72 protein-coding genes and 1 pseudogene (1 of these 73 only partly in view) are annotated in these 53,953 nt (G+C 42.4%); 54 read left to right on the forward strand and 19 right to left on the reverse strand.

Features of this window, described 5'->3' with window-relative positions; all coding sequences use genetic code 11:
* Positions 1-348: 348 nt before the first annotated feature.
* Positions 349-768 (reverse strand): hypothetical protein, encoded by a 420-nt coding sequence (locus HMPREF0106_RS22120; RefSeq protein ID WP_008642475.1) that lies wholly within the window; start codon positions 766-768, stop codon positions 349-351.
* Positions 769-1,130: 362 nt separating this feature from the next.
* Here HMPREF0106_RS22120 and HMPREF0106_RS22115 point away from each other — a divergent pair, with 362 nt between their 5' ends.
* Positions 1,131-1,376, forward strand: a complete 246-nt coding sequence (locus HMPREF0106_RS22115) for a hypothetical protein (RefSeq protein ID WP_005650576.1) — start codon at positions 1,131-1,133, stop codon at positions 1,374-1,376.
* Between the two features lie 269 nt (positions 1,377-1,645).
* Here HMPREF0106_RS22115 and HMPREF0106_RS22110 read toward each other — a convergent pair whose 3' ends face one another.
* From HMPREF0106_RS22110 to HMPREF0106_RS22100, 3 genes are all read right to left on the reverse strand, one after another.
* Positions 1,646-1,840, reverse strand: a complete 195-nt coding sequence (locus tag HMPREF0106_RS22110; protein ID WP_225982644.1) for a hypothetical protein — start codon at positions 1,838-1,840, stop codon at positions 1,646-1,648.
* A 62-nt stretch (positions 1,841-1,902) separates the two neighbouring features.
* Positions 1,903-2,103, reverse strand: coding sequence for a hypothetical protein (locus HMPREF0106_RS27645; RefSeq protein WP_005650570.1), 201 nt, complete (start codon positions 2,101-2,103; stop codon positions 1,903-1,905).
* Positions 2,104-2,133: 30 nt separating this feature from the next.
* Positions 2,134-2,577 carry a helix-turn-helix domain-containing protein gene (locus HMPREF0106_RS22100; RefSeq protein ID WP_008642480.1) on the reverse strand — a complete coding sequence of 148 codons (444 nt, stop codon included), beginning with the start codon at positions 2,575-2,577 and terminating at the stop codon, positions 2,134-2,136.
* Between the two features lie 144 nt (positions 2,578-2,721).
* Here HMPREF0106_RS22100 and HMPREF0106_RS22095 point away from each other — a divergent pair, with 144 nt between their 5' ends.
* The 31 genes from HMPREF0106_RS22095 (at position 2,722) to HMPREF0106_RS21955 (ending at position 24,774) form a co-directional block, all read left to right on the forward strand.
* Entirely contained in the window at positions 2,722-2,967 is a 246-nt protein-coding gene (locus HMPREF0106_RS22095; protein WP_005655486.1) for a hypothetical protein, read from the forward strand.
* Complete coding sequence (locus tag HMPREF0106_RS22090; protein WP_005655483.1) at positions 2,964-3,515, forward strand: helix-turn-helix domain-containing protein; 552 nt, start codon at positions 2,964-2,966, stop codon at positions 3,513-3,515. Before HMPREF0106_RS22095 ends, HMPREF0106_RS22090 begins: the two co-directional genes overlap by 4 nt.
* Positions 3,516-3,529: 14 nt before the next feature.
* Positions 3,530-3,742, forward strand: coding sequence for a hypothetical protein (locus tag HMPREF0106_RS22085; protein ID WP_008642482.1), 213 nt, complete (start codon positions 3,530-3,532; stop codon positions 3,740-3,742).
* Between the two features lie 3 nt (positions 3,743-3,745).
* Entirely contained in the window at positions 3,746-4,030 is a 285-nt protein-coding gene (locus tag HMPREF0106_RS22080) for a hypothetical protein (protein ID WP_005655479.1), read from the forward strand.
* 1 nt (position 4,031) lies between these two features.
* Positions 4,032-5,993, forward strand: a complete 1,962-nt coding sequence (locus tag HMPREF0106_RS22075) for an AAA family ATPase (RefSeq protein WP_008642483.1) — start codon at positions 4,032-4,034, stop codon at positions 5,991-5,993.
* An 8-nt stretch (positions 5,994-6,001) separates the two neighbouring features.
* Entirely contained in the window at positions 6,002-6,940 is a 939-nt protein-coding gene (locus HMPREF0106_RS22070; protein WP_008642484.1) for a recombinase RecT, read from the forward strand.
* A 6-nt stretch (positions 6,941-6,946) separates the two neighbouring features.
* Positions 6,947-7,675: an MBL fold metallo-hydrolase gene (locus HMPREF0106_RS22065; protein WP_008642485.1), complete on the forward strand. Its 729-nt coding sequence runs from the start codon at positions 6,947-6,949 to the stop codon at positions 7,673-7,675.
* Between the two features lie 4 nt (positions 7,676-7,679).
* Entirely contained in the window at positions 7,680-8,111 is a 432-nt protein-coding gene (locus HMPREF0106_RS22060) for a hypothetical protein (RefSeq protein ID WP_007219313.1), read from the forward strand.
* A gap of 131 nt (positions 8,112-8,242) precedes the next feature.
* The gene (locus tag HMPREF0106_RS22055) at positions 8,243-8,872 is read left to right on the forward strand and encodes a hypothetical protein (protein ID WP_009038909.1); all 630 of its coding nucleotides are present in this window, start codon (positions 8,243-8,245) and stop codon (positions 8,870-8,872) included.
* A 43-nt stretch (positions 8,873-8,915) separates the two neighbouring features.
* Positions 8,916-9,350 carry a hypothetical protein gene (locus HMPREF0106_RS22050; protein ID WP_005655465.1) on the forward strand — a complete coding sequence of 145 codons (435 nt, stop codon included), beginning with the start codon at positions 8,916-8,918 and terminating at the stop codon, positions 9,348-9,350.
* A gap of 25 nt (positions 9,351-9,375) precedes the next feature.
* The gene (locus tag HMPREF0106_RS22045; RefSeq protein ID WP_005655464.1) at positions 9,376-10,134 is read left to right on the forward strand and encodes a hypothetical protein; all 759 of its coding nucleotides are present in this window, start codon (positions 9,376-9,378) and stop codon (positions 10,132-10,134) included.
* A gap of 74 nt (positions 10,135-10,208) precedes the next feature.
* Complete coding sequence (locus HMPREF0106_RS22040; RefSeq protein WP_232286748.1) at positions 10,209-10,997, forward strand: hypothetical protein; 789 nt, start codon at positions 10,209-10,211, stop codon at positions 10,995-10,997.
* Complete coding sequence (locus tag HMPREF0106_RS22035; protein WP_225665232.1) at positions 10,918-11,577, forward strand: AAA family ATPase; 660 nt, start codon at positions 10,918-10,920, stop codon at positions 11,575-11,577. The genes HMPREF0106_RS22040 and HMPREF0106_RS22035 overlap by 80 nt, the downstream gene beginning before the upstream one ends.
* Positions 11,574-11,837 carry a hypothetical protein gene (locus HMPREF0106_RS22030; protein ID WP_005655461.1) on the forward strand — a complete coding sequence of 88 codons (264 nt, stop codon included), beginning with the start codon at positions 11,574-11,576 and terminating at the stop codon, positions 11,835-11,837. Before HMPREF0106_RS22035 ends, HMPREF0106_RS22030 begins: the two co-directional genes overlap by 4 nt.
* Before the next feature lie 7 nt (positions 11,838-11,844).
* A complete protein-coding gene (locus HMPREF0106_RS22025) occupies positions 11,845-12,315 on the forward strand; it encodes a hypothetical protein (protein ID WP_005655459.1) in 471 nt (156 codons plus the stop codon).
* 152 nt (positions 12,316-12,467) lie between these two features.
* Positions 12,468-13,283 carry a ParB/RepB/Spo0J family partition protein gene (locus HMPREF0106_RS22020; RefSeq protein WP_005655458.1) on the forward strand — a complete coding sequence of 272 codons (816 nt, stop codon included), beginning with the start codon at positions 12,468-12,470 and terminating at the stop codon, positions 13,281-13,283.
* The gene (locus tag HMPREF0106_RS27325; RefSeq protein ID WP_005655457.1) at positions 13,280-13,441 is read left to right on the forward strand and encodes a hypothetical protein; all 162 of its coding nucleotides are present in this window, start codon (positions 13,280-13,282) and stop codon (positions 13,439-13,441) included. The genes HMPREF0106_RS22020 and HMPREF0106_RS27325 overlap by 4 nt, the downstream gene beginning before the upstream one ends.
* A 5-nt stretch (positions 13,442-13,446) precedes the next feature.
* Entirely contained in the window at positions 13,447-13,623 is a 177-nt protein-coding gene (locus tag HMPREF0106_RS27330) for a hypothetical protein (RefSeq protein WP_005655456.1), read from the forward strand.
* Between the two features lie 12 nt (positions 13,624-13,635).
* Positions 13,636-14,646 carry a radical SAM protein gene (locus HMPREF0106_RS22015; RefSeq protein ID WP_005655454.1) on the forward strand — a complete coding sequence of 337 codons (1,011 nt, stop codon included), beginning with the start codon at positions 13,636-13,638 and terminating at the stop codon, positions 14,644-14,646.
* 1 nt (position 14,647) lies between these two features.
* On the forward strand, positions 14,648-14,905 hold the full coding sequence (locus tag HMPREF0106_RS22010) for a hypothetical protein (protein ID WP_005655453.1): 258 nt from the start codon (positions 14,648-14,650) through the stop codon (positions 14,903-14,905).
* A complete protein-coding gene (locus HMPREF0106_RS22005; protein WP_005655452.1) occupies positions 14,902-15,318 on the forward strand; it encodes a hypothetical protein in 417 nt (138 codons plus the stop codon). Before HMPREF0106_RS22010 ends, HMPREF0106_RS22005 begins: the two co-directional genes overlap by 4 nt.
* Positions 15,318-15,758 (forward strand): hypothetical protein, encoded by a 441-nt coding sequence (locus HMPREF0106_RS22000; protein WP_005655451.1) that lies wholly within the window; start codon positions 15,318-15,320, stop codon positions 15,756-15,758. Before HMPREF0106_RS22005 ends, HMPREF0106_RS22000 begins: the two co-directional genes overlap by 1 nt.
* 84 nt (positions 15,759-15,842) lie before the next feature.
* On the forward strand, positions 15,843-16,280 hold the full coding sequence (locus HMPREF0106_RS21995; RefSeq protein ID WP_005655450.1) for a hypothetical protein: 438 nt from the start codon (positions 15,843-15,845) through the stop codon (positions 16,278-16,280).
* Complete coding sequence (locus tag HMPREF0106_RS21990; protein WP_005655449.1) at positions 16,270-17,385, forward strand: DUF4417 domain-containing protein; 1,116 nt, start codon at positions 16,270-16,272, stop codon at positions 17,383-17,385. The genes HMPREF0106_RS21995 and HMPREF0106_RS21990 overlap by 11 nt, the downstream gene beginning before the upstream one ends.
* Before the next feature lie 6 nt (positions 17,386-17,391).
* Positions 17,392-17,997, forward strand: a complete 606-nt coding sequence (locus HMPREF0106_RS21985) for a hypothetical protein (protein WP_005655448.1) — start codon at positions 17,392-17,394, stop codon at positions 17,995-17,997.
* Between the two features lie 32 nt (positions 17,998-18,029).
* A complete protein-coding gene (locus tag HMPREF0106_RS21980; protein WP_005655447.1) occupies positions 18,030-18,269 on the forward strand; it encodes a hypothetical protein in 240 nt (79 codons plus the stop codon).
* 98 nt (positions 18,270-18,367) lie between these two features.
* Entirely contained in the window at positions 18,368-18,844 is a 477-nt protein-coding gene (locus HMPREF0106_RS21975; RefSeq protein ID WP_008642501.1) for a hypothetical protein, read from the forward strand.
* Complete coding sequence (locus HMPREF0106_RS21970) at positions 18,831-20,261, forward strand: phage terminase large subunit (RefSeq protein ID WP_008642503.1); 1,431 nt, start codon at positions 18,831-18,833, stop codon at positions 20,259-20,261. Before HMPREF0106_RS21975 ends, HMPREF0106_RS21970 begins: the two co-directional genes overlap by 14 nt.
* Positions 20,262-20,276: 15 nt before the next feature.
* The gene (locus tag HMPREF0106_RS21965; protein WP_005655441.1) at positions 20,277-21,701 is read left to right on the forward strand and encodes a phage portal protein; all 1,425 of its coding nucleotides are present in this window, start codon (positions 20,277-20,279) and stop codon (positions 21,699-21,701) included.
* Positions 21,701-22,030 carry a hypothetical protein gene (locus HMPREF0106_RS21960; RefSeq protein WP_005655439.1) on the forward strand — a complete coding sequence of 110 codons (330 nt, stop codon included), beginning with the start codon at positions 21,701-21,703 and terminating at the stop codon, positions 22,028-22,030. The genes HMPREF0106_RS21965 and HMPREF0106_RS21960 overlap by 1 nt, the downstream gene beginning before the upstream one ends.
* Before the next feature lie 134 nt (positions 22,031-22,164).
* A complete protein-coding gene (locus HMPREF0106_RS21955) occupies positions 22,165-24,774 on the forward strand; it encodes an ADP-ribosyltransferase (protein ID WP_009038910.1) in 2,610 nt (869 codons plus the stop codon).
* A gap of 43 nt (positions 24,775-24,817) precedes the next feature.
* Here the strand turns inward: HMPREF0106_RS21955 and HMPREF0106_RS21950 are convergent, their stop codons facing one another.
* From HMPREF0106_RS21950 to HMPREF0106_RS21885, 15 genes and pseudogenes are all read right to left on the reverse strand, one after another.
* Positions 24,818-25,150, reverse strand: a complete 333-nt coding sequence (locus tag HMPREF0106_RS21950) for a hypothetical protein (RefSeq protein ID WP_005655436.1) — start codon at positions 25,148-25,150, stop codon at positions 24,818-24,820.
* A gap of 10 nt (positions 25,151-25,160) precedes the next feature.
* Positions 25,161-25,928: an ADP-ribosylglycohydrolase family protein gene (locus HMPREF0106_RS21945; protein WP_005655435.1), complete on the reverse strand. Its 768-nt coding sequence runs from the start codon at positions 25,926-25,928 to the stop codon at positions 25,161-25,163.
* Between the two features lies 1 nt (position 25,929).
* Positions 25,930-26,205 carry a hypothetical protein gene (locus tag HMPREF0106_RS21940; protein WP_005655434.1) on the reverse strand — a complete coding sequence of 92 codons (276 nt, stop codon included), beginning with the start codon at positions 26,203-26,205 and terminating at the stop codon, positions 25,930-25,932.
* Positions 26,198-26,449: a hypothetical protein gene (locus HMPREF0106_RS21935; RefSeq protein ID WP_005655433.1), complete on the reverse strand. Its 252-nt coding sequence runs from the start codon at positions 26,447-26,449 to the stop codon at positions 26,198-26,200. The genes HMPREF0106_RS21940 and HMPREF0106_RS21935 overlap by 8 nt, the downstream gene beginning before the upstream one ends.
* Before the next feature lie 109 nt (positions 26,450-26,558).
* Entirely contained in the window at positions 26,559-26,843 is a 285-nt protein-coding gene (locus HMPREF0106_RS21930; protein WP_005655432.1) for a hypothetical protein, read from the reverse strand.
* A 22-nt stretch (positions 26,844-26,865) separates the two neighbouring features.
* Entirely contained in the window at positions 26,866-27,066 is a 201-nt protein-coding gene (locus HMPREF0106_RS21925) for a hypothetical protein (protein ID WP_005655431.1), read from the reverse strand.
* Positions 27,067-27,086: 20 nt separating this feature from the next.
* On the reverse strand, positions 27,087-27,494 hold the full coding sequence (locus HMPREF0106_RS21920) for a hypothetical protein (protein ID WP_005655430.1): 408 nt from the start codon (positions 27,492-27,494) through the stop codon (positions 27,087-27,089).
* Between the two features lie 22 nt (positions 27,495-27,516).
* Positions 27,517-28,583: pseudogene (locus tag HMPREF0106_RS21915) on the reverse strand (DNA cytosine methyltransferase).
* A complete protein-coding gene (locus HMPREF0106_RS21910) occupies positions 28,583-28,858 on the reverse strand; it encodes a DUF3846 domain-containing protein (protein WP_005655426.1) in 276 nt (91 codons plus the stop codon). The pseudogene HMPREF0106_RS21915 and the gene HMPREF0106_RS21910 overlap by 1 nt, the downstream one beginning before the upstream one ends.
* Positions 28,859-29,022: 164 nt before the next feature.
* Positions 29,023-29,235, reverse strand: a complete 213-nt coding sequence (locus HMPREF0106_RS25595) for a hypothetical protein (protein ID WP_008642513.1) — start codon at positions 29,233-29,235, stop codon at positions 29,023-29,025.
* An 11-nt stretch (positions 29,236-29,246) separates the two neighbouring features.
* Positions 29,247-29,426 carry a hypothetical protein gene (locus HMPREF0106_RS21900; protein ID WP_005655424.1) on the reverse strand — a complete coding sequence of 60 codons (180 nt, stop codon included), beginning with the start codon at positions 29,424-29,426 and terminating at the stop codon, positions 29,247-29,249.
* 11 nt (positions 29,427-29,437) lie between these two features.
* Entirely contained in the window at positions 29,438-29,578 is a 141-nt protein-coding gene (locus HMPREF0106_RS27335; protein WP_162487773.1) for a hypothetical protein, read from the reverse strand.
* Between the two features lie 41 nt (positions 29,579-29,619).
* Entirely contained in the window at positions 29,620-29,985 is a 366-nt protein-coding gene (locus tag HMPREF0106_RS21895; RefSeq protein ID WP_005655422.1) for a hypothetical protein, read from the reverse strand.
* 11 nt (positions 29,986-29,996) lie between these two features.
* Entirely contained in the window at positions 29,997-30,248 is a 252-nt protein-coding gene (locus tag HMPREF0106_RS21890; protein WP_007219348.1) for a hypothetical protein, read from the reverse strand.
* 25 nt (positions 30,249-30,273) lie between these two features.
* Positions 30,274-30,450, reverse strand: coding sequence for a hypothetical protein (locus tag HMPREF0106_RS21885; protein ID WP_225665235.1), 177 nt, complete (start codon positions 30,448-30,450; stop codon positions 30,274-30,276).
* Between the two features lie 519 nt (positions 30,451-30,969).
* Between HMPREF0106_RS21885 and HMPREF0106_RS21880 the strand changes: the two genes are divergently transcribed.
* The 22 genes from HMPREF0106_RS21880 to HMPREF0106_RS21785 form a co-directional block, all read left to right on the forward strand.
* The gene (locus tag HMPREF0106_RS21880; RefSeq protein ID WP_005655418.1) at positions 30,970-31,575 is read left to right on the forward strand and encodes a hypothetical protein; all 606 of its coding nucleotides are present in this window, start codon (positions 30,970-30,972) and stop codon (positions 31,573-31,575) included.
* Between the two features lie 8 nt (positions 31,576-31,583).
* On the forward strand, positions 31,584-32,231 hold the full coding sequence (locus HMPREF0106_RS21875) for a hypothetical protein (RefSeq protein WP_008642519.1): 648 nt from the start codon (positions 31,584-31,586) through the stop codon (positions 32,229-32,231).
* Between the two features lie 19 nt (positions 32,232-32,250).
* A complete protein-coding gene (locus tag HMPREF0106_RS21870; RefSeq protein WP_005655416.1) occupies positions 32,251-33,486 on the forward strand; it encodes a hypothetical protein in 1,236 nt (411 codons plus the stop codon).
* An 11-nt stretch (positions 33,487-33,497) separates the two neighbouring features.
* Positions 33,498-33,824 carry a hypothetical protein gene (locus HMPREF0106_RS21865; RefSeq protein ID WP_005655415.1) on the forward strand — a complete coding sequence of 109 codons (327 nt, stop codon included), beginning with the start codon at positions 33,498-33,500 and terminating at the stop codon, positions 33,822-33,824.
* A gap of 5 nt (positions 33,825-33,829) precedes the next feature.
* Positions 33,830-34,165: a DUF6706 family protein gene (locus HMPREF0106_RS21860; protein ID WP_005655413.1), complete on the forward strand. Its 336-nt coding sequence runs from the start codon at positions 33,830-33,832 to the stop codon at positions 34,163-34,165.
* Position 34,166: 1 nt separating this feature from the next.
* On the forward strand, positions 34,167-34,499 hold the full coding sequence (locus HMPREF0106_RS21855) for a hypothetical protein (RefSeq protein ID WP_005655412.1): 333 nt from the start codon (positions 34,167-34,169) through the stop codon (positions 34,497-34,499).
* Positions 34,490-34,960, forward strand: coding sequence for a hypothetical protein (locus HMPREF0106_RS21850; RefSeq protein WP_005655410.1), 471 nt, complete (start codon positions 34,490-34,492; stop codon positions 34,958-34,960). Before HMPREF0106_RS21855 ends, HMPREF0106_RS21850 begins: the two co-directional genes overlap by 10 nt.
* Positions 34,957-35,382 (forward strand): hypothetical protein, encoded by a 426-nt coding sequence (locus tag HMPREF0106_RS21845; RefSeq protein WP_005655409.1) that lies wholly within the window; start codon positions 34,957-34,959, stop codon positions 35,380-35,382. Before HMPREF0106_RS21850 ends, HMPREF0106_RS21845 begins: the two co-directional genes overlap by 4 nt.
* A gap of 15 nt (positions 35,383-35,397) precedes the next feature.
* Positions 35,398-35,907, forward strand: a complete 510-nt coding sequence (locus HMPREF0106_RS21840) for a hypothetical protein (protein ID WP_005655408.1) — start codon at positions 35,398-35,400, stop codon at positions 35,905-35,907.
* A gap of 68 nt (positions 35,908-35,975) precedes the next feature.
* Positions 35,976-36,632: a hypothetical protein gene (locus HMPREF0106_RS21835; protein ID WP_005655407.1), complete on the forward strand. Its 657-nt coding sequence runs from the start codon at positions 35,976-35,978 to the stop codon at positions 36,630-36,632.
* 104 nt (positions 36,633-36,736) lie between these two features.
* Positions 36,737-36,865, forward strand: coding sequence for a hypothetical protein (locus HMPREF0106_RS28095; RefSeq protein ID WP_005655406.1), 129 nt, complete (start codon positions 36,737-36,739; stop codon positions 36,863-36,865).
* Entirely contained in the window at positions 36,865-42,276 is a 5,412-nt protein-coding gene (locus HMPREF0106_RS21830) for a tape measure protein (protein WP_008642525.1), read from the forward strand. Before HMPREF0106_RS28095 ends, HMPREF0106_RS21830 begins: the two co-directional genes overlap by 1 nt.
* Positions 42,277-42,278: 2 nt before the next feature.
* Positions 42,279-42,788 (forward strand): hypothetical protein, encoded by a 510-nt coding sequence (locus tag HMPREF0106_RS21825; RefSeq protein ID WP_005655404.1) that lies wholly within the window; start codon positions 42,279-42,281, stop codon positions 42,786-42,788.
* 1 nt (position 42,789) lies between these two features.
* Entirely contained in the window at positions 42,790-43,974 is a 1,185-nt protein-coding gene (locus tag HMPREF0106_RS21820; RefSeq protein WP_008642527.1) for a hypothetical protein, read from the forward strand.
* Positions 43,956-49,361, forward strand: a complete 5,406-nt coding sequence (locus HMPREF0106_RS21815; protein ID WP_008642529.1) for an N-acetylmuramoyl-L-alanine amidase — start codon at positions 43,956-43,958, stop codon at positions 49,359-49,361. Before HMPREF0106_RS21820 ends, HMPREF0106_RS21815 begins: the two co-directional genes overlap by 19 nt.
* 4 nt (positions 49,362-49,365) lie before the next feature.
* Positions 49,366-49,851, forward strand: coding sequence for a hypothetical protein (locus HMPREF0106_RS21810; protein WP_005655401.1), 486 nt, complete (start codon positions 49,366-49,368; stop codon positions 49,849-49,851).
* A gap of 78 nt (positions 49,852-49,929) precedes the next feature.
* Positions 49,930-50,220: a hypothetical protein gene (locus tag HMPREF0106_RS21805; protein ID WP_005655400.1), complete on the forward strand. Its 291-nt coding sequence runs from the start codon at positions 49,930-49,932 to the stop codon at positions 50,218-50,220.
* 9 nt (positions 50,221-50,229) lie between these two features.
* A complete protein-coding gene (locus HMPREF0106_RS21800; protein WP_009038911.1) occupies positions 50,230-51,591 on the forward strand; it encodes a hypothetical protein in 1,362 nt (453 codons plus the stop codon).
* A 119-nt stretch (positions 51,592-51,710) separates the two neighbouring features.
* A complete protein-coding gene (locus HMPREF0106_RS28100) occupies positions 51,711-51,842 on the forward strand; it encodes a hypothetical protein (RefSeq protein ID WP_255344213.1) in 132 nt (43 codons plus the stop codon).
* Positions 51,843-52,125: 283 nt separating this feature from the next.
* On the forward strand, positions 52,126-53,313 hold the full coding sequence (locus HMPREF0106_RS21795) for a reverse transcriptase/maturase family protein (RefSeq protein ID WP_008642534.1): 1,188 nt from the start codon (positions 52,126-52,128) through the stop codon (positions 53,311-53,313).
* On the forward strand, positions 53,276-53,704 hold the full coding sequence (locus tag HMPREF0106_RS21790; RefSeq protein ID WP_005650561.1) for a hypothetical protein: 429 nt from the start codon (positions 53,276-53,278) through the stop codon (positions 53,702-53,704). Before HMPREF0106_RS21795 ends, HMPREF0106_RS21790 begins: the two co-directional genes overlap by 38 nt.
* On the forward strand, positions 53,701-53,953 hold the 5' portion of the coding sequence (locus HMPREF0106_RS21785; protein WP_005650559.1) for a hypothetical protein. Its footprint extends 128 nt past the window's final position; 253 of the gene's 381 nt are visible here — the first part of the coding sequence; the start codon lies at positions 53,701-53,703; the stop codon falls past the right edge of the window. The genes HMPREF0106_RS21790 and HMPREF0106_RS21785 overlap by 4 nt, the downstream gene beginning before the upstream one ends.

The raw sequence follows: 53,953 nt of genomic DNA on the forward strand, positions 1-53,953 counted from the left end.
TGTAATATTCTGATAATCAAATAAATAGTTATTTTTAAGCCTAAAAATAGCGTTTTGCCTAAGCAAAATTTGCAAATGATTGAAATACAGTGTGTTATAAGCGTTATTTTGCCTAAGCAAAAATATAGCCTTTTTTCGTTTGCCTAAGCAAAATTTGTAAGCTGTTATAGTTCAGTGATTTACAAGCCTATTTTTGCTTAGGCAAAATTTTATGCAAGTTATAAGGGATAATATATACTAATATATAATATTATATAGTTAATTAAGAGTAAATATATGAAATAGGGGTGTGGGGGAAGAACAAAAAAAGGCACTTATGGAAGTGCCGTAATTTTACTTTGGTAGATTCTATTTTGTTTCTACGCTAATTATGTCCGATATATCTTTGTTGAAATGATAAGTGCAATTAGTAATTGCATATCCCCCATAGGAGTTTTTGGCTCTATATCTATGGGAAATCTCCCAAGCTAAAGTATCGTATGGATTTATACCCTTGTTTTCAAACATAGCTTTGATTTGTTCTAATTTTGAGTTAATGCTATCTGTTGGGAACTCTCCATCCGTTGCTCTTTTAACGGTTTCCACTAATGCTTTAGACATAGGTGTGACTATTCCTATTTTCCCCATATCCATACACTCATAACTATCAGGGTCTTTTAAATTATTCTCCAAATACCTATTTATTAGTTTCTCAGCTTTACGTTGCGGAGTGTCGCTATTACATCCTGTTATCAAAGCTATCAGGCAAAGCATTAGCAAAGTTTTCATAAGTGTGTATTTAACGGTTGTACTTAGCAAGCTACTGTAATACACACGAAAGCGTGGGATTACTCCGAGGATTAAGAGGTACGACCAAGCACCTAACAGCCCATACAAGAGTAATGCCCACGCAAAGCGCAGGCATTAGCAAATTGTCTGAGGGCTGTTTCTGAAATTTGGTCGTTTTCTTAATCCCTACAACAATAGCCAATGCTATTTAGTGATATTTTAATTCAGCAGCAAATATAGTGTATTATTTGTTATAAAAATAGTCTTGCAGTGTTATATTTATAATGACGTATCAAAAATATATAGGTTTTTGTTTCCAAATAAACGGGGATTTTGTACCTTTGTAGAAAATAGTAGTTTATATGGGTAATTGGAGCGTACAACAAGAAGCTAAGAAAGAGGTCAAGGAGAAAGAAAGAACAAGTAGGGAAACGCTTGGAAAATTCTTCTACGACTTGGCTAAACTTGTATTTACGGCTATGGCTTTAGTTGGGGGCGTTTCGCTGATAATTGATGAGCCTCAGATAAAACAAGGGGTGTTGCTCGCAACAGGAATGCTACTGACATATATATTTGCTTCTATAGGTTATAACATTTTAAAAAGATAGAAATATGGATTTTATGATTATGTTTTTCTCTATATGCTCAGTAATAGGCATTGGAATCTTAATTTGGTTTAAAACCAAAAGCGGTAAAAGATGGTTAGCTAATTTATGATATGGAAATGTTAGGAGCTATCTTTACCGTTGGAATAGTCGTGACGGGTGCATTTATGATTTGGCTAAGAACAAAATCAGGCAAGAAATGGCTCGCTAATTTATGATATAGAATGTTTGTAAGAAATAGCCCTATGCAGACTAATAATGTTTGCATGGGGCTATTTTTGTTCTTCAAACATTCTTCCAAATCCAGTAAGCAGCCATTTGGCACTTACTCCATACTCCTTAACCATAGGATACAACCAAGATAATTGAAACCATCCACGCTCCAAGTCTTTTCTTTGCGCAATAAAATTTCTTCTATCTATGTTGTTGAGCCTACAGTATGTATTTACTCCTCTTATTTTCTTCATGGCTATAATGGCATCCAGCGCACTATAGAACCTTTCCATTATTTGCTTGCTTATAACGGTATTCATTGCGATATATGGCTCTTCAAGTTCTCTATATCGGATTTTAGCAACTCCAATTCACCTGTAGGCTCATTGGTTATTATAGCCGTAGTAATAGCGTTGGATATTTCCCTTTGCGCATCTAATACCCTATCGGGGTTTACCCGGTTAATTAAAAGAACTTCTTTGTAGAGGTTTATAACCATTCTGTAATACTTTTCCATATCAATACTTTCTTTGCTTTAAACCAAACACTATACGGCATTGGCACATCCGGCAGGATTCTCCATTTGGGCACTTCCCTTTTTAAGTTCCTCTATTTCGTTTTGCAATCTGCCTATCAATCTATTCAACCGTTCTATTTCCTTATCTTTTTCTACTAACATTCCATAAGGTGCAATCAGCTTGTCATTCATCATCTTTACGACTTGTCTTGAAAAAGCGTCAGCACCAGCAAACATGAAATCTTCGGGAGTGACTTCTTTTAATATCGTATTTTGCTTTGGTGATATATCCGAATAATACTTTGAAATATCACCGAATTTAGACTGCAATATATCCAATTTCTCTTTTGAAATAGGTTTTATTCCGTTTTCTATATTTGAAATATAGTTTTGTTTACACATTAATATCTCTGCCAACTCCTTTTGAGTAAGTTTTCTATCAAGCCTAAACCTCTTTAAATCAAATCGTTGCATATAAATAGAATATTTTTAATAGAAAATATATCCAAAAAGTTTTGTTATATTCGGATATATAGCCTATATTTGTTGCGTAATTAAATAAATGACATTACAAATATAGCCAAAAAGCGTGTTTGTAGAACATATAAATTAGAGAAAATGAAAAAAGTAACCCAAAAAGACTATCAGTCTTTTATTCAGATTTACAAAGGATTGCCTGAAAGGAGTGCTGTAAAAGCTCCAAAAACTGAGTTTGTGGAGGAAATAGCGGCTCTGTGTATGTGTAGTACCAAGACGGTACGAATGTGGATTCATGGCGTACAAAAGCCGGATGCCCTCAAACAAAAGATGATTAGTGATAAACTGGGCGTTCCAGCCGATATTTTATTTCCTGTTACAGAATGAAAGCTATAGAGTTCTACACAACCCCGGAGGGTGAAGTTACTATGCGCCCTATCGGAGAAGCCGAAAGGCAGTTGAAAGAAACTGATACCGACTTTATCCAAGCTTTCTTGGCTATACTGAGGGAGTTTTATCCCGAAGCATACGATGCGCTTATGGATATATACTCTAAAAATTCAAACAACAAGAGGTATCGGGATTTCATAGCGGTGCGTAGATTCATTAAATGCAACTTCGGTCTGTATGACAACATGATTGATGTAGATGAGAATTGGAACTTTAATTTTGAGTTTGTAGGTTGTCCATTACGTGGAGAATGCAAACATGATAAAGTTATTTGCGCTCCTAAATTCAACTCTAAGTTGTCCGATAGGCAAATAGAAGTTATGCGAATGCTCTATGATGGGAAAAACGATTCAGAAATAGCCGAAAAGCTGTTTATCTCTTTAAATACCGTGAACAACCATAGAAAAAACAGTTTCCGAAAGGTGGGAGTACATTCAATGGCTGAATTTATGCGGTATGCTATGACTAACAATCTTTTCAAATAACAAATGCAACACCGATGAAAGGAGAAACTTTAGCAAACCTTATCCAATGTGGCGTTACGCTACTTCTTGGCATTATTGCCCTTGCTGGGGCATTGTTCTGTAATGCCTCATTTCACTTCTTTACCGCTATGGCTTGTTTTTGGCTGGCATGGGTTTTCTATACCGACAATGAGTATGGGATAGTAAGTGTTAGAGAATATTTTAAGAACCGCTACAAAAAGGACTGACTTATGGCAATTCAGATGGAACTATACGAGTTAAAGAATCTCTGTATGGAAATGGCTTCTTTGGGTGCTGCCAACTATGTAAAACAGACTATCCCGGCAAAAGACCTCATTTCACAACGTGAAGCATACAGATTGTTTCAAGAGTGCCGGGTGAAACGCTGGCAAAAAGACGGCAGAGTTTCTACTATCCGTGGCGGTAGCTCTATACATTCCAAAGTATTGTATTCACGTGCCGAACTTATGGCAGTGGATAAATCAGAGAAAATCAACTCTATAATTAATAAGTGATATGCGAACAATCAAATTAAAATCATTATCCCTTGTGAATTTTAAGGGAATCAGAAGCCTAAATATCGGTTTCTCCGATGCGGAAACGCTGGTTGCTGGAGAAAATGGTACGGGCAAAACAACTGTGTTCGATTCATTCCTTTGGCTTCTTTTTGGAAAAGACAGTACGGGACGGTCGGATAGTAATTTCAACATTAAAACGTTGGATTCGGACGGCAAGCCTATTTTGCACCTTGAACACTCCGTTACTGGTGTACTATCAGTGGATGGCAAGACGGTAACACTGCAACGCTGCTATGTGGAAAACTGGGTCAAGCCACGTGGAACTACGGAAGAAAGCCTAAAGAATCATGCAACAGAGTTCTATTTGAACGGTGTTAAGTTGGCTACCAAAAAGGAGTATGATAGTGAAGTAGCTGCCATCATCCCGGAAGATGTTTTCCGAATGATAACCAACCCTTTCTACTTTACATCAATGAAGCCGGAAGCGCAAAAAGAAATCCTTTTGGATATGGTAGGAACGCTTACCGACCAAGACGTAGCGCAGACCAAGCCCGAATATTTGGAGTTGCTGGCTCAGTTGTCCGGCAGGAGCATCGCCCAATACGCCAAAGAGGTAGCCGCCAAGAAAAAGGCTTGCAAAGATGAATTGTCAGTTATTCCCTCTCAGATAGAAACGGCTCGTAAACTTATGCCGGAGGAAGAGGATTGGGTAGCCATTGATAGTGAGATTGAGGATAAAAATGCCCGTATTCAGCAGATAGAGGAACAAATTGCCGACAAATCAAAGCTGAATGAGCAGGAATATCAACGTAAGGCTTTTATCCAAAAGCAAATAGGTGAAAAACGCCTACAACTCAATAGTAGAATGAATGAAATCGCTACAGAAGCTAACAAAGGGCGCAATGAGGCATCTTTGAAGCTGAACGAATTGGAATATTCGTTGCGTACTGAAAAAGCCTCTTTAGACAGAAAAAGGCAATCGGTTGCGGATATGGATATTGAGATAGAAAAGCTTAATACCAAATTGTCCGCATTGCGTGGTGAATTTTCATTTATCAGCAAGGAGGAACTTACCTATAATGAGGGTGAATTTATTTGCCCCACTTGCAAACGTCCTTTGGAAATTGAGGATATAGAAGCCAAGCAGCGTGAAATGCAAGCCAACTTTAACGCTAATAAGGCGGCACGTCTGAAAGCGAATAAAGAGGCTGGCATGGCTAAAAAGCAACGGCTTGAAGAAATGCAAGGGCTTAAAGACCGTACCAATGCCGAAATCGAGGAGCTGGAACAAAAGATAGAGCGTATCAATGCCGATATTCAACAAGCAAAGGCTTCTATCCCCGAGGCGCAAAACGTGGAAGCAATGATAGCATCCGACCGAACTTGCATTGACATCAAGAACGAGATTGTCGAACTTGAAAATCAGCTCAAAGTGGATGCAAAGATTGTGGACGTGTCGGAACTGCAATCGGAGAAAAGAACTTTGAATGAAGCCGTGCAAGGCTTATACAAGCGTTTGGCAAACCGTGAACAAATCGGCAGGGCTGAAAAGGAAATCGCTTCTTTGGAAGAAAAGCGCATTGCCAACAATCAAAAGTTGGCAGACCTTGAAAAATGGGAGTTTACGGCACTCCAATTCCAAAAGGATAAGGATGCGGAGCTGTTGAAACGCATTAACGGAATGTTCAGATATGTATCATTCTCCTTTGTGAACGAACAACTGAACGGAGGCGAAAAACTGACGTGTGTATGCACCGTGAACGGTACACCTTTCCTTGACGTGAACAATGCCGGACAAATCAATGCCGGAATAGATATAATCAATGCCATTTGCACGGCAAAGGGGGTATCTGCACCGATTTTCGTTGATAATGCGGAAAGCGTGAATCAAATAATCCCATCACTCAGTCAGATTATCCGGCTGGTGGTAACTACGGACAAAGAACTAACCATTAAATAATTGCGATTATGACACAGCAAGCGACTACAACCATACAACAGGCTGCAAATGGTGGGCAGGTAGCTACTCAAAGAAAGCCTGTAGATATTCTTAAAAGCATGATGAATGCCGAAAGCGTACAAGAACAATTCAAAAATGCGCTTGGTAAAAATTCGGCAACATTCGTAGCCTCTGTAATTGACCTATACAACGGAGATAGCAATCTGCAACTCTGTAATCCTAAACAGGTGGTAATGGAAGCACTCAAAGCTGCCACGTTACATTTGCCAATAAACAAGGCTTTGGGCTATGCTTTCATTATCCCGTTCAAAAACTCCAAAAAGGATGAAAAGGGCAACTGGATTAAAGTGTATGAGCCGACTTTTCAAATGGGCTATAAGGGTTATATTCAGCTTGCCATGCGCACGGGACAATACCGTACCATCAATGCGGATGTGGTGTATGATGGTGAGTTGCGCAAGGTAAACAAACTGACCGGGGAAATAGCCTTTGACGGTGAAAGGAAAAGCGATAAGGTGATAGGCTATTTCTGTTACTTTGAACTTATGAACGGCTTTAGCAAGACTTTGTACATGACAGTGGAGCAAATGGCAAACCATGCAAAGCGATACAGTAAAGCCATCACAAGCGATAAGGATGTAACGGTTGAAAAGTTGCTGAATTTGGCTAATTTGCCCGTTTCTCCCGATAGCAACAAGGTTGGTTGGATGGGTAACTTTCACGGAATGGCACAAAAAACCGTTATCCGTAATTTACTGAGTAAATACGGCTATTTGTCCGTAGAAATGCAAAATGCCATCACCAATGACTACGAGGGTGACGAAACTTCACAGCGTGAAATATTGACCGACAATTACGCAAACAAACAGTTGATTGATGCGGAAGATGTGAGCTTTGAAAGCGTGTCAAGCGAGCAACAAGCGGAAACTATTGACCCCGGATATTGATAGCGTATGAAACTGATAGTTCTTGGTTCAAGTAGTAGTGGCAACTGTTACATTTTGGATAACGGTAATGAAGCTCTGATTATAGAGGCTGGAATCCGTTTCCAAGAAGTCAAGAAAGCGTTGGATTTCAATCTGAGAAAGGTTGTAGGGTGTGTGGTAACGCACGCCCACAACGACCACGCCAAATATATTAAGGCAATGGTGGATAGTGGATTTCACACGTTGGCATTACGGGAGGTATGGACTGCAAAGGGCGTTTGGGATTCCCGTTCTTTGGTGGTTAAAGAGGGCAAAGGCTATAAGATGGGTAATTTTAAGGTACTTCCTTTTCCTGCTTGCCATGATGTGCCATGTGTCGGCTATCTGATAGACCACCCCGATATGGGAAAGATGGTATTTCTTACCGATAGCTGTATGTGCGAATATCAGTTCAAGGGGCTTAACCATGTGCTGATAGAGTGCAATTACTCTGATAAGAAGCTCATTGAGGCGATTACAGCCGGGCGCACGTTGCCCTCACAGCGTGAACGTCTGCTTACCTCACACATGGAGCTTACTACGTGCAAGGGTTTTTTGGAAGCAAACGACTTATCCCATGTTTCGGAAATCGTGCTTTTACACCTTTCCGAGAATAATAGCGATGAGCCTTATTTCATATCGGAGGTAGAAAGGCATACGGGGAAAGTGGTTTATGCGGCAAAGCCGGGTTTAACGATTGATTTAGACAGAACATAAGGATATGGCTAAACTCCAAGTAGAAAAGAGAAACGGGTTATTTGATTTGAAGCCTCTATACGAATGGATGCGTAACGCTTTGGATGGTATTTATAGGATAGAGGTTAAGAAAGTCAGAAAGCCACGTTCTTTAGACCAAAACGGGTGGTTGTTCGGGTGTATTTACCCTATCCTTTTAGACGCTCTTTTGGAAGCTGGTTGGGAGTTCGTTTCAGTAGAACAAGTGCATGAGTTTTTTAAGGCTCAAATGACGGCTGACAAAGTGGTAAATAAGCACACGGGGGAGATTATAGAGTTCCCGTGTTCTACAGCCACTATGGACACGGTGACATTCTCCACCTATTGCGAAAAACTGAGGGAGTACGCCAAAGAGTTTCTGAATGTGGATATTCCCGACCCGGATAAATATTGGAGAAGCCATGAAAAGAATACCTAACAGCGTGGTATCTGAGCTGATACGCTTAGTGCCCATTTTGATAGCAAATATTCCACCCGGACAAAGTACGAGAGTGGATAACGCAATAAGATTAACAAAGAAGATTATCAACAAATTAAAAACATTGAAAGATGAAAGTAGAAATTGAAGAAAGCAAGTTGCAAACAGCTTATGCAAATGCTTGTGATGGAGTTAAGGATTTTATGGAAAGCCTGTTTGGAAAGAAGGTGTTTGAGGCTGCAAAGCCCACGTTGGACGATTACAAGACTATCCGCACGTATGAGGATGCTTGTGTGGCGTTAAAACAAGATGCAATAAGAGTGGATAGTGTGAATAGAGATACTACCACAGTTTTAACCAATGGAGGTGATAGGGTAAATATGCCATCCCATATTGTTGCTCTTATGAAATTAGAAACTATTAGTCGAGCTTTGTGGGGTAGAGATTTCCAGCCAAAGCCGGATGGAGAGGGAAGCAAAGTGTATTGGTATCCGTGGTTTGCTTTGTATACTAAGAAAGAAATTAATGATATGTATCCCGAACAAAGAGGTGCCCTTTTGTCTGCTACTGCGCATGCTGGTGCGGCTGCGGGTTTCGGTTCTCTGTATGCGGGTCATCGTTCCTCGTATGCATTTGCGGACTTTGGGTTCCGCTTGTGCCAAGAAACAGAAGAAAAGGCTAAGTATTTCGGGCAGCAATTCATTGAACTTTGGGCTGAATATTTGAAATTCAACTTTACCGTTGGAAATCGCTTGAAATAAAAGTGTGTTTATTAAACATATTATTAACTAAAAACAAGGTGAAATGAAAGACATCATGTTAGCCGATACCCCGGTGGAACAAAGGGCACAGATTCTACGTGATAGCTGCGACCAAATTGTAGAGCGTAGCTACACACGCAAATTCGACCAAGAAGAAATCAACGAAAGGAGGGCAGACCTCGCTAACGTGGCGATTCAAAAGGCGGATTTGGAACAATCATTAGCGGAAATCAGAGCCGATTACAAAGGCAAAATCAAGCCTTTGGAGGAACGCATAGTTAAACTTCGTGACGAACTGAAAGCTGGGGGCGATTGGATTAAGGGCGACTGTTTCAAGTTTGTAGATGAGGAAGAAAAAATGGTTGGCTTCTACAGCCCGGAGGGTTATTTGCTGGAACAACGCCCCATGACACAAGACGAAAGGCAGCGTAACGTGTTCCGTGCTATCCGTGCGGATAAAACGGGTACAGACGATTAAGTATTAATAATTAAAACATTTCAAAATGGAAAATCAAGAAAAAGGATTAACCGTGAACATCGGTGAGTACAAGGGTGAAAAACCTATCGAAGTAGTGTACAGAATTGGTAATGCTCCTAAAGCATTGGACGAATTGCCCATTAAGCAACCGGAAAGTATTTCTGTATCAGGTGTTATCAGAACTCCGTTAGATTGGTTGGAAAAGCGTATTGACACCATCGACCAAAAGCGTGCGAATATTAAGGTAAACCGTGAGAAAATGAGTATCACGCTTACCGTGAATGAGGATGATTATTACACCAAAAACACCTTTGTAGGTACGGTGGAATTATCGGAAGTCTTTTCAAAGTTCGGTATCAATGACGGAGAATGTGGCTGGATTCCGGCTAAACTGGGGCAGTTCCTGCGTTTGAATCGTGGCGTATTCATGCAAAAAGAGGATTGTATGAAGCTCGTTTCGGTATTAAAGAACTTCACGGCTAACGCCAAGACAGAAATTCAGAAACAGCGTGACCCGTCCGGCTCTATGGCTGAGGTGTACCGTTCACAAGTAGAAAGTAATTTGCCCAAGAGTTTCACGATTAACATCGCCATTTTCAAGGGAACTGCAAAAACACCTATTGAAGTTGAGTTCGACCACTATCTTTCTAATGGTGATGTGTTGTTGCAACTTGTTTCGCCCGGTGCTAACGAACTGGCAGAGGACTATAGAGATAAGTGTATTGACGAGGTGTTAGACGGCATTCGTGCCATTGCCCCGGACATTGCTATTCTTGAAATCTAAATACTATATCGTGGGGGAGAAATCCCCCACTTATAACAGCTCATAATATGGCTAATAAAAAAATCATACCGCCTATGCCTTTCGATGCCACCGCTTGGTTATCCAACAATGCGGCTATGAGGTTGTCATTTGCTTGTAAGGGCTTGTGGCTGGATATGCTTTGCTGTATGTGGGTGAGTATAGAGCGTGGGGTTATGATGAAACCTATTGGCGGTGCGTACACGGTTGATGAATTAGAAGCCCTCTACGGAAGTGGAACAAAGGAGCTGATAGAATCATTGATTAACGCTGAATTATTGTCTGTAAGGAATGATGGGGCTTTGTACAACGCTGATATGGTTAAGATGGAATCAATACGGGTAAAACGGTCTGAGGCTGGGAAAAAAGGTGGTGTAACTATGGGTAAACGGATATTAGCCAAAGTTGATGCGCTTGTGGAAACGCCACCGACAGAAATGCCACATACACCTTCCCCAACGGCTGAAACGCAACACGGGGCGCAAGCAGACCTATTTCCCGATGATTTGCCGGAGAATCCACCGCCACTGACTGATGAACAACAGCGGAAGATTGCAAAAGCCAAGAAGTACAATTATGCTGATTACGTTACTTTGACACGTGATGAATACGCAAAATTATGTACCGAATATGGCGAAGAAGCCGCTAAAGCGATGATTGATATTCTCAACAATTACAAAGGTTCTAAGGGTAAGAAGTATAAATCCGATTACCTGACTATTAGGGGCTGGGTAAAAGATAAGTATTACGAAAATATGAATAGATATGGACAACAAACTGGTACAACGGCTGCAACAGATATTGGCAAACCAAGCGCAAAGAGGACTTTTAGGGACACGCTTTAAGATTGAGAAGTTTCCCGAACAGGACATAGCGGAAATGCTAAGGATGTGTTATCAGTCAGAAGTTGAGCGCAGAAACATGAAGTATGTTTCGGATGAAGCCACGTTGGAAAAGATAGGCAAAGCGGCTAAGTTCCTTTGCGGAAACGGAAAGTTCGGCTTGCTTCTGTATGGTACGGTAGGAAGTGGTAAAACCACGCTTGCAAAGGCGATATGCAACATTATAGGTATCTTGTACAATAGTGATTTATCTTCCGAAAGAAAGGGAGTGTACCGCATATCAGCTTTGAACCTTGCCAAGTCAATAGCCGATGACCCGACTTATTTCAACAAGCTAAAGAATCAAGAACTTTTGTTTATTGATGATGTGGGCACTGAACCAGCAAGCGTGAAAAGTTGGGGCAACGAGTTTTCCCCGGTTACTGAATTAATCTATGCCCGATATGACAGGCAGCTATTCACTATAGCCACTTCCAATTTGGCAGATGAGGAATTTGGCGACAGGTACGGAGAGCGTATTGCTGATAGAATGGAAGAAATGTTTGAACGGCTGCACTACAGCCAAAAAAGCTATCGAAAATGAGATTTGCGCTCAGAAACAAAACAAAGCTCATTAATGCTTTCGGTGAAGCGTATTACAACGAACTTATTGCAAGCATTAATAGCTTTCAATCTAACTACACGCCCGATTGCCATTATTGGAACGAGGCGATACAAAAAGAAATGCTGGATATGCCAAGTAGTACCCACCCGGATAAGACATTTTCGTTTGCCATTGTGAGCGAAATGTGGGATGTGATAACGCTTGCTTATTATTCAGAAAGTAATACACCAAGTAAATAATAAAGCTATGCAACACCAAAAATCAGAAAAGAAAAAAGTGGTTGTGACCTTATGCCGTGTATTCCCAGTTACACATTCTTTGGCTGGAAAGCCTACAGAGTTTGAGGGCAAACTAAAAGAGCATAAGAAGATACATACTATACGCTACAATAAGAATGGCGTGTGGGATAAGAGATATAAAGATATTGCATCCGGCAAAAAATATCTTTCAGTGCGTGAATGGACGGGCAGACCGTACAACTCTGAGCAGAGAGAGTTTGCCCAGTATGATAAAATAGGTCTACAGCACATTACTATGACCTATGGTGTTGATGATGCCGTTCCTCAGATATGGATTGATGGTAAACAAATTCCCATTGAAATAGTGGCAAAGAATGATGGTCTGACAGTTGAGCAATTTGTGGAATGGTTCTTTGGTGAATCAAAAAGTAACGTGTTTGAGGGCGTTGTGTTACACTTCACTTCATTTAGGTACTGATATGGGAAAAGATGATATAAAGCATTGTAGTGAGTGCAAATATTACTGGTGCGAGCCTAAGTCAATGCAGATGTATTGCTATAAACTGGCGAAGCGGATAACGGCAAGAAAGAAGTTTTGTAAGCACTATGAACTAAATAAATGACAGTAGTATGGAAACGAATAAAACGAAGAATACAGACCTATTTTTGATTGACCCCCGTAATATCGTGGTTGTGGACGGTTTCAATGTAAGACGTGATTTTGACCTTGACGAACTGAAAGAGCAAATAAAGGCAAAGGGTGTCTTAAATCCTCTGACGGTTATAGCCTTTAAGGATGATGAGGGCAACGAGAAATATAAATTGGTGGATGGTGAACGCAGGTATAGGGCTACCATGTTGGCTATATCCGAGGGTGCGGATATTCCTTATGTTCGTGCCATGAAAGCCCGAAAGGACGCTTCTACTGAAGAATTGTATATTCAACAGATGATGCGTAACGAGGGTAAGAAATTTACCGAATACGAGTGCGCTATCATGTTCAGACGTTTCAAAGAAGAATTTGGATATAGCCAAGTTGAGATAGCGGATAAGTTCAAGAAAAGCCCGGCTTTCATAAGCAAATGCCTTTCCTTGTTGGATTTGCCCCCGTACATTCAAGAAAGGATTATGAAAGGGGAATTGTCGGTTAAGGCGGCTAAGGAGATTGCCGCCAATTATGGAAGTGAGAAAGAACAAGTAAAGGCTGCAAAGTCGGCTGTGGATAACGCCAAAGAAAACGGTAGGGTTACAGCTACCAATAAGGAGGTTCTTAATTCTCTGAAAGATTCTAAAGAAGCAAAAGCCATTGCGGAAGCTCTGAGAAAGGTTTGGGCTTATTTGGATGGTGAGGTTATCGTGGACGTGGATAAGCTGGCAAGGCTATTGGATAAGACGGAAAGCCTTAGCCAAGCGATGAGAGAATACAAGAAAGGGGGCATAAAATGAAACTGAGAAAAGAAAAGGAACAAATACCTGCGGATTTCCGCAAACAAATGTATGAGAACTACAAAGCCAATATGACTTTATACGGTAAACCAATTCTCCCGTACAAGCAATGGCTGAAAGACGTGTTTAACACTAAATTACCTTGTTGTGGTAAATAGATGGCATGAAAACGCTGATGATTGATATAATGCTGAATGACCGCTTTTATGCGGCTTTCAGATATAAGTATTGCCCAGCTTTCAAATTCGACATTGAGGATATGACTAACAAGGTTTATGAGCGATACCCCACCCTGCGAAAAAGGGCTATGAATGGCGAAAAAGTAGTATTTGCATTTTAATGATTTGAAGATATGGAAATTAAAAAGAAGATAGTAGTGCCTACGGGCGAAATATATACCGCTATAGGTGAAAAGGGAATGTTGGAGTTCCTTACGGTTGGAGATTATGGTAAGAACGCTAATATCAAAGCGGACTTTTTGGGGATTACCCGTGATTTGAACGGTGTACCCAATGGCGAGCCGATGCCTCTTACTGAAAAATGGGTGATTACCATTTCCACACAGTACGGTTGCTCTATGGGCTGCAAGTTCTGCGATGTTCCAAAAGTGGGTATTGGGAGAAATGCCACTTTTAATGATTTGAAAGGAGAAGTGCTAACGGCTATCAAGCAACACCCGGAAGTGAAGCACACGAAACGTCTAAACATACATTATGCACGTATGGGAGAGCCTACATGGAACGCAAATGTGTTACTTCATGCAATCAGTGTAAAGAAGGACATAGAGCCGTTTATAGGCGATTCTTTGGTACACCCGGTTATAAGTACAATGCTGCCAAAGAGAAATAAGAAGCTGGTTGAGTTCTTACATAAGTGGTGTTACTACATAAAGAACGAGCTTTATAAGGGTGATGCCGGACTTCAATTCTCCATCAATACAACGAATGATGAAGAAAGAAATTATCTGTTTTCGGGTAGTTCGCTTTCACTTGGTGAAATATCAGAAATTGGAAAATCGCTGCCTATGCCTGTTGGCAGGAAATATGCCTTAAACTTTGCTTTGGCAGATGATACACATATAGACGGTAAGCGTTTGAGAGAGCTTTTCAACCCCGATAAATTTATGTGTAAGATTACCCCATTGCACCGAACAAATAGCTGTGATGAGAACGATTTGCACACAAGTGGAGGCTATGAGCTGTTTACCCCATATAAAGCCGTGGAGGAAGATTTGAAAGGCAACGGATTCGATGTTATTGTGTTTGTCCCCTCTTATGATGAAGATAACGGGCTTATCACGTGTGGAAACGCTATCCTATCCGGGAAAGTTCCTACTTCAAGTTACCAAGAAACAATATACTGATATGGCTAAAATAGTAGATAACCCCAAAAGGTTTAAGGTGATTGAGTTGAGCCGAAACGAGTTGGCTAAAATTGGCGGTATTGGTATTTGCGATAGATGTAACGGTACTTCTAATACTGGCTATTATGTAGCCGTGCTAAATTGCTGGTTTTGTCCTAAATGCTACAATGAATGGTACGGATGCGCCACTCATTACCCGGAAGATATAAAGATAGAAAACAAAAATTTTGAGTTTTATAAAAATTTATTTGACCTATGAGCAAAGAAGAATTGCAAGCAAAATTGGCGAAAGCCAACGCAGAGAACAAAGGTATGGTGGTTTACCCTGAATACTTCAAGAAGAAAAAGAAGCGTATGCGCCCCGACTTCATAAAGAAGCTGGAAGAAACTGCAAAAGCGGATTTTACCGATGTGGATGATTACGGAGTGTATAAAGTTGGTTCTTTCCTCTATAGGAATGCCTTTGTAACCATATCTAAAGAGGATGGGCTATGGACGTTGCACGTGATAAGTGAAGCCCCGATAGGTTTGCCGCTCATTAAAGAGGTGAGGTACAAGTATCTGCCTAATAACCTTATGATGGCTCAGATTTTCGGAGATAGAGCCGAAGCAAACGAGATTAAGGGCGTTATTCTGTATCAGATTCCCAACGGAGAAATGGAGGCTGAATAATGATTTATGTAGGGATTGATACGGGTGTAAATACCGGGTTCGCTGTTTGGGATAGCAAGCAGCGTTCCCTACTTCAAGTATGCTCTTTGCCTATACATAAAGCGATGGAGCGTGTACGTTCCTTGTATGATGAGTATAAGGCTGGTATAGGTGACAAAGTGATTGTAAGGGTGGAAGACCCCCGGCAAAGAACGTGGTTCGGAACGGAGCGTATGAGCCGTGAAATGGAACGTAAGAAGTTGCAAGGTGTAGGCTCTGTGAAACGGGATGCCTCTATATGGGATGATTATCTAAAAGAGTTGGGCGTGGAGTATGAAATGGTTGCCCCGAAACGCAATGTAACCAAGCTGACACAAGAACGGTTTAAGGCTTTGACTGGATGGCAAAAACAGACAAATGAGCATGGACGTGATGGTGCAATGTTGGTTTATGGCTTTTAGTATTCTTTTTACGGTTAAATATGTGTTTAATAAACGCATATTTAGTATATTTGCAATATGATTCACCAAGTAAACAAATAAGCTATGGGTATGTATATTCTTATCGGATTAACGCTGTTTTTTTTAGCCTTGTTGCTCATGACCGAGTATATAGGTAGGAACTTTTGGAGGTTTGCCCCAAAAGAGCATTTGAAGCAAGGGGAAAAGATACACGTTTATATCAATGGCAAATACGATAGGCACGCAACCATTACGAGCGTGTCCGATGATTCGGTTAGTATCTATGGTGCGGTGTCATTGCCCGTTGATTACCGGGGTTCTTTCTATGCCATTGGCAAAGATTCCGTAGGTGCAAAGCTGGTATATGTGAAGTACCGCAGGCGTTACCGCTTTGTGAAGTTCTGTGAACTTTTTAGAAAGGGCTTCTGTGTAGAAGATGATGAGGAACAATTAATGCCGGATTCCCATTCTTCGGAGAATGACGAAACCAAAGACGAAACGGAGGTTGAGAATGAAATGTAGTGAGATTACATACAAGAAAGTTTCGGAGCTGGTTTTGTTGCCTGAAAATCCACGTACCATTACGAAGAATGACTTTGAAAGGCTGGTGGATTCCATAAAGATAAACGGCTTTTGGAAACACCGACCTTTGGCGGTTATGGAGCGTGACGGTAAACTGGTGGTATTGGCAGGAAACCAACGCTTGAAGGCTGCAAGAAAGCTGAAACTTGCCGATGTGCCCGTTATTCTTTATTCGGAACTGACCCCGGATGAGGAAAAGGATATTATTCTGAGGGATAATATCAACAATGGCGATTGGGCTTACAATGCCTTACAAATGGATGAGTTTTGGAAAGATGTAGATTTCGGCTTTATTGGGCTTGATTTTCCATCCGATGATGAGAAGCCCGGAAAGGGTAAGAAGAAAGCGGCTAAAGAGGCAGAGGAAACGGAAGCCGACCAAAGCACAGAGGAAGAAATGGACGATGAGGAACAAAGCGAGGAAGAAGCCGAAAAGGAATCTTTCTACCGTTCCATGTTTAAGGACGTTCTTTATGAAAGCGATAACGTCTTTGAAATTCCCAATCTCTTATTGGATATGCAAGCTGGAAAGGTAGAATTGCCTTTATCTCCGTGGGGTGCTAACAGCCGTTTGCGTAAAGATGTGGCGACATATCATTTCTATGTGGACGATTATCGCTTTGAGGCTCTTTTCAAAGACCCGATAAATTTACTCACAAGCGGATGCAAGGCGGTGGTAGAGCCGAATTGTAGTTGCCACGACCAAACGCCTGTAGCGTGGGGCATTCAGCTTATTTACAAGAAACGTTGGCTTTCTCGTTACTTCCAGGAATGCGGAATCAAGGTTTATGCTGACTTGAATGTTTCTCACAAGTTTATTGAGTACAACAAAATGGGTATTCCCAAAGGATATAATGCTTTCTTTACCCGTGGGCTGGACGGTTGGATGGAAAGCCTTAAATCTGATTTGCAAGTAGCCCAAGAAATAAGCGGGCTTGAAAAACCAAACCTTATCGTTTATGGTGGGGGTACGGAAATTCAGAAGTTCTGCCGTGAACATGGGCTGTTGTACGTCACAGATTTTATTAACGCAAAAAAGAAGTAAAGTATTATGGGACGAAATTCAAGTGGAACACGTGGAGGACTGCAACCGGGTGATGCAACATATAAAGGCTCTGTTGGTAAGCCTGAGCCTTTGGTAAACATGAAAGACCCGGCTCTGTATAAGGCAACCAAAGAAGCTATTTCACGCTATCATTCCGTACTTGGTGTAAGGCAAAAGAATGTAAAGTTGGCAGAACTATCGGCTGGCACTTATGGCGTACACGTTACGGCTAATGGGAAGTCAGAGGGTGTTTACCTTAACAAAAAGCATTTCATGCAAACGAAAAAAGCTGTGGAAGCCTCACACAAGAGAGGCTATGCGAGTGGGTGGAGTACGAAAACCAACAAAGCGGTAGCCCATACCGTAACGCATGAGCTGGCGCACGCTACATGGAATGCAAATATGACAGGGGCAAACCAAAAAGCGGCTGGAAAGGAAGTGAATAAATTATTTAAGTCTTGGAAGAAAGACAATAAGAAATCCGGGTATGGAAAGTATGCGGAAACCAATGTGTCGGAGTTCTGGGCTGAAACCGTTACTAAAGCGATACATGGTAAAAGTGATAAATATACCAAGAAAGTAAAGGAAATCTGCAAGAAATACAAACTATAGAGGTATTTTTGCTTAAATTAATTCAATGCAACATGGAGAAGATAGAATTAACCGCTGATGAGATTAAGGTAATCAAACAGCAATTAAATGGTGAAATCGAGGTTTGGAATGCTGATGATTATCAGCAAAAGCATCTCACTTCGGTAATTGACAAGGCAAACGCCCTTTTGGAGGAATTGGATGCCTACGATGAAATGATAGACGAAAAGGGCGGTGATACCATCCTTTGGTTTTGGGATAAGTACAAGGCACAAGAGAGTATCATAGAATAATTAACCGGGTAAAGGGAATCGGACGGTATCACGCTATCCGATTTTCTTTACTTTGTAAGTGTGTTTATAGAACACATAAACCAACGATAAATCAACGGATGGCACTTTTTGAGAAAGGAAATAAAATAGGGAATAGATTTTCATCTGATAACCAACCCCAAAATTCGGGTAGGAAGCCGTCCGTGTATAAATACATCAAAGATATTACGGGCAAAAAGGTAGCTCCGGAAATGAGCAAAGAGGACTACTATAAGGTTATCCGTTTCTTGATGGAAAGTACGCCCGAAACTTTGGAGGGGTTGGTTAAGAACAAAGACGGAACGCCCAACAAGAAAACGCCCGTGTGGGTGCTAAATGTGGTGTCTGCCATTAACGCAGATATTCGCTATGGTAGGACTTATACGGTAGATAGTCTGTTTGATAGGGTTTTCGGTAAACCCACCCAACAGATAGAGAGCGAAGTAAACGCACAAGTAACCAACAATAGCATGGATTTGTCGGCTCTTACTACGGATGAGTTGCTACAATACAATTCCTTGCTGGAAAAAATAAAGGCAGGCAATGGCACGAAGTAAGGTTACAGACGTGCCGATGGCACTTGCAGTGAAGATTGAGCTTTTCAAGCGTGGTTGTTTCGACTTCATCACCGTAAAGGATGGTTTGAAGCATGAGAAGCAAGAACACGCTTTGAAGATACTTACCGACAATGAACACGTTGAACTTTTGTACGGAGGTGCTGCCGGGGGTGCAAAATCATGGACGGGTGCGGTGTGGCTTCTGTTTATGTGCCTCTGTTATCCCGGTTCAAAGTGGTTTATCGGACGTGCCGAGTTAAAGCGTATCACACAATCTACACTTATCACATTTTACAAGGTTTGCAATCAATACGGGGTTGATGATACCTTGTACAAGTATAACGGGCAATACAATTATATCGAATTTTTCAACGGTTCACGCATTGACTTGTTGGACTTGCAATATAAGCCGGGCGACCCTCTGTATGAGCGTTACGGCTCAATCGAATATACAGGCGGCTGGATTGAAGAGGGTGGCGAGGTGAATTTTGGAGCTTATGATACATTGAAAACACGTATCGGGCGACACCTTAACAATGAACTGGGGTTGAGGCGAAAGTTATTCATTACGTGCAACCCTAAAAAGAATTGGATGTATGATACATTCTACAAGCCGGATAAGAAAGGGGAATTGCCCGAATATATGTACTACCTTGCTTGCCTTGTACAAGAAAATCCATTCATAGACCCCGATTATATAGAGGGCTTGAAAACCACAAAGGATAAAGTAAAGCGTGAACGTCTTTTGAAAGGTAATTGGGAATATGACGATAACCCCAACGCCCTTTGTTCACATGATGCAATCTGTGAGATATTCGGGAATAAGATTTCAATCAAGACAGGTACAAACTATATTACAGGTGATATTGCACGCTTCGGAGCTGACTATGCCCGTCTTGCCGTTTGGGACGGTTGGCATATCATAGAGCTACAATGTTTTCCCGTGTCTAAGACTACCGATATTCAGACGTGGATAATCAACAAGCAAAAGAAGTATAGAATACCCAACCATAAATGTATCGTTGATGAGGACGGTGTAGGCGGTGGAGTGGTGGATAATTGCGACATTCAGGGATTCGTGAACAACTCTACCCCTTTCAATGGTGAAAACTACCAAAACCTACAGACCCAATGCGGCTACAAGCTGGCAGACCACATAAACGCTACGGAAGTGGGGATAGATGAGGATTTGATAAGCACTGCCGATAAGGAAGAAATCATAAGGGAACTGGAACAACTGCAAACATGGAAAGCTGATTCGGACGGGAAACTAAAATTGAAACCCAAAGAAGAAATCAAGATGGATATTGGTTGTTCCCCGGACTGGAGGGATATGTTTCTGATGCGAGCATGGTTTGACTATAACGAGTATGATATACCCGATGATATAGAACGCAGATTAGGTATAACCGCTTAAAAACAATAAAGCAAAATGGGATTATTAAACATTATTTCTAACGAGGTAAAGGCGGCTATTGGCTACCAACAAAACTTTGCCGACCTTTTGACGGCTAAGGATGTGACCCGTGCTCTTTCCATGATGAAAGCCCATGCGGAAGAAGCCGCCAATAATTTACGTGAGTATAAGATTGACACTCACAAAGTGATGGAGCGTAAGGATAGAGCCGTTTACGATAAGAAAGGCAACTTTCTACGTTGGAGTAAACGGTGGAAAATCCCCATTCCTTACCCTCAATTCATCAATGAAATTTCTTTGGTGTTTCTCTATGGCAGACCCGTAAAATGGCAACAGCTTTCAACGGGTACGGATTATGCTTTTCAGAACTACAAAGATTGGCTGAATGAAATACATTTCAATGCCAAAGTTAGAGAGGCTAAACGTTTGGCTGGTGCGGAGGGCATTTCTGCCATTCTTTACCATGTGTACCGGGATAGTGATAATAAACCATCCCTTTTGCTGAATGTGTTGAGCCGGGAAAACAACGATGATATTTATACCATTCGTGACCAATACAAACGGATTACCGCTTTTGCGTGGGGTTACTATCTGACAGAGGCAGGCAACAATACCGTTTACCATGTGGATATATACACTAAAGAGACTGTATATCGTGCCAAACGTGGCAAAATGGGTTGGGAGGTTGAGATAAAGGATAATCCAATAGGGAAAATTCCCGTGCTGATATTTGAGCAAACGCCCGAACATAAGGAGGTGCAACCCATGATTGAACGCTCTGAAATAATGGAAAGCACCGATGCAGATACTAATGACCGCTTTTCTAACCCGGCAATGGTGGCTACTTCTGAAATCCTCAATAGCTTGCCAAAGTCGGAAGAAGAAGCCAAACTGTTTATTCTCAAAAATGGCGGTGATGTACGCTACCTTACATGGAATGAGGCGAGCGAAAGCAAAAAGAATGAGTTTGAAAGATTGGATAAACACATTCTTTCAAAGTCTTTCACGCCCAACATTGATTTTGACAATATGAAATCATTAGGCAACCTTTCGGCAAAGGCTATACGCAAAGTGATGTTGCTTGCCGTTATCAAGGCAGAACGCCACAAGGAAAAGCACGATGATTATATGAAACGCCACGCTAATCTTATGATAGCTATTTTAGGTAATGTGCTTGACTATCGGCATAAGGCTGAATATGATGCCTTGCTGTTAAGGCATGAGTTCCAAGAGCCTTTCGGGGAAGATGTGAGCGAATTGCTTGCCGACCTATCTAAGCAATACAATGATGGGGCATTGAGCCGTGAAACCTATGTAGAATTGTCCTACCTTGTAAAAGATGCGAAACAAGAAATAGAGCGGCTAAAACAAGAAGAAGCGGAACGGATGGAGCAACAAATGGAGTTAAACAAAATGGACGTTTTCGGAGGGGCTGAATAATGGAAATAAAGACAAAATACAATGTTGGCGATAAGGTTTGGATTATGCGCAATAATAAGCCGGAGAAAATCCAAATTAGCAATATTGAAGTGGAGGTAATAGGTGATGTACCTGTAGGTACTTGTTCCCTTTCGGGGGAGTATTATACCAAAATTATATATGTAGAGGTGCAAAGAAGTGAATATAGAAGTTTTGGTGATAAAGACCCAATTTGTAAGCATAATGAATGTAATTGCTTCAATACTAAAAAAGATTTGTTATACAGTTTCTTAGATGATAGCGACTATGGCAAAGAAGAAACAGACATCAACGCAGAACTACCATTGTAGGGACTGCAAACACGCTTTCGACTTCCACGAATTGAACTGGAAAGGTGAGCCGTTCTTATGCAAATGCCCTTTCCATAAATACAGCAAGTTTTTAGATAAGGACTATTGCACCAACTTTAAACTAAAGTAGTGGCATGGCAAAGAAGAAGTACATAGACTATAAGAAGATGCAAGCGGAGCTTTTCAAGAGAACGGAGGGTTACGCTGCCAATGTCCGTATCATCTACCAACAAGCATTTGAGCGAATAATTAACTTGGTAAAGGGTACGGAGTTGGAGGATGGGAAGCCTTTCTCTTTTGCCGACTATGGGTATAGTGAGGAAGTTACGCCCATTCTTAGGGATATGTACAGCCGTGTTTACCAAATTATCCGGGGCGGTGTAGAAAAGGAATGGCTTGCATCTAACGAGAATAACGATGCTTTGGTTAAAAGTGTGTTCGGTGAACAATCAATAAAGGATAATCACTTTGCCCGTTTCTTCAAGCGCAACAAAGAGGCTATGGATGCTTTCTTTGCCCGTAAGAGTGGTGACGGTGGTTTGAATCTCTCTCAAAAGGTTTGGCGATATACGGGTATGTTCCGTGATGAGCTGGAAAATACTTTGGATTTGGCGATTGGTGAGGGTGTTCCGGCTAATCGTTTGGCGGCTCAGATAAAGAAGTATCTACAAGACCCCGATAAGTTTTACAGGCGTTTCCGTATCAAGGTAGGGGAAGATGAGAACGGGCAACCTATCTATGGTAGAAAGTGGAAACGCAGGGTTTGGGACAAAGAAGCCAACTCCTACAAATGGGTGGATGATAGCCCGAAACATTTTCATTCGGGGCGGGGCGTGTACCGTTCATCCGCACGTAACGCCCAAAGGCTTGCACGGACTGAAACCAACATTGCGTATCGTACAGCCGATTTTGAGCGTTGGGCGCAACTCGACTTTGTGGTAGGCATTGAAATCAAGCTATCCAACAATCATCCCGTATCTGACATTTGCGATGATTTGAAAGGTGTGTACCCTAAAACATTCCGTTGGAAAGGGTGGCACCCGAATTGCCGTTGCTATCAAGTACCCGTACTGGCAAAGCAAGAAGAATTGGACGAAATGCTGGATAAGATTTTGGACGGGGATAATCCGGCAACGGTGGAATGTGAGGAAAAGGTAAAAGAGCTGCCATCCCAATTTACCGGGTGGATGCAAGACAATGAGCAACGCATCAAGGATGCAACGGAGAAAGGGACTTTGCCCTACTTCCTACGGGACAATGAAAAGGTTATCTATCCACCGACTGCAAAAGAGATAGCGAAAGCCCGGCACGAAGCCCGGACGGAAGCGGAAGCAAATGCCATCCGGCAACGGTGGAATGTGAGAAAAGCGACCTATCACTATGGTAATAATATGCTCCGTGTTATGGGTGGTATTTCTGACGTTGATACTACGGCTTTAGCTGAGGCTCTAAAACACCCTGATTTGTCCGCTATCATGTTGGAAGCCCGTAAACTGAAAGTTATAGGCAAGGATATTTATTCACTGGGTTACATAGATAGCCCTATGGAGGTGGCTAAAAAGTTCTCTTTAGCCGATGCAAAAGCCGTAAACAAGGCGGTTGCTGATAAGCTGGCACAATGGGATAGCCTTTCTTTGGAACAACAATTAAAGAAACTGAATTTTGAAGCATACGACTTCTTAGGTGGTAACTATCACAATGTACAACAGAAGTACCCAACGTGGCAGGTGTCACAACAAGCCTATGTTAAACAGATTGGCATTGTTCAAGATAAGATAGATTGGAAAGCCATCAAGGATAACTATGCCGACCTATCTAAGTTCTCTACCAAGTCCAAGCCTTACCAATCGCTCATTGCACAGCTTGAAAATGCAATCAACGGCAATGATAAAGCAATGGCACAACAAACCATTACGGAACTCAATGTAAGGAAAGAAAGCATTGAAAAAGCCGCTGCCAAGCGTAAATCAAAAGTAAAGGAGGTTAAGTTTAAGGATTCCGATTTTACGCAGGAAAGAAAGGATGAGGCGAAATGGTTTATTCATAGTTCAGATGCAAACGATTATTTCTTTGATAATGCCGTGGATATGTGGAAACTTGCAAGCACCAATGAAAAGGCGGCTATGTATCAATATACGGCTGGTAGTAGTTATATAACAGAGCCTTTGCGTGCTATTAAGGGATATTATCACTACTATGGTAGTAGATTGTCCGAAGCTGAAAAGCATATTGCCGATATGACCCAATATATAGCCCGAAGCACACTTAAAGATGATGTTTGGGTAAAGCGTGACGAAATCAGTGCTTTTGTAAACTATCGGTTTGGGCTGTCTGATTTGGATGCTTATATATCTGACCCGTCTAAGCTTGTTGGCAAGGTTGGTACGGATGATTCCTTTATGTCGTGTGGTAATTGCCGGAATACGAACTTTGGAAGTAAGCCCGTTTGTCTGAATATCTATTGTCCGAAAGGTACACAAATGACCTACGCAGAGCCTTTTTCTGCATTTGGTTCAAGCCATGACAATGGGGACTATTGTCCGGGTAAGAAGTGGAACGGAACTTCTAAGCCTACAACAACGGGGGAAAATGAAATCATCCTACAGCGTGGCACTAAATTCAGAATAACCAAAGCTGAATATACAAATGGTAAATGGTATATAGATATGGAAGTTTTGGAACAAAGCCCAAAAGAGATAAAGGAAATGGTTACTACTTCGATGGGATTCTATTGCAAGTATTGACACAATAAAGGCGCACCGTTACTGATGCGCCTTTGCTTTTTGTTTAGCCTTTGATATAGGTGGATTGATACAGGTCTTTGAAGCCCTCTATATCCGTCCTTTCGGCATACTTGCAGTATCTATTGAAAAGTACCGCTTTCAGTGTGATAGGCACACCATCGTACATTTCAAAGTTGGATAGCCCGGCATTTGTGTACTCTTTTAGGATGGGGGCAATACGTTCACACCCGGCATCGCTTGCAAGTTCGGTTTGCTCAGTCCACCATTTTTCACCAAGCCAAAACATTTGTTTGTCGGCTTCTCTGAAAGGGCATTCTTTCTCTCCTTTGTAATAGATGCAAAGGTGAGTTAATGAGTTGTTTTTTGTTTTTGTCATAACAACTTGTTTAAATTACTTCGATTTTAGTGTTATAGAAGCATCCAATAACATTACGCATATCATCAGGAAGTATTCTTAGAGCATTCCAAATGAAACTATCTGGTATGCCCCAAAGTGCTTCTGCCATTGAGCCTACTATTGCCCCTATCGTGTCGCTATCACCACCCCATGAAATTGCCCGTCTGATTGCATCCTCAAAAGAGGTGCTTACACGAATAATTTTCAAACAAAGCGGCACAGTGCCTTGACACGTTTCATCAAATATTCCAGCATAATAATCGTTTACCATGAATTGAGGATAGTACGATTGCATTATATTCTCATATACTTTCTGATTGTGGGTTGTCCTCAAATAATAAATGGCGTGTGCGACTGCTACAGCTCCTTTAACTCCCTCCGGGTGATTATGGGTTACTATAGCCGTTTTCTCTGCCTCCATCAAAACCTTATCTAAGTTGTCATAAGCCCATGCAACCGGGGAAACACGCATTGCAGAGCCATTGCCGAAGCTGTTATATGGTTGTGGGTTGTCTGAGGCTATCCAGCGGGCAAAGCTGCCACCGTATGCCCCTTTCGGATTGGGGTATGCCCTACACCATTGGAGAAACTTTTCTTTGTAGCTTACGCCCGTATTGATTGCATCCGCTACCGCTATAGTACAAATTGTATCGTCTGTAAACGTGCTATCCTTTGTGAATAGTTCAAAGTTGTAGTTATCTGTATTGTTGAACTCAAAGCGTGAGCCTACAATATCGCCTATAATTGCTCCTAACATATTACTTGAAATTTTGATTGAAAAAACGCTCTGCTTTAATTCTATGATATTTAGCTTCACGGTACTTATGTTTGTAGTACCATCGTGTAACAAATGAAGATTCTGCCAGTTTAATGAGCATTGCAGATTCTCTTAAAAAAAGAGCCGATACAATATGCTTTTCTGTAGATTCTATTGTAGATGCACAAGCCTTTTGAAAATCTTCTAAAGATTCATTCATGCCCTCAAATGCTTTCAAAAGGGATTTTGTCATTTCTTTCGTAATACATTCATCCATTGTTAGCCTCCTTTCTTTTGCCTCTGTTTGATTGCTTAGTATGAAGTGTGCCATACCTAACAATCGCCTTTCTTCCCATGTGTTCACCATTCCTTAAAACATTCCAAAGAGATTCTTTAGACACCCCTACTACTTCGGTTGGCAATAGCTCATATATAGCCGTAATGCTTCCAAAGTAGTAGTGACGTTTACCCTTGTATGGCTCTTTCAATTCTACATGAATAACTTTTCTTTGCTGTTTCATTGCTATATGTGTTCTATAAACGCAAAATTACTATATTATATTTAATAAAACAAATGTTTACCGAGTTTATTTTATTATACAAGGTTAATGCGGTCTATCTCCATTGTGTTTATCCTTTTATTCGTCCTAAAAAAGACAATTTTAATATATCGCATTCCAAACCTATAACGGCAAACTCCAACATAGCATTATCATCAGAAAGGTCATTAACCTTTAGAATTGGATAATCTTCTCCGGTACTGGTTACATATCCCTCTTGTGAAATATCATCTGTTATGTGCTCATCGCTGGTATTACCAAAATATGAATCAAGACTTTTGATGATATGCTTGTTTAAATAATCCTCACTATACACAGAGGCTATTTTAGCTTGCTTCCTAAGTGCGTACCTCATTCTTCAATTCCTTTCTGATTTATTATGAGGGGGTATACAATTCATATCCATCATCCCAAAGACTATCACTGCGAAAATTAAAAAAATCTTCCAAAGAGATACGTACGCCATCTTCTAAAAGAAGAAATCCATTTTCAATAGTCATCCATTCGTCAGAGGAAAAGAAACGGTGCGTAACCTTCTTACCCTCTTTCATTGCTTGTATAGCTTCTTCTTTACTCATATCTATATTTTTTTTGAATGTTATCCATTATACAGCCCAACACTATCACGTTTACTTCTTATCACAACTTTAGCTATCTCATCAATATTAGCACATAAAAGTTCAAAGAATTTTCTTGTACATATACCCTGTTCTTCATGCGTCATTTGTCTATCAACAACAAAACCTATTGTTTCATCCATGCGGTCAGTTATATTATTTGCTATCCAGTCATGTACATCAAATGTACCTTTCGGGTATTCATCCTCTAAGCCTCTGATAGTCCACAAGCCGCCATCCATAAGTATGTAATGACACAATATTTTGCTTATATATAAATGCAAATCAGCCCTCTCTCCACTTCCATAACCGGGCATATTGACAAGAATATATCTACCGATTGTTTTATTTAGTATCATCCATAAAAGATGCTTTTCTCTTTTTGTCATATTAGCTCCTTTCTCTAATTATTTATAACTTTGATAGCCATTGTTCGTAAACTCGTGTAGCCACTTGCGCCATCATAACAGGCGGTACACTCATACCGCAAATGTAGTGCGGTGAAAAGCCGCAAAAATCGTAGTCTTGCGGGAAAGTAGAAGCGTTGCACACCTCAGATTTTGATAAATACACAGGCTTATTAAAAGGAATCGTGCTGTCTGCATGAGCCGTAAGCGTGTTGCAAATTTTATCCTCATACAAATAACATTGATTGAAAAATCCTCTTTTGCCTGTCAGCTTCCGATAAGCATTTGACATATCAATATCCCCATGTGTTCTATTATCAAACATTTCTTTCATGCGCTTGCCGTATGGTTTGCCCATGTAATCCGCAAATTCTCCGTAGCAAATCCCCGGCTCGTTGAAGTCCATGCTAATATGCGGCTCAACATTGAAGAGGTCAGACACTTTCAAGAAATTCACGCCCAAATCATGCCTAATACATACAAAGAACACCCGGTTTCGCATTTGTGGTACTCCCATTTTAGAAGCATCAAGTAAGAAGTGTTGGCAATAATACCCAGCATCTTCAAAGTCCTTGTAAATGCGCCTTACATAATCTATGGCATTACCCATAAGCAAGCCTTTCACATTTTCCGCTATCACAACCTTTGGTTGCAGTGCTTTTGCCAAAGCAATGAAGTCGAAGAAAAGTGTATCAAGAACTTGTGCCGTTTGCCCCTCTCTGAACACCTTTTCTTTGCCCCAATCCTTTTCACGGTTGCCGGATAAGGAGAAAGTGGAACATGGGGGTGAGCCGTCCAAAATATCCAAGTTATAAAGTTCGGGCGGTAGCTCTCTCTCTCTCTCAATTCTCTTATATCCCCTAAAAAATTGAACCGTGGTGCATGGTTGGTTACATACACCTGATTCACTTTAGGGTCTATTTCATTGCAACCTATCACATCAAACCCTGCCAACTTGTAGCCCATAGTTGAACCGCCACCACACGCAAAACAAGAAAACACTTTGCCTTTGTCTTTAGTGAAATTGGCTTCTGCCAGCTTCCAGTTATAAGGGAATTTATGAATTTCCATTATTGCACCTCCTCATCTTTACACATAACGACATCGCCACAAATATAATCCCAACCAAAAATAGCATTGTGTTTATGCGCTATTTCCGTGGCTGTTTCGTTGGAATCTAAAACGTCTTTCCCATTATCATTGATTACGAGAATATCCCCATTGTGTAGGTTTATAATATCAATGTAACCATCTACGAACTTTTGCAGTTCATCCAGTTGGAAGCCCAGCCCGTTTTGAGGTTGGATTTCCAATTTACTTCCGTCTGTCTTTATCAGTGTTGCCATCTTATTTTGCCTCCTTTCGTTTTAGTTGAAGTTTTACCTTTTCGGCATCAAACTCATAGTTCATACACTCAGTAAAGTTTCCCATTATAAGCATTAGAGGGAAGAGCATACCATGCTTACATCCTCTTCCTAATTCGTCTGATGCTGCCTTGCATGAATCACATCTATAAATGTCTTGTACTGTTACTATTGCCATTGTGAGCCTCCTTTCTTGCCTTGTGAACGCCTTTAGTATAATTGCGTTCAACACGTCTAACGTCATTGTATTTTGCTTGCGCTGTAGATTCTATCATGTGGGGTTTTTCGTTTCCCACCCAATGAGCATCCGGGTGTTCCTGCTGTATTGCCGCTAAAATTGCATCTTTCAATATTCCCATATCCTAAAATTTTATTGGTTGATACACACGCTTGTTGGAACGATTAATTTATAAGTCGCACCATTTGGGAAACCATCTTTAATGGCTTCTTTTATTTCTTTTGCGGATGGAACGCTGTTGCGCACTCCAAACTCAATCTTTCCCAAACGTCTGCCGTTATGGTCGAAAATGATATAAGTGTATTCATTCATAATTTTGAAATTTACTTGGTTACTACTGTTACAAATTGGCACTTTGCCCAAAGTGTAAAATCATTGCTGCTTATGTACTTCTGATTTTTGGCTTCAATGGCTTTAGCTTGTTTTTCGCTAATCTCTTTGCCTTGCAAATAATATTTTTTCATACGGTGTTGCATTGTGTAGGGGATTGCTACCCTACTGGTTATTACTTTCTTAAAATTTCGTCTAATAGTTCTTTGTCTAATTTCCAAAGGTTGTACCCTTTGGCTATTTTTCTTCTGAGATACTCTCTTTCTCCAATCATAGCTATTGCTTTTTCTCTTAAATCTGATGCACTCCACTTTTCGGCTTGTTCTATAAGAAAGTTTGCAAGACATTTGCGTTCTTCGTAAAGTTCACGAACTAACACCGTTTTTTGCTCTATTTCTTTCAGAGCTGCCGGGTTTTTCATCCACAACTTACAAAACGCATCTTTATCAAGGTCTGTATTCATGTAGCAAGTTTCAACCTCTATATAGTTGTCCGCTGTTAGCTTCAACCCGGTTCTTTCTTCAAATTCTTTCTGTGTCATGGCAATATGTATTATAGTATTGATATTTCTTTTTGAGCTAATTTGCTGTCTGTGAGGCACAGCACTTCATATTTCATTTTTTTGTAGTTGTAAACTACCTCTAATGTGTTTTGCCCTCTGCCGTCTGCCCTTTCGTCATAAATGGTTTTGATATGCTGGTACATGATATTACCCATCATAAAGTTTACACATCCCGAATCATAGAAGTAAAATGCTACCGCATATTCCAATGTTTTCTTTTTATCAATACTCTTAGTTGCCATAATCTGAAAATTTAGTGTTGCATTATTATTTTTGTACTTTGTATATTTCAACATCAGGTACTACTTTCTCTACTCTGTTGCGTATGAAATCGGTAATAATATCTTCGTGGCTCCACTCTTTAGAATAAGACATTGTATCATGGTAGCCATCACAGATTACGCTTCCATTGCTGGTTACGGACAAGCTAAAATAGATAGCCATTTCTGCTAAACTGTGGCACTTAAAATGCTTGTTTCCTTTTATTAGAATATAATTCACATCCATATCACATATATTTTAAACGTTATCAATCTTATTACGATGCAAATATAGGCTATATATTTAATATAACAAAGTATTTGGATATATTTTTGGATATATTTTCAAAATACCTATGTGATAGTTGGTTTTGATAGTCTTTTAGTGGTAATTTCCTTTATTTAAGATGGGTGAAAATGCTCGAATGGATATATTTACTGCAAAATAGGATATATTTTGTGCTTTTTGAGGATATATTTTTGTTGAGTGAAAAATATTATTCCTATTGTGTTAATCAAACACATATTTGTTATATTGAATATAGTAAATGAAAAATCGCTTTTACGTCTTGTTTTTAAGCGTAAGATGCTAATAGGCAAGTAATTTACCGAGTAAAATATGTGTGTTTATAGAACGCATATATGATTTTATTTCATATCTTTGCTCTGTAGAAGTTCAACTTACTAAATAACAAAAGCAACAATGAATAAGAAACTCTTTGAGAAAGTCAAAGGCTTGTGTAAAGACACTGGTCTTTCGGAGAAGTACCTTAAAGCGATAACCGAAAAAATGGGTGGCAGCATTGAGGATGATTCTACCGATGATGAGGCAATAGAAAGTACGGCAAATCTGATTGCGGAAGTGGCTAAGGAAAGTCAAGGTGAAGCAACCCGATGGGCAAACAAAAAGAAACCAACCCAAACCGAGGATGAGGAAGAGGAAGAAAGAAAGCGTAAGGAAGAAGAATCTAAACGTAAGGGCAAGGTGGCTTTGGACGAAGCGACTGAAAAGAGGTTAAAGGAAATGGAGGAAAAGATTGCTAACTACGAAGCCAAAGAAAGCAAAGAAGCCCGTGCGAAGGAAGTAGTTAAGGCTATGGAAAAGCACAAAATCCCGGCTTATCTCCGTGACCGTTTGGCAAAATCAATCTCCGATGATGAAGATATTGAGGATGCCGTTTCCGCTTACAAACAGGAGCTTATTACAAATGGGCTTGATGATGAACACTCAGGGGGTTCTAAGGCGGCAAGTGAAAAGCAAATTGATGAAGCTGCTGATAGCTTGCTGGAATCAATAACCGTAAAATAAAAGATGAAATGAAAAGAAAGACTGCTTCATTTACCGGGATGCGACCCATTTTCACGGGTTCGCCCTCTATCGTGCAAGGCGGCTTCAATCTGGACGTGGAAAACCAACATTTCGCTGTTGGCGATACCGTGCCTGCCGGAACGCTTGCTATCAAGGATGAGGTGAAAAGGACGGTGCAAGTCATCAAGACTGCAAAAGTGGTGGAAGTGGATGCAGAAAACACCAAGAAAGTAAGCCTGTACGTGGATGAGTTCTACGAGCCTTGCTTTGCCGTTGGTGATTTGGTGCTGAAAGACGGCACAGCCGCTACAGCCATTGCCGATGTTCCCACAATCGAAAAGATTGAGCGAAACGGAAACAATTACATTGTCACTCTCTCCAAAGCCATTGCCGGGCTTGTAAAGGATGATGTATTGGTAGAGGTTGTTTCGGACGGACAAACTGCCGCAAAATCAAAGGAGCGTGGCACTTCCAACTCCGTACTGATTGCCGATGTGGAAGTAGGCGAGTTTGAAACCTCTGTAGATGTTTCTGCCGACACCATGCAATACGCAATGTACGAAAGACGTGTGCCGCCTATCCCTGCCGGGCAAAAGGACACTACGGGCGATTACTTGAAAGGGAATCCCCACGTGAAATTAACGAAATCACACTAACTAAAATTAGCGTAACGACATGAAATCTATTTTTTCAACATTCAAAGGGCTTCACAAGGACGGCAAACCGCTTGACTTTTTGGCAACGTGGAAAAAGACTTTTGATAAGGCTTCCGAACGTGAAACAACCCTTTTTCAGAAGATGTACTGTGATAGCTGGTTTACTACCAACACGCCCCAAATGTCATTGACTGCCGAGGCACTTGTAGGTAAGTACAACTTGCGTATCATGGCTACATTGATTGGTGATGAATCACCTACACCTATGAGGCGTTCTGACGGCTTCGATGTGTGGACTAAGGAAATCCCCCGTGTGGGTCACAAGTTCCCCATGTACGCACGTGATTACCGTAAACTGATGGAGGTTTACGAAAATCCCCGTTTGAGTGAATCCGCTAAGGTGAAGCAAATTGAAAAGCTCCTTACCCACGACATGAAAGATGCTTATTTGGGCTGTAAGGACGTGATGGACTTTATCGCTCTGATGGCATTCTCTAATTGGGGTGTGGCTCAGTTCGTGCCGGAAATCAACAATCCGGGTGGACGTAAGTACGAGGTGGATTATCAAATGCCGGAAACAAACAAGCTGGTATCAGCTTTCTTGTGGAACTCTGCCAATACCAAAGCTGGCAAGTTGTCCCCCGTTTTGATGTTGTCGGCTATCTGTAGTGACCTGCGTAACCGTGGCATTGAGCCGGGCGAAATCCTTATGAGCCAAGACCTCTATTTTTGGTTGCGTATGGACGAAACGACCCGTTTGTTGGTACATGGTAACGATAAAAAGGCTCAGACCGTAACAACGGCTCAGATGGCAGATTTGCTTGCTGGTAATGAAATCCCCCCTGTAACGGTGATTACCCGTAAAATGGGTATGGATATGGACGGTAAGCGTAAATCGCTTGAACCGTGGAATCACAACTTTATCTGTATCAAGCCTGCCGGGGTTATCGGTGAAATTCAGCCCGCCATTGAAGATAGCGAGTTGATAGAGGAAGAAAACGTGGACTACATGAACGCTGGCGGTGGTATTCGTATCGCCAAGTGGCGTACCGGGGAATCCACTGGTCAAGTTGCAGCCGAATATACACAAGGCTCTGGACGTTTGTTGCCTCTTATCACTGAAATTGGTGCTATCATCTGTTTACAGGTGCGTGGCTTTGAGGAAAAGGAAGTACCAGCCGATGCAAATGGTGTGGCACGTACCTATTGGACTAAATCCGAATTTGAGAGTGCAACAGCTCTTGAAGTAGGCTAAATCTTTTGCTTATGGAACTGGCAGTAAAGAAAGCGTTTATAGACAAAAACGACAAAGGCAAAATCTACAAGGTAGGTGAAACCTTGCATACCGATGAGCTTAACCGAGTTAATGATTTGGTTGCAAGGGGCATTTGTGTGATTAAGTCTTTGGAAAGCAAACAGGCTGAAAAGGTCACTTTCCAAGACAATGAATATGATTTGAATGTGGTAAAGGATGCTTTGGAATCCATCAATGCCCCCGTTGCCAAAAATGCCGGGGTTAAAGGTGTAACCAAAGCGATTGAAGCCCTTTCAGATGAGAGTGTAACGGCTTTGAAAGAAGCCCTTGAAAAATAGTAGTGATGGGAACTTTGACAAAATACAATGCGTTGGTGGGTGAGCTTGAACCCTATACCCCAAGCCGCCTTGCTTTGCAAAAGGCACTTGCTGATGTGAAGATAAGCGACTGGGATAGTGAGTACAATGCCGACACAGACCAACGCACGATAGCCATAGCCGCTATAAAGGTGCTAAAGCGGATGATTGTGCTTACCAATGACACGTTAGGTAAGTCCTCACAAGGCTACAGCGTGGAGAAGTTGGAGAAGCGCATTAAAGACCTTTGCAACGAGAACGGTTTGGACGTTTCGGATTTTGTCGAAGTTTCTTCCATTACGGACGGCTCTAATTTGTGGTGATATGGCACGGAATAACGGAACTTTCAGATACACCGCTTTGCCCCTTGAAGCAACGAGGGATGAAGCAACGGGATTTTACACGGACGATGATGCGCCCGTGTGGGTGAAAGGCTGTGAGTGTCAAGTGGAGAAATTCATACCTGCCAAGCAACGATTGGGAACGGACGGGCAAATGTATTCATACACCTTTGATGTGTTTTTACCATCCTACTTTGAGGGTGATTTGAGTATAGGCGCACGTGTGGAAGTGACTTTGGAGCGTGGAGGTGTGGATGAGTTCACCATTTCGGGAATAGATGATACAAACCCTAAATACATAGAGATATGGGGATAATGCCGATGTTTGACAAAGGGGCTATCTTAAACCCCGTGGCTGCTTTCCAAAAGCAACTTGAATTGGCTTTCGTAACCTTGTTAAAATACATGGGCGAAAAGCTGGCTAAGTATGCTAAGGATAGCCACAACTACCAAGACCAAACGGGCAATTTAACCAACTCTATAGGCTATGCCGTGGTACAGAATAAGGAAATCGTTTACTATGGTGGGTCAGACCAGCCCGGAGAGGGTGCGAAAGCCATGTTGGAGGCTGCAATGAAGTATGCCGCCACGCTGCCAAACACTTTTTCCCTCATTATAGTAGCCGGAATGAATTATGCCGCCTACGTGGAAGCCAAAGGGTACAACGTGATTCTACCTGCCGAACTGAAAGCCAAAAGCGAACTTCCTGCCGAGATTAACAAGTTGGTGATGAAAGCTAATAAGAAAGCAATCGAATTATTCGGGAACGCAGCATGATAACGACTGAGGAAATAGCAACAAAGGTTTACGCCATGCTTCAAGCAAGCGAGGTGAAAAACTTCATTTCGGGTGTGATTGATTACGAGCGTAACGACTACACCAAAGAGGATGTGATAATTGTCCCTCATACGATAGACGGTGAAGCATCCGTGCGCTACGGTCAGATAAACGTGAATATTCATGTGCCGGATAAGGTGATAGCCAAAGGCAAGGGGCAAGCCGTTTACAGGACACATTTTAAGAGGCTCATAGAGATAAGGGCAAAGGTGGTTGAGGTGTTGAAAAACCATTATGAAAGTGGGAAAGGCTATAACTGGAACATAGGGCGGTTTAACCCACCGATTAAGGAGAAAGACCAAAACGAACATTTTGTTTCCCTTGCTTTGGAGCTTACAGTAAGAGAAAAGAGTATCAACTAATAAAAAATTAAGATTATGCCGATTTTAGCAACAATGGGGTTGAAAAAGATTTATATCGCCCCTGCCATGACCGATGGAAGTATGCCCGCAAAAGGCAACCAATGGCTTGATTTGGGCGATGTGTATCAAGACACTTGCAACTTGAAAGATGATTCTCCCGAAATCACGGAACATAAGTCGGAAACGTCAAGCAAGGTTATTACGTTGGTGGGTGAAACACCTACAAATGTGGAGCTTTCTTTGATGGACCCGGATTTGGAATTGCTTGCACGTTATTTCGGTGGTACTATTGCTGGAGAAAAGGGCAAGCGCACTTGGATTCGTCCACGAAAATTGGAATACAAGGAGTGGGCGTTATGGATTCAACCGGAAGAGGGCTTGTTTATCGGGTGTGCCAATGTGCGTATCATCCCGACATTCGAGATTACCTATTCTTCAAAGGGTATCTGCCTTGTGCCTATGACTATCAAGTTCCAATCAAACTTGCAAGCAAGCGAGGAAATGAGCGACCCAACAGTAGCATGACACTGAAAAAGTCTGAGAACCGATAGCCTCCTATCCCCGGATGGGGGGCTTTTTAACTTTTAAGACAAATGGAACAACTGAATAATGAACGTGAATTGACCCGTGAAGAACGCTTGGAAATCGAAGAAAAGGCGATACAGGCACTTGTGAACATGGGAGTGAAATTCAATGTACCGCTTAAAATTAACCCGGTAAAACCGCCACGCTTCATCCGTTGGTGGAATAAGCATTTTCCGAACCATGTAAAGATGTGGCGTGACAAACGTATTCCCAAAGGCTGGGATGTGTCCGAAACAGAAGTACCCAATGCCGCTTTGCAAACTATGGAGCGTGTATATATGCGCCACTTCCATTTGAAGCCTCTTTATTTGGGTACGATGGATTGTTTGAGGCGGTTGTATCTGAATATAGAATACGATGAGGAAAAGATACAAGCCGAACCCATACAGGAAAGCAAACGCCTTTTCAAGTATATTCCTCTGATGGCTGAGATTGCAGCCGTAGCCGTGCTTAACAATCCCGTGGTAGCTGACCCCTCTAAAGACAAAGAGGTGAAAGCCTTGAAAGCGTTTTTCATGGAACACCTTACATCTACCCGGCTTGAAAAGCTGGCAGACGTGATAAGCCAAATGATGAATCCCGGGGGTTTTACGTCCTCTATTCGGTCAATACGGGAGATAGGAACGACCAATCCGAAGAAACTCAAAGCAAACCGAGTAGAGTAATCGGGCTAAATAGCCCGTGGGGTAATCGTGGGGAAATTATCAAGTCCTTTGGCTGGACTTACGATTATCTGCTTTGGGGTATCAGTTGGCTAAACGTACAAATCATGCTGGCAGATGCGGCACGTGTGGAACAAGAGCCGGAGCAAACGGACGGAAACAAAGATGGTGGGAAGCCGCCTGTACAGCTAAAGACAAAGGATGATATTAAGAATTATCTGAAAGGAATAATGTAATGGATAATATAAACGGAGCGTTGGCGTTCAAAGCCACCCTTGATATAAATGATTTCAACGTGTCGGCACAAGCGATGGAAAGGAGTATCAAACAGGTTTCATCCACAGCCGTATCGGAATCGTCTGTGATGGATAACTCCATTCAGAGCTTTGCGCAAAATGGGGCGAAATACATTGTTTCCTACCTCGTTGGGCAGGGTATGGGGACTTTGCTTCAAAGTATCGTGCAAACACGTGGGCAGTTTCAACAGTTGGAAATTGCCTTTACAACCATGCTCAAAAGTGGTACGCAAGCAAAGGGCTTGATGGATAGGCTTATTGATACAGCCGCCAAAACTCCGTTTGACCTTTCGGGCATTGCGAGTAGTGCCAAACAGATGCTTGCTTACGGCTCAACCGTGGATAATGTGGTGGATGAGCTGGTAATGCTTGGTAACGTGGCTTCGGGCGTGGGTGCGCCACTACAGGATATTGCCTACCTCTATGGAACGCTACGGACACAAGGCAGGGCATTTACCGTGGATATTAGGCAGTTTGCCGGGCGTGGTATTCCCATCTATGAGGAACTGGCTAAAGTGCTTGGCGTAACCAAAGATGAAGTTTCCAGCCTTGTAACGGAGGGTAAGGTTGGCTTTGCGGAAGTAGAAAAGGCTTTCCAAAACATGACGGGTAAAGCCGGGACTTACTACAACCTCATGCAAGAACAAAGCAAGTCCCTAACGGGTATGATTTCCAACATGGGTGATGCGTGGGAACAATCGTTAAACAAGTTGGGTGCGGATAACCAAGATGTTTTTGCCGGAGCTATTGAAAGTGCTACCTATATGGCAGAGCATTTGGATGATATTTTGCGTATTTTGAAAGCCGTTGCTATAGGCTATGGAAGCGTGAAAGCCGCTATTGTACTGAATACATTAGCCACAAAGGGATATACGGGCGTTGCTCTTTTGGATAACACGGCAAGGCAGGCTAAGATTTCCTTAATGAAGTTGGAAGCCGTTGCTACTGGGCAGATGGTAGCTCAGACAAAAGCGATGGTTGCAGCCCAAAACAGCCATGTCGCAGCATTGCAAGCGCAACTGACGGTAGAGGAACACGCCAACATGGTAAAGCAGTTACGCATTGCCACCATTCAACAAATGCTTACCATCCAACAAGCAGAATACCTTTCCAATTTGAATCTAACGGCTTCTTCTGCCAATTATGAGGCGGTGGCTCTGAGTGTTCTTACCGTTGAACAAAAGCAAGCTCTAAGCAAGTTAGACTTGTCGGCTAAAAGTGCCGTGTATCGTGCCGCTTTGGAAAATGAGGTTGCCGTTAAGACACAAAACAGTGCGGCTACCTTAAATGCCATGCGTACCGATGTCAAGGCAGCAGCCGTAAAGATGGAATCGGCACGGGCTGATGCACTGGCGGCAAAGGCGGCTGTAGAACGTGCCTATTTGGAAGTGTACAGGGCACAACAGACTGGGAACGCTGAAAAGATAGCCATTGCCACTAAGAAGATGGAGGCAGCGGAGGATAACGCAGCTATCGCACGAAAGACGGCTTTAGCCACCCAATCCGATTTTTACGCAAAGAAAAAACTACTTGAAGCTACAGCCACCAAGCAATCCACAGCCGCTTCCGTGGCAGATACTACGGCAAAGACAACACAAGGGGCTGTAACTTCCGTACTGACTGCAATCACGACAAAAGCAACGGTAGCGGTGAAAGCTCTTTGGGCTTCCATGATGAGCAATCCTATCGGCTGGGTAATGGGATTGATAGGTGCATTAGTCAGTGTAATTACTCTTTTTACGGGCAAACAAAAAGAAGCGACCACGGCAACGGGTGAATTTCAAGATACCACGAAAAAAGAGATTGACGATTTGAATTTACTTTTTGCCGTATTGCAAAATACGGAGAAAGGAACTCAAACACATAAAAATACGATTGAAAAAATCAATGCCGTATGTAAACAATATAATAAGACATTGCTTGATGAAAACGCTACACTTGATTTACAGCGTCTTAAATATGAGGAATTGACTACAGCCATTCAGCAAACTACAGCCGAAAAAATCAAGGCTAAATATACCGAACAAGCTATGCAAGAACTGGTACAAAGCCAAACGGATGCACTTGATAAGCTGAAAGAGAATGCCGAAGATGCAACCTACAAAGAAATTCAAGAAGTTATGGAAACCACCCCGGAGGGTGTAACCGTTATGATGAATAAGGTTGTTGATGTGGCTTCAAGTTCTATTCGTGGAGCTTCGGGGGCTGTATGGGATGCGGTAGAATCTATGGCGGTAGAATCCGCAAACCAATTGAAAGGGCTAACAGGTCAAGCCTATACCGATGCGTTCAACAACTCATTGGATAGCATTGTTTCTGCCGTACAAAAGTCCACCGGGGCTACAGGTAAAGAAATGGATGCTTTCAAGGAAAATATAAAAACTTATCTTGAAAGTGTCGCACAATCAGCAAAAAAGGCAGATGAAACCATAGGCAAGGTAGATAGGCAACTTGAAAAATTCTATGGTAAAAAAGATACGACTTCTGTAACAGAGAGTACCGACTATGTGGCTATGTCGTTTAACGAGCTGGATAAGAAAATAGGTGAAACTCAGAAAAGTATTGATACCCTCAATGCCAAAAAGGTAAAGGTGGAAGCCGATAATACCCAACTGAAAGAGCTGAAAGACTTGTTGGATAAATTGAATGGTGCTGTAAACACCAAGAATACAAACCTTAACACGGAAAAGGGAATATCAGACCGTATCAAGCAGCTTAAAGAATTGCGTGAAGCTGCCATTATCGGTAGTTCTGACTATAAGAGTTATGATACGCAAATAAAGAAGTTGGAAGCCCGTTTACCCAAGCATACCACGGGGGATAAAGCGGATAGTGCCGCCAAGCAACTACGTGAAAGGCAACTTGAAGCTGACCGCAAATTGGAGGCTGACCGTATTGCAGTCTTGGAAGAGGGCTACGAAAAACGCAAGCGCACCCTTTCGCTCCAACACAAGGAGGCATTGGATAATATAGACAAAGAGGAAAAGGCTTTGGCTAAAGCTCGTAAGGATGCCGGAAAAGGTGGCTTATCTAAGTCTGAAAAGGACGGCTTCGATGAAAGGCGAACACTTGAAAACAAGAAATATGACAAAGCCCAAAACAAACTCTTTGACGGTGAAATAGAGTACAAGAAACAGCAATATGCCTTGTATTTCCGTTGGGTGCGTAACATGGGCGAAGATGTAGCCAATACCCAATTTGCCACGCTTTTAAAAGGCGGTAAATCATACAAGGAGTATGTGGAAAATGAAATCAAGGCTCTAAAGGATAAACAACAAGCCGGAACACTCACAGAGGGAGAAAGTAACCAACTTATTTCCCTTAATATGCAATACAATGAAATCACGGGGGCAAAGTCCGCTATGGATTCTTTCAAGGAATCTGTATCTAAGACCATTCAGCAAGCCCAAACACTTGCCGAGAAGTTGGAAGCCATAGCCGATGCAAAAGAGAAGCTGGCTAATGGAAGTTCCGGGCTTGTGGGTGCTGACGAAAAAGCGGAAGCCACTTTGTTTGTTTCAGAAGAAGATGAAAAGTTACAGGAAGAAGTACAGCAAAAGATACTTTCCTCTTACAGAACCTTTGAGGAACAAAGAAATGACATCCAAAAGGAATACGCCTTGCTGCGTGCTGCCGCTCAAAAGACGGGCGACCAAGAACGGATTAACCAAGTAAACAAGTCGGAGGCAGAAGCGTTAAGCACCCTTACCGCCAATATGTTAAAGCAATCGGATAGTTGGAAGAAGTTATTTGGCGATTTGGATAGCCTTTCTGTAGCTGAAATAGATAAGTTGGTGGCTGATATTGAAACAAAGCTAAAAGATGCGGATTTGAAACTGAATCCCGTAGATTACCGTGCTTTGATTGATAGTTTGAATCAAGCAAAGGAAACGCTTATTTCAAAGAATCCCTTTAAGGCTTTAGGCACGTTCTATGATGATTACATTGAAGCCAAAAAGAAGCTGGCAGAAGCCAAAGCGAATGTTGCTGCCGGAAAGGGTACGGATGAGGATGTGAAAAAGGCAGAGGCTGACATGAAGAAAGCCGCCAAAGGCGTAACCAAGTCCATTGAAACGATTACCGATACGGCTACCACGTGCGGCAATGCCATTGCATCCATGTTTTCTGATTTGGGACAGGATGATTTGGCAAACGGCTTAGGCACTGCAATGGAGTTGTTCGGGCAGTTGGGCAATGCCGCCGCCTCTGTAGGTAAAATGATGAGCGGTGACATATTGGGAGGCGTTACGGGTATGGTAAGTGCCGTTACTTCTGTAGTGGGCATATTTGCCAAATTGCATGATTCCAAGTATGAGAAGAAAATTCAAAATCTGCAAAAGGAAATAGATGCGCTGGAACAATCCTACAGCCGTTTGGAACGAGCCTACAATAATACTTATTGGGTGTTCAATGATAGCCAACGTGAAGCCTACGAAAAGAATATCCAACTGATTAACGACCAAATACGGGCTTTGGAACAAGAAGCCAACGTAGCAAAGAAGAATTGGGATTTTGCCCGTTACGCTCAACTCAACAAGGAGATTAAGGAACTCAACAAACAGTTGAAGAATGCGGAAGAAAACGGAGATATGTTTTCTATCTATGAGGCTCAGAAAAAGAACCTCAAACAGCAACAAGAGGATTTAAGAAAGCAAATTCAAGCTGAAAAGGATAAGAAGAAAACCGATAACGGAAAAATCCAACAGTGGAACGAGCAAATAGAATCCATTACCCAACAGATAGAGGATTTGGATAGGTCAATGATGGAAACGCTTGCCGGAACGGATGTAAAAACCGCCATTGATGAATTTGCCGATGCGTTGGTAGATGCTTATTGCAAAGGTGAGGATGCAGCGGAAGCATTGGGCGAAAAGACAAAAGAAGTCCTTAAAAAAGCGGTTGTGGAAGCGTTGAAACGTGAGTTTTTGGCAAAGGGAATCAATGATGCCGTTCTCTATTTGGGAGAATCCATGAAAGACGGGAAACTGACCGATGTAGAGAAGCGAGAATTTGAAAGGATGGTGAACGCTGCCGGGGATTTGTTCAATTCCGCATTGGAGGGTATTGGTGATTGGATTAAGGATGTGGAGGAAGAAACCGTACAGCAAGACCCCCTTACGGGTGCGGTTACTTCCATGAATGAGGAAACGGGCGGTGTGATAGCCGGGCGGTTGAATGCCTTTGTCATAAACCAAAGCGACCAAACCTCTATTATGAGGCAGGCACTTGTTTACCAAGCCGAAATAGCCGCCAACACGAAGTTGAGTGCATCAGAGCTGACGGAGATTAAAACTACTTTGAAGCGCATTGAAAATAAAGATAGTTCACTTTTATCACAAGGAATAGCATAGTTATGGAACTGGTACAACAACTTAAAGAGGATGGCAAGGCAAAGGGGCTTTGCCGGATGTGGCAAATGAAGCTAAGAACGGGGCTTGACTATGAGCAACTGATACAGCTTTACATTAAGGGCATAGATTTCTGTATATCGGAGAATTACCCCACGCTTGACTTTATACGGGAACACTTCAAAGGCAAATGCGAGGTTTACGGGGTGTTTGTGGATGATGAGGTTACGGATAAGGTGAATTTACCCGATGTGGTGCTGAATGGTGACTGCAAAGCTATGTTGGAGTATGACGGCTATTCTGTTTCACGGGTATATGCACGGCATGATTCCCATAGTGCCGTAAACGTGTCGGACAATGCGATTGTTACCATAGACGCTTTCGATAACTCGTATCTGTATGTGGCGGTAGCCGGAACGGATGCAAAGGTGCTTGTGAATCTGTATGGCAATGCCAAAGCGGATATAGAGGGAGTGGGGATAGAAGTTAGACAAATGAATAAAAATACTTACTGATATGGATAAGAACATGATTTTACACCTGCCTTTCGATGACCCGGACGGTAGTATAGCTTACGACTTTTCACAGTACCGCAACGATGCCACCTTATCGGATGGTGCGGATTTTTCTAAGAAATCTAAAGTGGGTAAATCACTTGCTTTGAATGGTACGGGCGAATGCGAAACAGCTCGTTCCATACCCTTTAGCGGTAATTTTACACTTTGTTTTTGGGTGCTGCCTGTTTCTCAAAAGTTAGGCTGGGTGCTGAATATGCCCGGTATAGACAATTATAAAGAGCAATGGCTTGATGTAATGCCCGATGGCTGGATTTTCTTTGCTTTCGTTAAGTCCGGCAATATGTTTACCGTCTATGAGAACACGACCCGGATATTCAGTGAAATATTACCAAAGACACCAACGGGGCTTTCCATCAACGACCAATCACTTTTTGGGACGAAAGCCTTGCTGGACGAAGTGAAACTGTTTGACGTGGCGAAAGAACCCCGTGAAATATTCGAGTTGCAGAAAGATACGGATGTGGAATATTTCATAGACGGAAAGAACTTCAAGGAGTTTGGGGTATTCGTTTCCAAAAGTGCCGGATTGGTTGGACGGTTGGAGCGCAAAGAAGCCTTGCAAGTGAACTGGGACAATTACCACGGTATTGTAAGGGATAAGAAGCGACCACGCTACAAGGAACGCAACATTACACTGGATTGCTTTATTGAGGCTTCGGGACGTGCCGCCTATGTGGAATGGGTAAACCTTTTCTTTTCCCAATTCGATGCGGAGGGGAACCACCGTTTGCGTGTGGACTATGACGGAAAGGCAAAGCCTTTGGTATATGAAGTGGAATTGCTGGATGAGGCAGACCCGGAAAAGAGCTGGGGACAATATAGCAACGATTTGATGGTGGGTACATTCCGTTTAAAGCTGGTGGAAGATGAACCTGTGAAAAAGGTGCTTAGATATATAGGTGGAACTGCAAACGGCAAGGCTACGATTACCGTCACTTCGTCCAAGCTGCTTAATATCTATTGGGGTGACGGCACGCACACTTACGATGTGTCCGGCAGCGAACAAACGATAGAACACACTTACGTTACACCCGGTGAATACGAGATAATCGTTTCGGGCGTGATTGAAGACATTGAAAAATTTGAAACCAATGCTATTGTGATATGGGAACTCTTGAAATAATCAGGCGCAACGGTGAAAAGGTACGCTTGTTTTCCAAAGAGCCGTTTTGTACGCTGAAATCAGCCGCTCAAAACAGTTCCTTAATGGGGGATGATAACGTACAGCTTTCCATTGTTTCCTCTGAGTTGCTTAATTTAGGCAAGGGAGATAAAATCATAGTGGAGGGTGAAGAATACACCATCCGTACTAAGGTGAACCGTGAAATGCTTTCGGACAACCATTATGTGCATGATGCCACTTTCTACGGAGTGATGTACGAGCTGATGAAAAGCCTGTACCGAAACACCGATGCAAACGGGAAATCCAGCAAAAGCACGTTTGACCTCACTTATAATATCCGGGACTTTGTAAAGGTGCTTATCTACAACGTGAGCCGTGACTATCCGGGCTTATGGGCTTTCGATGAAGCTAATTGCCCGGACACAGAACCACGTACCATTTCCTTTGCCCGTAACAATTGCCTACAGGTTTTGCAAATGCTTTGCAGTGACCGTGAATTTGATTTGGAGTTTCTCATTACCCAAAAGGACGGGGTGCGTACCATCCACATAGGAAAGTTCGGTGCAAAAGTTGTGCCCCCGGGTGGCAACGCTTTCTTTGAGTGGGGCAAAGGCAACGGCTTGTACAAGCTCAAAGAGCAAAAGGTAGATGATAAGACCATTATCACAAGACTTTGGGTGGAGGGTGGCACGACCAACATTCGGAGTGATTACAGGGACTATTCAGAACGCCTACAGCTTCCGTTTCCAGTGCGTTTGAACAAAAAGGAACACAAACTATGGGACGGTACAATAGTACCGCCTCAGAGCGAATATATAGGCATATCCGATGATAACAAGCGTTATTTGGAGGATGGCGATTTGAGGGATGCACTGGGTAGTGATGAGGATGCTGTGACGTATGATAATATTTTCCCGAAACGGACGGGTACGGTTACTGCTTTGGTGGCTGATGATATAAACAGCTTCATTGATGATACAATGGACTTTGACCTGAACGAGAAAGACGATAAAGGTACAAAGTATCTGATTAACGAGGTATCGGCAAAGATTAATTTCATTTCGGGTAAATTAGCCGGACAACAATTTGAATTGGCGAAAAAGGGAGGATACGACCATGCAACAAAAAGGTTTACGCTCATTCCATTTACGGACAACAGGGGGCTAACTATTCCTACCACTGAAAGCGAGGCTTACCGAATAACGGAGGGTGACACGTATAAGATTACGGATATTCACCTGCCTAAATCTTATGAAGATGATGCAGAGGAAGATTTATGGTATGCCGGATATAACGAGTTCAAGCCACGCACACAGGCACGGGCGCAATATCAGCTTACCTTTGAACGTTCCTATTTTTTGAACGCTTTGCCAAGCGATAGCGAAACAACCGTCTTTCATGTGGGTAACTATGTACCCGTGAAAGATGAGCGTTTCGGTATTGAAAAGAATATCCGCATCCAAAAGGTGACAAAGAACCTGCTTGTGGAGCATGACTATACACTGACCCTTTCGGACATTACAGCCATTTCCCCAATCACTCAAACGGTTGTGGATGTTGGACGGCACGAAACAATCATAGAAAACAATCGGCTTCGGGACTTGACTAAGGCACGGAGGGGATGGCGTACAACAGAGGAACTGCGTACAATGGTGTATGATACGGACGGTTATTTTGACCCCGAAAACATCAAGCCCAATTCCATTGACACCAATATGCTTACGGTGGGGTCTAAGAGCCAACAATTTGTTTTGATAGATGTGATACTGCAAGCCAACGTAAACGGAATATCCAATCGTTTTGATGCTTCTGCCGGGGTATTGGCTCACTTGACTATTGATGATGAGATAATCAAGCATTGGAACATGGCGGCTGGCTCATTCACTCTATCAAGCCCAAAGGGGTACTATGTGTTTGCCAAGTGTTCCAAGAAAAGCACGGATGGCATTTGGTATGTGACACAGGAACAACTAAAGGTTGAACCAACCGAAGACCCGAATAACTATTATTTCCAAGTGGGTATATTGGGGTCAGTGCATTCGGATGATGATTTCAGGGACTTTACCACCACCTACGGATTTACCCGTATTAATGGGAACACTATCACTACGGGTAAGATTATAACAAGCGATAAGGAGTGCTATTTGGATTTGGACGGCAACAAGTTCCGTATCGGTGATTCTTCAAGTTCTATTGATTGGAACGTAACGGCAAAACGCCAATTAACGTTGCACAACGTCCGTTTGCTTTCTGATAGTGGGGACACCTCACATATCGGGGTGTTCCGTGGCACATATAACCCGAAGTACGTGTACTATGCCGGGGATGAGGTGGCTTACACGGTGAATGGTGAAACGTGTACCTACCGATACACTAACCCCACACCAAGCATGGGCAACCTGCCTACCAATTCCGTATATTGGTCGGTTGTGGCGAAAGGTTCTACCGGGGATAAGGGAGAAAGCGGTTTATCCGTATTCTATACCTATAATGACAGTGAAACCAAGCCTGCCACCCCTACGGGGGATGGCTCTACGGGAGGTTGGCACAGAACTTCGTCCGAAAACGTGGTTTGGATGAGTATAAAGAACGCCAAGACTGATACGGAGGGTGCGTGGGGTATTCCTTTTCGTGTGCGTGGTGCTGATGGTACTTCAATCAATATCAAAGGTTCTAAGGACAATGTTTCACAACTGCCTACCGTTGGAAATTCAGAGGGCGATGCTTATCTAATCGGGGGCAACCTCTATATTTGGGATGGCACGAACTGGAAAGATGTTGGAGCTATTAAGGGGGAAGATGGAAAGAGTAGCTATCTTCATAAGAAGTATTCCGATGATGGCGGCAAAACGTTCACAGCCGGAAACGGTGAAACACCCGGAAGATGGTTGGGTTTGTATGTGGATATGATACCCACCGATAGCGACAAACCAAGTGCCTACAAGTGGAGCGACACGAAAGGACAAGACGGAACGCCCGGTTTACCCGGTGAAGATGGGCGTACTCCATACTTCCATATCAAGTATTCGGACAACGGGGGAATGTCGTTCACTGCAAACAATGGTGAAGAGCCGGGCGACTACATAGGGCAATACACCGACTACGTGCAGAAAGACAGTGATAATCCGATGGATTACACTTGGGCTTTGATTAAAGGCGAATCGGGTACAGGTGGAACGGATGCCGGAGCTGGTGAATATTACGAGTATCGTTACGCTAAAAATGGCTCGACTTTAGTACCGCCCGATTTGGATGTTAATTCTTCCAACCCTACCGGGTGGAGTACGGAAATGCCGAAAGTAGGAGCGTTGGAATATATTTGGTGTACAATGGCTAAGAAGTCCGGGCTTGCAGACCGTACCAAATTTCATTTGCCCATTGAAGCTAACGACACTTCAAGCATTGCCGATATTTCGGGTAACGGTTATAATGGTGTGCTGGGCGGTGGGACGGTAGTAAAAGACGGAACGAGATATGCCCTCAATCTGAGTGGTGGAATGGAGAGCCGTATTCCTTATGATTTACCCTTTGGGGAAAGTTTTACACTCTGTTTTTGGATGAAGTCAGACCAAAATCAAGTCAAGTGGATGTTGAACGGATATAACGGTAGGCACTATGTGGAAAAGAGTATTGCAATCACGCCTAATACGTGGTTTCACCTTGCATTCCGTTTTAATGACCGTACCGTTACGGTATTCAAAAACGGAGAGCAATTACATAGTGGTAGCGTTAATATCATGGCTGTAGGCTTTGCTATTTACGATGATGATGTATTCGGTTCTGCCGTGTATTTCGATGATATACGTTTGTTGATGGGGGCTTTACCTGTGAATGACATTGCTTCCGTAATGAATGGCAAAGCAGACCTGATGATACAGAAATGGAGTACCCCTATTCGTGTAAATCCTTATGATGGTGAAGATGGAAAGCCTGGTGTTAGTGTGACATTGGCAGATGTGGAATATGCACAAAGCACGTCAAATTCAGTTGCGCCTACTACGGGGTGGCAGACAACCGCCCCGACATGGATAAATGGGAGGTATATATGGAGTAGAACGAAAGTATCTTATTCAGACAACACGACTACCTACACTAAGGCGGTTTGTATTACAGGCGGCAAAGGCTCTACGGGTGATAGCGGTGTTGGCGTAAGTTCTATTATTGAACAATACTACCTATCCAGTTCGGCAACCTCATTACTTAATGGCTCATGGAGTACAACACGCCCAACTTGGAAAGACAAATGGTATATATGGACACGCTCGGTTATCACTTATACGAATGGAACGAGCGACACTACGGCTGCAATATGTGTAACGGGGTCGAAAGGTGATAAAGGTGAAGATGGAAAGCCGGGTGATAAGGGGGAGAAAGGCGATAGCCCCGTACTTGTTTATAGGGGTATTTATGATTCATCCAAGACTTATTACGGAAATAGCAAACGGTTGGATGCTGTAAAATACAACAATCAATACTATATAGTCCGTATTGATGCAGGAACATTCTCAAATGTCACTCCCACGACAACAAGCAAATGGAATACGTTTGGAGCGCAATTTGAAACTATTGCCACAAACTTGTTATTGGCTGAGGGGGCAAACATTGGAGATTGGTTTATTAAGGGCGGTAAGATTGTTTCCACTATGGGTAATGGTAACAGGGTAGAGCTGGATGCTTCAATGGCTCGTATTTATATTGAATCTTCAAGTGGTGGTGGTGATTATGCGCTCGTTGATTTTGGCGCAAAAATGACAATAGATGCCAACCGTGGAATTTTTGAAACAAGGGCTAAAAATGCTCCTAACTATTCTAATGCGGTTTCCTATATGTCACCAACGGGAATATTCTCAAATATGGCAGGTACGGACGGTATGCCAGCAAGTAGCGGATATACGCACCGTGGGGCTATTGTTGGGCTTGGTTTTGCAAATGTTCCGGCAAGAACATGGGCTATAAATGCGGTAGATACAATCGTGGCAGGTGTTTATGGTCGGGCTTCTAATTCGGGGACTGCACCAGCCTTTGGCGGTTTCTTCTATGATTTATTTGCCGGAGGCTTGATTTTTGGTCGAAAGTGTATTACAGGAACGTCGAATAACACATGGTATTTGAATAGAGAAGATACCGTGGTAATAGGGTACACGTCTGCCGCATCAGTAGTGTATCTTCCGGCTTCTCCTAAAGAAGGACAGGTTATATTTGTAAAGCAGTGGTGGAGAGGCTATATGAGATTCAGACCAAGAAGCGGCTACCTAATCTATGATGATACTTCGGTAAATGACTACTACGATTTTGGAGAGGGTCAAGGTGGTATGTTTGTATATACCGTAGGATATGTAGATGGAGTTAAAAAACAAGCATGGTTAGTAAGTAGATGGAAATACTAAAAATATGGAAGAAAGAGTATTATACGGATATATGGATGGCGACTATCTACAATGTATAGAAATAGCCCCTATTCCTCAAAAAATCAGAAATGAGAAAACGGGGGAAATAACAACACGCATGGTATCGGTTATTGAACAGGTGGCTGAACTGCCAACCATATATAAGCCAGTGGATGCAATAGATGAAAGTAAACAAAACACAGATAAGGAGGGCTATGTTGTGCGCATTGTGCCATACGATGCCGGGGACAGGATTTCATTCAGATACATAGAAGTCCCCGACTTTCAAAAGGTGGCACATGAGATTGAACGCTCAAAGGAGGTGTTGGCAAGTAGCGATTATAAGATAATCAAATGCTACGAAGCCGCCCTAATGGGGTATGCAATGCCGTATGAGATAAAGGCATTGCATAATGAAAGGCAGTTGCTAAGAGATAAAATCAATGAACTTGAAGCACGTTATACCTCATTATCTGATGATATACTTTAATTATAATCATAAATGTGTTCAACAAACACATTTATGATTATATTTGCAGTTAAATAAACTTGATTTACTCAGTGAATTATGGAAACAACGATGTACAGCCTACGGATTCTTTCCAAAGGTAAGGTTACAGACCTTTCCAATGGTTTTGCTTTGGGTGGTGTTCCGTTTACCGTCTTTGTACGACCTAAAGAGGTTACGATGGAAACAAGTACGCTGCTTAAATGCAAGCTCATTTGTGATAAGGAATTTAGTATGTTCCCCGTACCTATCGGGGATTGGACGCCCGGAGCGATAGCCGTAATATCCCCAAACGGTATCGACCTTTCGGTATATGATGTGTATTGGGGTGCTGGTGAAACTATTAAATAACTTATAGCTATGGGATTATTATTGGGAAGCGGAAACACGAAACCGCAATATCCTTACGACCAATGGTATGGGGTGCAAGGTGATTTCAACTCACAGGACTACAAACTAAAGCGTGTGGGTAATTTGGATTTGCACCGTACATTACCCATTCAAGCGAAGCTGAAACGCTTTGTGGAAAACCCTGACGGCTCGGTTAAGTATTACCTTAACCAAAATGACAGCCGTAAAAAGGATTCGGGTGCAACGGCTTTGATTGACAGCACGGACGGTAATGTAATGCTTGAAAAGCCGGAATATTACTTCAAGTTGGAAATAGAGGGAACGAAATGGATTCGTGCCTATTCCGAATATCCGTTGCCCGGCTTTATCAAGATGGAACGAAAGACGGTAAGCCCGTGGTATGCAACGGTGGATATTACCAACTCTGTAGCCGTTTCGGGATGTTGGCTCACTTGGAATGGCGATGAAATTGCAAGGGATTCAGACGGATTTGTTATACTCAAAGCGAATGCCGCACAATTCAGAGGCGGTTCGGGTGCTGGTGATGCCGCTAAGGATGGTACTTACAACTCCATGTTGGGTATGCCTCGTACTTCCATTTCAAAGGCTGGTGTTCGTCCTCTTTGCAAGAACGGAACACACCACGGGGCGTACAGGGTGTACAATGAAATTGCTTGGTTGCAACGTGTGGAATATGCCTCATTGCACTGCCAAGATGCTTACACCGAAACGCTGACTGCTGACGGATTCCATCAAGGAGGCTTAGGGAGTGGTCCGGTTGTTAATGGTACGGAGTGGAATACATGGGGAAGTTACAAACCCTTTGTGCCTTGCGGTGTTACTGCAACGCTGGGAAACAACACGGGTAAGGTGTCCTACACCATCAAGGGATGGACTGGTGGCGATAAGGTGGTACAAGTAACCTCTTACCGTGGCTTGGAAACTCCTTATGAATACTTGTGGATGCTTGCTGATGATGTACTAATTTGGCATAAAGCGGATGTATCTATTGCCTATGTATGCGAAGACCCGACAAAATTCACCTCTCATTCAGATAGTGCTACTACCGTACCTATCGGATATGAAGCCATTACGGAGCTTCCACGAACTGAGGGCTATGTGCTTTCTATGGCTCATTCCACTAAAGGTTATTCCTTTGCCGAAAAAGTAGGAGGTTCAAGTAATAAAGGGTATTGCGATTACTATTGGACTCCCACAGGTGGTAGTACGTGGTCTGCTGTAGGCTGGTATGGTGCCCTTTTGTCTGCTGGTGCGAATTTTGGTGCGACTGCGGGTTTCGGTTTTCTGGGTGCGGATCATCGTTCCTCGTATGCGTATGCGGACGTTGGGTTCCGCTTGTGCCGTTTTTGACGGACTGCAAAACTCGGTGAACGGAGCAACGAAAATGGCGTTGGATTGAAAAAAATAAAAACATAACAGGGTTGTGGCGGCTGGTGCCCTTTTGTCTGCTAATGCGAATAATGGTGCGAATGCGGGTTTCGGTTTTCTGGTTGCGACTAATCGTTCCTCGTCTGCGGATGCGTGCCTTGGGTTCCGCTTGTGCCGTTTTTGACGGACTGCAAAACTCGGTGAACGGAGCAACGAAAATGGCGTTGGATTGAAAAAAATAAAAACATAACAGGGTTGTGGCGGCTGGTGCCCTTTTGTCTGCTAATGCGAATAATGGTGCGAATGCGGGTTTCGGTTATCTGAATGCGAATAATCGTTCCTCGAATGCGAATGCGAACATTGGGTTCCGCTTTTACCGTGGTTTCAACTTATAACTGTTGCTGCCACGCCCTTACCTCACAGGGACTATCGGCACGTCTGATAGTTGGTAAAATAATATGGATTAGGACGGTGCAAGTAAGTAATTGAAAGCTCTGTTTTAGAACAACGGCACAAATGGGTGTAGTAAAGACTGAATACGGGTTATGTTATACGGCTGATACCTGCTTTAATCAATACTCGGATTTTGAGGATTGCGGTTTATATGTCGGTGATACAGGAAAGATATTCATTTCCCAAGCTAAGAAAATTAAGAATGTTTATCACCTGATATATGAATGCTCCAACCTCATACGGGCGCAATATAAGGCACAGCAAGGCAAAGGAGAGCGTACCGAAATATCCAAGTTCAATGAGAACATTTTGGAGAATTTGGATAGCTTGTACTGGGACTTGCGCAATGAAACTTATACCCCCGGTGAATATCGGATTAAGGTTATATATGAGCCGAAAGAAAGGGTGATTATGATTGCCCCGTTCTTCCCGGACAGGATAGTACACCATTGCATTATCAATGTGTTGGGGCGTTACTGGACTAACTTCTTCATTGCGAATACATACGCTTGTATCAAAGGGCGTGGTATTCATAAATGTATGGAGGATGTGCATACGGCTTTAATCATAGACAGAAAAGGTACAAGGTTCTGTTTGAAGATTGACATCAAGAAGTTCTATGATAACATAGACCACGCAGCATTGAAAAGGATAATCCGCTACACTATAGCGGATGAACAACTGTTAAGGCTGTTGGATAAGATAATAGATAGTAACGGTAAAGACAAGGGGCTGCCAATAGGCAATTTCACAAGTCAATATTTGGCTAATCTCTATTTAGCATATTTCGACCATTGGGTTAAAGAAGAACTGGCTAAGATAGTGATGAAGCGTTTTGGGGTGAAAATCTACTACTATCGCTATATGGATGATATGGTGATACTATGCGCTGACAAAGAGGCACTGCATTTCGTACTCGACATGATGGGGCTTTACTTGGGTGGCGAATTGAAAGTAGAGATTAAAAGCAACTGGCAGATATTCCCGGTTGATGCTCGTAGCATTGATTATGTGGGATTCAAACAAAACCATTACGGCATATTGCTAAGAAGCGGTATTCTGAAAAGGTTTTATAAGAAATTCCACCGCACCATCAATAAATACGAAATCAAAGATGAAACGGATATTAAACACTTCTTCCCATCTGAATATGGCTGGATAATCAGATGCTCGGAGGAACACAGTAAATTCATTTTTAATAATTGTTTGAACGATGGAAGCAAATGTTTTGACTACAGGGCTGCTGGCTAAGACTAAGCCGGAGGTGATAGATTCTCTTAATAACGGGCAGGGAACGTTCCTTTATAACCATAACATCAAAGAGGTTAAGGTTATTGCAGACAAAGAGGGTGGCATTGAGATTACGACTGATGCGGAACGTGCCACAGGCACGATGTTCCAATATGACAGCGTGAGGGTGGAATATCCAAAAACGGCTGATAATATTTTCAGCACGTTGCTTACTGCAAGATACCCGGCTAAGACAGAAAGTAAGCTGGTAAACGAATATCAGTCTGCCATGCTGGGATTGCTTGCCGAAAGTGCGAAATCCCCCTATGAGAACTTTTTGAAAGACCGTTTGGCTATCCGTGAAATGGTGGATGCCGATTGTGAAACCTATAATATACCGATGGACTTATGAACGAGGTAATGGACTTTGAGGAAACCGAATCCTTGAATGAAGATATTTTCGATTGTGAATACACCTCAGTAGATGCCGTGATTAATGAGGTCACGGTGTTTACGGGATGTAAGGAAAGACAGACAGAGAACGGAACGAGAACACTAATCGCCTATGGCGAGGGTATCGGTGCATCCGCTTTCTATACTGATAGTAAGAAGTTGAAAGATGTTGTTTTAGACCCGAAGCGCAAATATCCATTTCGTGCCG

This window comes from Bacteroides sp. D22 (assembly GCF_000163675.1).
GTDB classification, from domain to species: domain Bacteria; phylum Bacteroidota; class Bacteroidia; order Bacteroidales; family Bacteroidaceae; genus Bacteroides; species Bacteroides xylanisolvens.

What these genes read in the sequence shown, in the direction of transcription:
- HMPREF0106_RS22120 (WP_008642475.1), bottom strand. Translation starts at nt 768, where the DNA reads ATGAAAACTTTGCTAATGCTTTGCCTGATAGCTTTGATAACAGGATGT.
- HMPREF0106_RS22115 (WP_005650576.1), top strand. Translation starts at nt 1,131, where the DNA reads ATGGGTAATTGGAGCGTACAACAAGAAGCTAAGAAAGAGGTCAAGGAG.
- HMPREF0106_RS22110 (WP_225982644.1), bottom strand. Translation starts at nt 1,840, where the DNA reads ATGAAGAAAATAAGAGGAGTAAATACATACTGTAGGCTCAACAACATA.
- HMPREF0106_RS27645 (WP_005650570.1), bottom strand. Translation starts at nt 2,103, where the DNA reads ATGGAAAAGTATTACAGAATGGTTATAAACCTCTACAAAGAAGTTCTT.
- HMPREF0106_RS22100 (WP_008642480.1), bottom strand. Translation starts at nt 2,577, where the DNA reads ATGCAACGATTTGATTTAAAGAGGTTTAGGCTTGATAGAAAACTTACT.
- HMPREF0106_RS22095 (WP_005655486.1), top strand. Translation starts at nt 2,722, where the DNA reads ATGAAAAAAGTAACCCAAAAAGACTATCAGTCTTTTATTCAGATTTAC.
- HMPREF0106_RS22090 (WP_005655483.1), top strand. Translation starts at nt 2,964, where the DNA reads ATGAAAGCTATAGAGTTCTACACAACCCCGGAGGGTGAAGTTACTATG.
- HMPREF0106_RS22085 (WP_008642482.1), top strand. Translation starts at nt 3,530, where the DNA reads ATGAAAGGAGAAACTTTAGCAAACCTTATCCAATGTGGCGTTACGCTA.
- HMPREF0106_RS22080 (WP_005655479.1), top strand. Translation starts at nt 3,746, where the DNA reads ATGGCAATTCAGATGGAACTATACGAGTTAAAGAATCTCTGTATGGAA.
- HMPREF0106_RS22075 (WP_008642483.1), top strand. Translation starts at nt 4,032, where the DNA reads ATGCGAACAATCAAATTAAAATCATTATCCCTTGTGAATTTTAAGGGA.
- HMPREF0106_RS22070 (WP_008642484.1), top strand. Translation starts at nt 6,002, where the DNA reads ATGACACAGCAAGCGACTACAACCATACAACAGGCTGCAAATGGTGGG.
- HMPREF0106_RS22065 (WP_008642485.1), top strand. Translation starts at nt 6,947, where the DNA reads ATGAAACTGATAGTTCTTGGTTCAAGTAGTAGTGGCAACTGTTACATT.
- HMPREF0106_RS22060 (WP_007219313.1), top strand. Translation starts at nt 7,680, where the DNA reads ATGGCTAAACTCCAAGTAGAAAAGAGAAACGGGTTATTTGATTTGAAG.
- HMPREF0106_RS22055 (WP_009038909.1), top strand. Translation starts at nt 8,243, where the DNA reads ATGAAAGTAGAAATTGAAGAAAGCAAGTTGCAAACAGCTTATGCAAAT.
- HMPREF0106_RS22050 (WP_005655465.1), top strand. Translation starts at nt 8,916, where the DNA reads ATGAAAGACATCATGTTAGCCGATACCCCGGTGGAACAAAGGGCACAG.
- HMPREF0106_RS22045 (WP_005655464.1), top strand. Translation starts at nt 9,376, where the DNA reads ATGGAAAATCAAGAAAAAGGATTAACCGTGAACATCGGTGAGTACAAG.
- HMPREF0106_RS22040 (WP_232286748.1), top strand. Translation starts at nt 10,209, where the DNA reads ATGCCTTTCGATGCCACCGCTTGGTTATCCAACAATGCGGCTATGAGG.
- HMPREF0106_RS22035 (WP_225665232.1), top strand. Translation starts at nt 10,918, where the DNA reads ATGGACAACAAACTGGTACAACGGCTGCAACAGATATTGGCAAACCAA.
- HMPREF0106_RS22030 (WP_005655461.1), top strand. Translation starts at nt 11,574, where the DNA reads ATGAGATTTGCGCTCAGAAACAAAACAAAGCTCATTAATGCTTTCGGT.
- HMPREF0106_RS22025 (WP_005655459.1), top strand. Translation starts at nt 11,845, where the DNA reads ATGCAACACCAAAAATCAGAAAAGAAAAAAGTGGTTGTGACCTTATGC.
- HMPREF0106_RS22020 (WP_005655458.1), top strand. Translation starts at nt 12,468, where the DNA reads ATGGAAACGAATAAAACGAAGAATACAGACCTATTTTTGATTGACCCC.
- HMPREF0106_RS27325 (WP_005655457.1), top strand. Translation starts at nt 13,280, where the DNA reads ATGAAACTGAGAAAAGAAAAGGAACAAATACCTGCGGATTTCCGCAAA.
- HMPREF0106_RS27330 (WP_005655456.1), top strand. Translation starts at nt 13,447, where the DNA reads ATGAAAACGCTGATGATTGATATAATGCTGAATGACCGCTTTTATGCG.
- HMPREF0106_RS22015 (WP_005655454.1), top strand. Translation starts at nt 13,636, where the DNA reads ATGGAAATTAAAAAGAAGATAGTAGTGCCTACGGGCGAAATATATACC.
- HMPREF0106_RS22010 (WP_005655453.1), top strand. Translation starts at nt 14,648, where the DNA reads ATGGCTAAAATAGTAGATAACCCCAAAAGGTTTAAGGTGATTGAGTTG.
- HMPREF0106_RS22005 (WP_005655452.1), top strand. Translation starts at nt 14,902, where the DNA reads ATGAGCAAAGAAGAATTGCAAGCAAAATTGGCGAAAGCCAACGCAGAG.
- HMPREF0106_RS22000 (WP_005655451.1), top strand. Translation starts at nt 15,318, where the DNA reads ATGATTTATGTAGGGATTGATACGGGTGTAAATACCGGGTTCGCTGTT.
- HMPREF0106_RS21995 (WP_005655450.1), top strand. Translation starts at nt 15,843, where the DNA reads ATGGGTATGTATATTCTTATCGGATTAACGCTGTTTTTTTTAGCCTTG.
- HMPREF0106_RS21990 (WP_005655449.1), top strand. Translation starts at nt 16,270, where the DNA reads ATGAAATGTAGTGAGATTACATACAAGAAAGTTTCGGAGCTGGTTTTG.
- HMPREF0106_RS21985 (WP_005655448.1), top strand. Translation starts at nt 17,392, where the DNA reads ATGGGACGAAATTCAAGTGGAACACGTGGAGGACTGCAACCGGGTGAT.
- HMPREF0106_RS21980 (WP_005655447.1), top strand. Translation starts at nt 18,030, where the DNA reads ATGGAGAAGATAGAATTAACCGCTGATGAGATTAAGGTAATCAAACAG.
- HMPREF0106_RS21975 (WP_008642501.1), top strand. Translation starts at nt 18,368, where the DNA reads ATGGCACTTTTTGAGAAAGGAAATAAAATAGGGAATAGATTTTCATCT.
- HMPREF0106_RS21970 (WP_008642503.1), top strand. Translation starts at nt 18,831, where the DNA reads ATGGCACGAAGTAAGGTTACAGACGTGCCGATGGCACTTGCAGTGAAG.
- HMPREF0106_RS21965 (WP_005655441.1), top strand. Translation starts at nt 20,277, where the DNA reads ATGGGATTATTAAACATTATTTCTAACGAGGTAAAGGCGGCTATTGGC.
- HMPREF0106_RS21960 (WP_005655439.1), top strand. Translation starts at nt 21,701, where the DNA reads ATGGAAATAAAGACAAAATACAATGTTGGCGATAAGGTTTGGATTATG.
- HMPREF0106_RS21955 (WP_009038910.1), top strand. Translation starts at nt 22,165, where the DNA reads ATGGCAAAGAAGAAGTACATAGACTATAAGAAGATGCAAGCGGAGCTT.
- HMPREF0106_RS21950 (WP_005655436.1), bottom strand. Translation starts at nt 25,150, where the DNA reads ATGACAAAAACAAAAAACAACTCATTAACTCACCTTTGCATCTATTAC.
- HMPREF0106_RS21945 (WP_005655435.1), bottom strand. Translation starts at nt 25,928, where the DNA reads ATGTTAGGAGCAATTATAGGCGATATTGTAGGCTCACGCTTTGAGTTC.
- HMPREF0106_RS21940 (WP_005655434.1), bottom strand. Translation starts at nt 26,205, where the DNA reads ATGGATGAATGTATTACGAAAGAAATGACAAAATCCCTTTTGAAAGCA.
- HMPREF0106_RS21935 (WP_005655433.1), bottom strand. Translation starts at nt 26,449, where the DNA reads ATGAAACAGCAAAGAAAAGTTATTCATGTAGAATTGAAAGAGCCATAC.
- HMPREF0106_RS21930 (WP_005655432.1), bottom strand. Translation starts at nt 26,843, where the DNA reads ATGAGGTACGCACTTAGGAAGCAAGCTAAAATAGCCTCTGTGTATAGT.
- HMPREF0106_RS21925 (WP_005655431.1), bottom strand. Translation starts at nt 27,066, where the DNA reads ATGAGTAAAGAAGAAGCTATACAAGCAATGAAAGAGGGTAAGAAGGTT.
- HMPREF0106_RS21920 (WP_005655430.1), bottom strand. Translation starts at nt 27,494, where the DNA reads ATGACAAAAAGAGAAAAGCATCTTTTATGGATGATACTAAATAAAACA.
- HMPREF0106_RS21910 (WP_005655426.1), bottom strand. Translation starts at nt 28,858, where the DNA reads ATGGCAACACTGATAAAGACAGACGGAAGTAAATTGGAAATCCAACCT.
- HMPREF0106_RS25595 (WP_008642513.1), bottom strand. Translation starts at nt 29,235, where the DNA reads ATGGGAATATTGAAAGATGCAATTTTAGCGGCAATACAGCAGGAACAC.
- HMPREF0106_RS21900 (WP_005655424.1), bottom strand. Translation starts at nt 29,426, where the DNA reads ATGAATGAATACACTTATATCATTTTCGACCATAACGGCAGACGTTTG.
- HMPREF0106_RS27335 (WP_162487773.1), bottom strand. Translation starts at nt 29,578, where the DNA reads ATGAAAAAATATTATTTGCAAGGCAAAGAGATTAGCGAAAAACAAGCT.
- HMPREF0106_RS21895 (WP_005655422.1), bottom strand. Translation starts at nt 29,985, where the DNA reads ATGACACAGAAAGAATTTGAAGAAAGAACCGGGTTGAAGCTAACAGCG.
- HMPREF0106_RS21890 (WP_007219348.1), bottom strand. Translation starts at nt 30,248, where the DNA reads ATGGCAACTAAGAGTATTGATAAAAAGAAAACATTGGAATATGCGGTA.
- HMPREF0106_RS21885 (WP_225665235.1), bottom strand. Translation starts at nt 30,450, where the DNA reads ATGGCTATCTATTTTAGCTTGTCCGTAACCAGCAATGGAAGCGTAATC.
- HMPREF0106_RS21880 (WP_005655418.1), top strand. Translation starts at nt 30,970, where the DNA reads ATGAATAAGAAACTCTTTGAGAAAGTCAAAGGCTTGTGTAAAGACACT.
- HMPREF0106_RS21875 (WP_008642519.1), top strand. Translation starts at nt 31,584, where the DNA reads ATGAAAAGAAAGACTGCTTCATTTACCGGGATGCGACCCATTTTCACG.
- HMPREF0106_RS21870 (WP_005655416.1), top strand. Translation starts at nt 32,251, where the DNA reads ATGAAATCTATTTTTTCAACATTCAAAGGGCTTCACAAGGACGGCAAA.
- HMPREF0106_RS21865 (WP_005655415.1), top strand. Translation starts at nt 33,498, where the DNA reads ATGGAACTGGCAGTAAAGAAAGCGTTTATAGACAAAAACGACAAAGGC.
- HMPREF0106_RS21860 (WP_005655413.1), top strand. Translation starts at nt 33,830, where the DNA reads ATGGGAACTTTGACAAAATACAATGCGTTGGTGGGTGAGCTTGAACCC.
- HMPREF0106_RS21855 (WP_005655412.1), top strand. Translation starts at nt 34,167, where the DNA reads ATGGCACGGAATAACGGAACTTTCAGATACACCGCTTTGCCCCTTGAA.
- HMPREF0106_RS21850 (WP_005655410.1), top strand. Translation starts at nt 34,490, where the DNA reads ATGGGGATAATGCCGATGTTTGACAAAGGGGCTATCTTAAACCCCGTG.
- HMPREF0106_RS21845 (WP_005655409.1), top strand. Translation starts at nt 34,957, where the DNA reads ATGATAACGACTGAGGAAATAGCAACAAAGGTTTACGCCATGCTTCAA.
- HMPREF0106_RS21840 (WP_005655408.1), top strand. Translation starts at nt 35,398, where the DNA reads ATGCCGATTTTAGCAACAATGGGGTTGAAAAAGATTTATATCGCCCCT.
- HMPREF0106_RS21835 (WP_005655407.1), top strand. Translation starts at nt 35,976, where the DNA reads ATGGAACAACTGAATAATGAACGTGAATTGACCCGTGAAGAACGCTTG.
- HMPREF0106_RS28095 (WP_005655406.1), top strand. Translation starts at nt 36,737, where the DNA reads ATGCTGGCAGATGCGGCACGTGTGGAACAAGAGCCGGAGCAAACGGAC.
- HMPREF0106_RS21830 (WP_008642525.1), top strand. Translation starts at nt 36,865, where the DNA reads ATGGATAATATAAACGGAGCGTTGGCGTTCAAAGCCACCCTTGATATA.
- HMPREF0106_RS21825 (WP_005655404.1), top strand. Translation starts at nt 42,279, where the DNA reads ATGGAACTGGTACAACAACTTAAAGAGGATGGCAAGGCAAAGGGGCTT.
- HMPREF0106_RS21820 (WP_008642527.1), top strand. Translation starts at nt 42,790, where the DNA reads ATGGATAAGAACATGATTTTACACCTGCCTTTCGATGACCCGGACGGT.
- HMPREF0106_RS21815 (WP_008642529.1), top strand. Translation starts at nt 43,956, where the DNA reads ATGGGAACTCTTGAAATAATCAGGCGCAACGGTGAAAAGGTACGCTTG.
- HMPREF0106_RS21810 (WP_005655401.1), top strand. Translation starts at nt 49,366, where the DNA reads ATGGAAGAAAGAGTATTATACGGATATATGGATGGCGACTATCTACAA.
- HMPREF0106_RS21805 (WP_005655400.1), top strand. Translation starts at nt 49,930, where the DNA reads ATGGAAACAACGATGTACAGCCTACGGATTCTTTCCAAAGGTAAGGTT.
- HMPREF0106_RS21800 (WP_009038911.1), top strand. Translation starts at nt 50,230, where the DNA reads ATGGGATTATTATTGGGAAGCGGAAACACGAAACCGCAATATCCTTAC.
- HMPREF0106_RS28100 (WP_255344213.1), top strand. Translation starts at nt 51,711, where the DNA reads ATGCGGGTTTCGGTTTTCTGGTTGCGACTAATCGTTCCTCGTCTGCGG.
- HMPREF0106_RS21795 (WP_008642534.1), top strand. Translation starts at nt 52,126, where the DNA reads ATGGGTGTAGTAAAGACTGAATACGGGTTATGTTATACGGCTGATACC.
- HMPREF0106_RS21790 (WP_005650561.1), top strand. Translation starts at nt 53,276, where the DNA reads ATGGAAGCAAATGTTTTGACTACAGGGCTGCTGGCTAAGACTAAGCCG.